This window comes from Planococcus sp. RAB007_Raresut, from assembly GCF_057369535.1.
On sequence record NZ_JBXYIF010000003.1, the window covers coordinates 288,358 to 346,028 of the forward strand.

62 protein-coding genes and 1 riboswitch (2 of these 63 only partly in view) are annotated in these 57,671 nt (G+C 44.7%); of the genes, 53 read left to right on the forward strand and 9 right to left on the reverse strand.

All coding sequences use genetic code 11. The features are described 5' to 3' along the window. The 6 genes in view from AC2Q9J_RS08010 to recO are tightly spaced (at most 20 nt apart) and all read left to right on the forward strand, a layout consistent with a single transcriptional unit that may run on beyond the window. On the forward strand, positions 1 to 356 hold the 3' portion of the coding sequence (locus AC2Q9J_RS08010) for an HD family phosphohydrolase (protein ID WP_499038790.1). Its footprint begins 1,774 nt before the window's first position; only the last 356 of its 2,130 coding nucleotides appear in the window; the start codon falls outside the window, past its left edge; the stop codon is at positions 354 to 356. A gap of 15 nt (positions 357 to 371) precedes the next feature. After that, positions 372 to 854 (forward strand): rRNA maturation RNase YbeY, encoded by a 483-nt coding sequence (gene ybeY, locus AC2Q9J_RS08015; protein WP_499038792.1) that lies wholly within the window; start codon positions 372 to 374, stop codon positions 852 to 854. Next, positions 841 to 1,194: a diacylglycerol kinase family protein gene (locus AC2Q9J_RS08020; RefSeq protein ID WP_499038795.1), complete on the forward strand. Its 354-nt coding sequence runs from the start codon at positions 841 to 843 to the stop codon at positions 1,192 to 1,194. Before ybeY ends, AC2Q9J_RS08020 begins: the two co-directional genes overlap by 14 nt. Positions 1,195 to 1,214: 20 nt before the next feature. Next, positions 1,215 to 1,625: a cytidine deaminase gene (locus AC2Q9J_RS08025; RefSeq protein ID WP_499038798.1), complete on the forward strand. Its 411-nt coding sequence runs from the start codon at positions 1,215 to 1,217 to the stop codon at positions 1,623 to 1,625. Then, on the forward strand, positions 1,609 to 2,526 hold the full coding sequence (era, locus tag AC2Q9J_RS08030) for a GTPase Era (RefSeq protein ID WP_499038800.1): 918 nt from the start codon (positions 1,609 to 1,611) through the stop codon (positions 2,524 to 2,526). Before AC2Q9J_RS08025 ends, era begins: the two co-directional genes overlap by 17 nt. 12 nt (positions 2,527 to 2,538) lie before the next feature. After that, positions 2,539 to 3,321, forward strand: coding sequence for a DNA repair protein RecO (gene recO / locus AC2Q9J_RS08035; protein ID WP_499038802.1), 783 nt, complete (start codon positions 2,539 to 2,541; stop codon positions 3,319 to 3,321). Between the two features lie 462 nt (positions 3,322 to 3,783). Here recO and AC2Q9J_RS08040 read toward each other — a convergent pair whose 3' ends face one another. After that, positions 3,784 to 5,160, reverse strand: coding sequence for a glycine--tRNA ligase (locus tag AC2Q9J_RS08040; RefSeq protein ID WP_499038806.1), 1,377 nt, complete (start codon positions 5,158 to 5,160; stop codon positions 3,784 to 3,786). 312 nt (positions 5,161 to 5,472) lie between these two features. Here AC2Q9J_RS08040 and ccpN point away from each other — a divergent pair, with 312 nt between their 5' ends. From ccpN to AC2Q9J_RS08080, 8 genes are all read left to right on the forward strand, one after another. Beyond that, a complete protein-coding gene (ccpN, locus tag AC2Q9J_RS08045; RefSeq protein ID WP_499038808.1) occupies positions 5,473 to 6,111 on the forward strand; it encodes a transcriptional regulator CcpN in 639 nt (212 codons plus the stop codon). A gap of 12 nt (positions 6,112 to 6,123) precedes the next feature. After that, the gene (locus AC2Q9J_RS08050) at positions 6,124 to 6,927 is read left to right on the forward strand and encodes a pyruvate, water dikinase regulatory protein (RefSeq protein ID WP_499038811.1); all 804 of its coding nucleotides are present in this window, start codon (positions 6,124 to 6,126) and stop codon (positions 6,925 to 6,927) included. A gap of 201 nt (positions 6,928 to 7,128) precedes the next feature. Continuing rightward, entirely contained in the window at positions 7,129 to 8,922 is a 1,794-nt protein-coding gene (dnaG, locus tag AC2Q9J_RS08055) for a DNA primase (RefSeq protein ID WP_499038813.1), read from the forward strand. A 31-nt stretch (positions 8,923 to 8,953) separates the two neighbouring features. After that, positions 8,954 to 10,108 carry an RNA polymerase sigma factor RpoD gene (gene rpoD, locus AC2Q9J_RS08060; protein ID WP_499038815.1) on the forward strand — a complete coding sequence of 385 codons (1,155 nt, stop codon included), beginning with the start codon at positions 8,954 to 8,956 and terminating at the stop codon, positions 10,106 to 10,108. 149 nt (positions 10,109 to 10,257) lie between these two features. Continuing rightward, on the forward strand, positions 10,258 to 11,397 hold the full coding sequence (locus AC2Q9J_RS08065; protein WP_499038818.1) for an acyl-CoA dehydrogenase: 1,140 nt from the start codon (positions 10,258 to 10,260) through the stop codon (positions 11,395 to 11,397). Positions 11,398 to 11,524: 127 nt separating this feature from the next. Beyond that, complete coding sequence (gene cccA, locus AC2Q9J_RS08070) at positions 11,525 to 11,914, forward strand: cytochrome c550 (protein WP_499038820.1); 390 nt, start codon at positions 11,525 to 11,527, stop codon at positions 11,912 to 11,914. Positions 11,915 to 11,975: 61 nt separating this feature from the next. Continuing rightward, on the forward strand, positions 11,976 to 12,689 hold the full coding sequence (locus tag AC2Q9J_RS08075; RefSeq protein WP_499038823.1) for a tRNA (adenine(22)-N(1))-methyltransferase: 714 nt from the start codon (positions 11,976 to 11,978) through the stop codon (positions 12,687 to 12,689). Continuing rightward, positions 12,673 to 13,785, forward strand: a complete 1,113-nt coding sequence (locus tag AC2Q9J_RS08080; protein WP_499038825.1) for a Nif3-like dinuclear metal center hexameric protein — start codon at positions 12,673 to 12,675, stop codon at positions 13,783 to 13,785. The genes AC2Q9J_RS08075 and AC2Q9J_RS08080 overlap by 17 nt, the downstream gene beginning before the upstream one ends. Positions 13,786 to 13,879: 94 nt before the next feature. Here AC2Q9J_RS08080 and AC2Q9J_RS08085 read toward each other — a convergent pair whose 3' ends face one another. Continuing rightward, positions 13,880 to 14,860 carry a 4-hydroxy-3-methylbut-2-enyl diphosphate reductase gene (locus AC2Q9J_RS08085; protein WP_499038827.1) on the reverse strand — a complete coding sequence of 327 codons (981 nt, stop codon included), beginning with the start codon at positions 14,858 to 14,860 and terminating at the stop codon, positions 13,880 to 13,882. A gap of 130 nt (positions 14,861 to 14,990) precedes the next feature. Between AC2Q9J_RS08085 and AC2Q9J_RS08090 the strand changes: the two genes are divergently transcribed. The 5 genes from AC2Q9J_RS08090 (at position 14,991) to AC2Q9J_RS08110 (ending at position 19,697) form a co-directional block, all read left to right on the forward strand. Next, positions 14,991 to 16,286: a DEAD/DEAH box helicase gene (locus AC2Q9J_RS08090; RefSeq protein WP_499038829.1), complete on the forward strand. Its 1,296-nt coding sequence runs from the start codon at positions 14,991 to 14,993 to the stop codon at positions 16,284 to 16,286. 12 nt (positions 16,287 to 16,298) lie between these two features. Then, positions 16,299 to 17,192 (forward strand): deoxyribonuclease IV, encoded by an 894-nt coding sequence (locus AC2Q9J_RS08095; RefSeq protein WP_499038832.1) that lies wholly within the window; start codon positions 16,299 to 16,301, stop codon positions 17,190 to 17,192. 476 nt (positions 17,193 to 17,668) lie between these two features. Then, positions 17,669 to 18,433, forward strand: coding sequence for a metal ABC transporter ATP-binding protein (locus AC2Q9J_RS08100; RefSeq protein ID WP_499038833.1), 765 nt, complete (start codon positions 17,669 to 17,671; stop codon positions 18,431 to 18,433). A 2-nt stretch (positions 18,434 to 18,435) separates the two neighbouring features. Then, the gene (locus AC2Q9J_RS08105) at positions 18,436 to 19,290 is read left to right on the forward strand and encodes a metal ABC transporter permease (protein WP_499039123.1); all 855 of its coding nucleotides are present in this window, start codon (positions 18,436 to 18,438) and stop codon (positions 19,288 to 19,290) included. Further along, complete coding sequence (locus tag AC2Q9J_RS08110) at positions 19,287 to 19,697, forward strand: Fur family transcriptional regulator (RefSeq protein WP_084246114.1); 411 nt, start codon at positions 19,287 to 19,289, stop codon at positions 19,695 to 19,697. Before AC2Q9J_RS08105 ends, AC2Q9J_RS08110 begins: the two co-directional genes overlap by 4 nt. A 48-nt stretch (positions 19,698 to 19,745) precedes the next feature. On the opposite strand, the gene AC2Q9J_RS08115 is transcribed toward AC2Q9J_RS08110, so the two are convergent. The 3 genes from AC2Q9J_RS08115 to AC2Q9J_RS08125 all read right to left on the reverse strand — a co-directional run bounded on the left by AC2Q9J_RS08115 (position 19,746) and on the right by AC2Q9J_RS08125 (position 22,144). Further along, entirely contained in the window at positions 19,746 to 20,342 is a 597-nt protein-coding gene (locus AC2Q9J_RS08115) for a hypothetical protein (RefSeq protein ID WP_084246112.1), read from the reverse strand. A gap of 12 nt (positions 20,343 to 20,354) precedes the next feature. Next, positions 20,355 to 21,476 (reverse strand): flavodoxin-dependent (E)-4-hydroxy-3-methylbut-2-enyl-diphosphate synthase, encoded by a 1,122-nt coding sequence (ispG, locus tag AC2Q9J_RS08120; protein WP_499038836.1) that lies wholly within the window; start codon positions 21,474 to 21,476, stop codon positions 20,355 to 20,357. A 158-nt stretch (positions 21,477 to 21,634) separates the two neighbouring features. Beyond that, positions 21,635 to 22,144 (reverse strand): DUF1189 family protein, encoded by a 510-nt coding sequence (locus tag AC2Q9J_RS08125; protein ID WP_499038837.1) that lies wholly within the window; start codon positions 22,142 to 22,144, stop codon positions 21,635 to 21,637. Between the two features lie 167 nt (positions 22,145 to 22,311). On the opposite strand from AC2Q9J_RS08125, the gene AC2Q9J_RS08130 reads away from it, so the two are divergent. The 13 genes from AC2Q9J_RS08130 (at position 22,312) to AC2Q9J_RS08190 (ending at position 35,454) form a co-directional block, all read left to right on the forward strand. After that, positions 22,312 to 23,943 carry a Na/Pi cotransporter family protein gene (locus AC2Q9J_RS08130; RefSeq protein ID WP_499038839.1) on the forward strand — a complete coding sequence of 544 codons (1,632 nt, stop codon included), beginning with the start codon at positions 22,312 to 22,314 and terminating at the stop codon, positions 23,941 to 23,943. 233 nt (positions 23,944 to 24,176) lie between these two features. Beyond that, a complete protein-coding gene (locus AC2Q9J_RS08135; protein ID WP_499039125.1) occupies positions 24,177 to 24,656 on the forward strand; it encodes a DUF456 domain-containing protein in 480 nt (159 codons plus the stop codon). A gap of 110 nt (positions 24,657 to 24,766) precedes the next feature. Continuing rightward, entirely contained in the window at positions 24,767 to 25,375 is a 609-nt protein-coding gene (locus tag AC2Q9J_RS08140; protein WP_499038841.1) for a superoxide dismutase, read from the forward strand. Positions 25,376 to 25,488: 113 nt separating this feature from the next. Next, positions 25,489 to 27,696 (forward strand): peptidoglycan D,D-transpeptidase FtsI family protein, encoded by a 2,208-nt coding sequence (locus tag AC2Q9J_RS08145; protein WP_499038843.1) that lies wholly within the window; start codon positions 25,489 to 25,491, stop codon positions 27,694 to 27,696. A 161-nt stretch (positions 27,697 to 27,857) separates the two neighbouring features. Continuing rightward, a complete protein-coding gene (locus AC2Q9J_RS08150) occupies positions 27,858 to 28,811 on the forward strand; it encodes a PstS family phosphate ABC transporter substrate-binding protein (protein ID WP_499038845.1) in 954 nt (317 codons plus the stop codon). Positions 28,812 to 28,878: 67 nt separating this feature from the next. After that, entirely contained in the window at positions 28,879 to 29,805 is a 927-nt protein-coding gene (gene pstC / locus AC2Q9J_RS08155) for a phosphate ABC transporter permease subunit PstC (protein WP_499038847.1), read from the forward strand. 1 nt (position 29,806) lies between these two features. Next, entirely contained in the window at positions 29,807 to 30,685 is an 879-nt protein-coding gene (pstA, locus tag AC2Q9J_RS08160; RefSeq protein ID WP_499038849.1) for a phosphate ABC transporter permease PstA, read from the forward strand. 18 nt (positions 30,686 to 30,703) lie between these two features. Then, a complete protein-coding gene (pstB, locus tag AC2Q9J_RS08165) occupies positions 30,704 to 31,534 on the forward strand; it encodes a phosphate ABC transporter ATP-binding protein PstB (protein WP_499038851.1) in 831 nt (276 codons plus the stop codon). An 18-nt stretch (positions 31,535 to 31,552) separates the two neighbouring features. After that, positions 31,553 to 32,212 (forward strand): phosphate signaling complex protein PhoU, encoded by a 660-nt coding sequence (gene phoU / locus AC2Q9J_RS08170; RefSeq protein ID WP_499038853.1) that lies wholly within the window; start codon positions 31,553 to 31,555, stop codon positions 32,210 to 32,212. A gap of 178 nt (positions 32,213 to 32,390) precedes the next feature. Continuing rightward, entirely contained in the window at positions 32,391 to 32,540 is a 150-nt protein-coding gene (rpmG, locus tag AC2Q9J_RS08175) for a 50S ribosomal protein L33 (protein ID WP_081986929.1), read from the forward strand. 58 nt (positions 32,541 to 32,598) lie between these two features. Then, positions 32,599 to 33,174, forward strand: a complete 576-nt coding sequence (locus AC2Q9J_RS08180; protein ID WP_499038857.1) for a 5-formyltetrahydrofolate cyclo-ligase — start codon at positions 32,599 to 32,601, stop codon at positions 33,172 to 33,174. Next, positions 33,171 to 33,359, forward strand: coding sequence for a YqgQ family protein (locus AC2Q9J_RS08185; RefSeq protein ID WP_499038859.1), 189 nt, complete (start codon positions 33,171 to 33,173; stop codon positions 33,357 to 33,359). Before AC2Q9J_RS08180 ends, AC2Q9J_RS08185 begins: the two co-directional genes overlap by 4 nt. Positions 33,360 to 33,540: 181 nt before the next feature. Next, a complete protein-coding gene (locus AC2Q9J_RS08190; protein ID WP_499038860.1) occupies positions 33,541 to 35,454 on the forward strand; it encodes an LTA synthase family protein in 1,914 nt (637 codons plus the stop codon). Positions 35,455 to 35,545: 91 nt separating this feature from the next. On the opposite strand, the gene AC2Q9J_RS08195 is transcribed toward AC2Q9J_RS08190, so the two are convergent. Then, complete coding sequence (locus AC2Q9J_RS08195) at positions 35,546 to 35,731, reverse strand: DUF2759 domain-containing protein (RefSeq protein WP_499038862.1); 186 nt, start codon at positions 35,729 to 35,731, stop codon at positions 35,546 to 35,548. Positions 35,732 to 35,885: 154 nt separating this feature from the next. Here AC2Q9J_RS08195 and AC2Q9J_RS08200 point away from each other — a divergent pair, with 154 nt between their 5' ends. Further along, positions 35,886 to 36,515, forward strand: coding sequence for an MBL fold metallo-hydrolase (locus AC2Q9J_RS08200; RefSeq protein WP_499038865.1), 630 nt, complete (start codon positions 35,886 to 35,888; stop codon positions 36,513 to 36,515). A gap of 70 nt (positions 36,516 to 36,585) precedes the next feature. Here AC2Q9J_RS08200 and AC2Q9J_RS08205 read toward each other — a convergent pair whose 3' ends face one another. After that, positions 36,586 to 36,828, reverse strand: coding sequence for a DUF2626 domain-containing protein (locus AC2Q9J_RS08205; protein WP_499038866.1), 243 nt, complete (start codon positions 36,826 to 36,828; stop codon positions 36,586 to 36,588). 293 nt (positions 36,829 to 37,121) lie between these two features. Here AC2Q9J_RS08205 and comGA point away from each other — a divergent pair, with 293 nt between their 5' ends. From comGA to gcvPB, 10 genes are all read left to right on the forward strand, one after another. Further along, on the forward strand, positions 37,122 to 38,165 hold the full coding sequence (gene comGA / locus AC2Q9J_RS08210; protein WP_499038869.1) for a competence type IV pilus ATPase ComGA: 1,044 nt from the start codon (positions 37,122 to 37,124) through the stop codon (positions 38,163 to 38,165). Further along, positions 38,119 to 39,162 (forward strand): competence type IV pilus assembly protein ComGB, encoded by a 1,044-nt coding sequence (gene comGB / locus AC2Q9J_RS08215; RefSeq protein WP_499039127.1) that lies wholly within the window; start codon positions 38,119 to 38,121, stop codon positions 39,160 to 39,162. The genes comGA and comGB overlap by 47 nt, the downstream gene beginning before the upstream one ends. 13 nt (positions 39,163 to 39,175) lie before the next feature. Next, positions 39,176 to 39,496, forward strand: a complete 321-nt coding sequence (comGC, locus tag AC2Q9J_RS08220) for a competence type IV pilus major pilin ComGC (RefSeq protein ID WP_499038872.1) — start codon at positions 39,176 to 39,178, stop codon at positions 39,494 to 39,496. Continuing rightward, the gene (locus tag AC2Q9J_RS08225) at positions 39,475 to 39,918 is read left to right on the forward strand and encodes a GspH/FimT family pseudopilin (RefSeq protein ID WP_499039128.1); all 444 of its coding nucleotides are present in this window, start codon (positions 39,475 to 39,477) and stop codon (positions 39,916 to 39,918) included. The genes comGC and AC2Q9J_RS08225 overlap by 22 nt, the downstream gene beginning before the upstream one ends. Continuing rightward, entirely contained in the window at positions 39,875 to 40,207 is a 333-nt protein-coding gene (locus AC2Q9J_RS08230) for a hypothetical protein (RefSeq protein WP_499038874.1), read from the forward strand. The genes AC2Q9J_RS08225 and AC2Q9J_RS08230 overlap by 44 nt, the downstream gene beginning before the upstream one ends. After that, positions 40,195 to 40,647, forward strand: a complete 453-nt coding sequence (locus AC2Q9J_RS08235; RefSeq protein ID WP_499038876.1) for a competence type IV pilus minor pilin ComGF — start codon at positions 40,195 to 40,197, stop codon at positions 40,645 to 40,647. Before AC2Q9J_RS08230 ends, AC2Q9J_RS08235 begins: the two co-directional genes overlap by 13 nt. Positions 40,648 to 40,854: 207 nt before the next feature. Then, entirely contained in the window at positions 40,855 to 41,367 is a 513-nt protein-coding gene (locus AC2Q9J_RS08240; RefSeq protein WP_499038878.1) for a shikimate kinase, read from the forward strand. Positions 41,368 to 41,508: 141 nt separating this feature from the next. Then, a riboswitch (glycine riboswitch) is annotated at positions 41,509 to 41,600 on the forward strand. Between the two features lie 327 nt (positions 41,601 to 41,927). After that, complete coding sequence (gcvT, locus tag AC2Q9J_RS08245; protein ID WP_499038880.1) at positions 41,928 to 43,025, forward strand: glycine cleavage system aminomethyltransferase GcvT; 1,098 nt, start codon at positions 41,928 to 41,930, stop codon at positions 43,023 to 43,025. Positions 43,026 to 43,052: 27 nt separating this feature from the next. After that, the gene (gene gcvPA / locus AC2Q9J_RS08250; protein ID WP_499038882.1) at positions 43,053 to 44,399 is read left to right on the forward strand and encodes an aminomethyl-transferring glycine dehydrogenase subunit GcvPA; all 1,347 of its coding nucleotides are present in this window, start codon (positions 43,053 to 43,055) and stop codon (positions 44,397 to 44,399) included. Then, entirely contained in the window at positions 44,392 to 45,855 is a 1,464-nt protein-coding gene (gene gcvPB, locus AC2Q9J_RS08255) for an aminomethyl-transferring glycine dehydrogenase subunit GcvPB (protein ID WP_499038883.1), read from the forward strand. The genes gcvPA and gcvPB overlap by 8 nt, the downstream gene beginning before the upstream one ends. A gap of 53 nt (positions 45,856 to 45,908) precedes the next feature. Here the strand turns inward: gcvPB and AC2Q9J_RS08260 are convergent, their stop codons facing one another. Both AC2Q9J_RS08260 and AC2Q9J_RS08265 read right to left on the reverse strand, forming a co-directional pair. Next, on the reverse strand, positions 45,909 to 47,180 hold the full coding sequence (locus AC2Q9J_RS08260) for an ATP-binding protein (RefSeq protein WP_499038885.1): 1,272 nt from the start codon (positions 47,178 to 47,180) through the stop codon (positions 45,909 to 45,911). 62 nt (positions 47,181 to 47,242) lie between these two features. After that, a complete protein-coding gene (locus tag AC2Q9J_RS08265) occupies positions 47,243 to 47,626 on the reverse strand; it encodes a rhodanese-like domain-containing protein (protein ID WP_499038887.1) in 384 nt (127 codons plus the stop codon). 483 nt (positions 47,627 to 48,109) lie between these two features. Here AC2Q9J_RS08265 and AC2Q9J_RS08270 point away from each other — a divergent pair, with 483 nt between their 5' ends. From AC2Q9J_RS08270 to xseA, 10 genes are all read left to right on the forward strand, one after another. Next, entirely contained in the window at positions 48,110 to 50,668 is a 2,559-nt protein-coding gene (locus AC2Q9J_RS08270; protein ID WP_499038888.1) for a vitamin B12-dependent ribonucleotide reductase, read from the forward strand. A 151-nt stretch (positions 50,669 to 50,819) separates the two neighbouring features. After that, on the forward strand, positions 50,820 to 51,260 hold the full coding sequence (gene aroQ, locus AC2Q9J_RS08275) for a type II 3-dehydroquinate dehydratase (RefSeq protein ID WP_499038890.1): 441 nt from the start codon (positions 50,820 to 50,822) through the stop codon (positions 51,258 to 51,260). 2 nt (positions 51,261 to 51,262) lie between these two features. Beyond that, positions 51,263 to 52,324 (forward strand): M24 family metallopeptidase, encoded by a 1,062-nt coding sequence (locus tag AC2Q9J_RS08280; protein WP_499039130.1) that lies wholly within the window; start codon positions 51,263 to 51,265, stop codon positions 52,322 to 52,324. Positions 52,325 to 52,340: 16 nt separating this feature from the next. Continuing rightward, complete coding sequence (efp, locus tag AC2Q9J_RS08285) at positions 52,341 to 52,901, forward strand: elongation factor P (RefSeq protein ID WP_499038892.1); 561 nt, start codon at positions 52,341 to 52,343, stop codon at positions 52,899 to 52,901. Positions 52,902 to 53,052: 151 nt separating this feature from the next. Then, a complete protein-coding gene (gene accB, locus AC2Q9J_RS08290) occupies positions 53,053 to 53,571 on the forward strand; it encodes an acetyl-CoA carboxylase biotin carboxyl carrier protein (RefSeq protein ID WP_499038894.1) in 519 nt (172 codons plus the stop codon). Between the two features lie 24 nt (positions 53,572 to 53,595). Then, positions 53,596 to 54,945, forward strand: a complete 1,350-nt coding sequence (gene accC / locus AC2Q9J_RS08295; protein WP_499039132.1) for an acetyl-CoA carboxylase biotin carboxylase subunit — start codon at positions 53,596 to 53,598, stop codon at positions 54,943 to 54,945. A gap of 14 nt (positions 54,946 to 54,959) precedes the next feature. Then, positions 54,960 to 55,358 carry an Asp23/Gls24 family envelope stress response protein gene (locus AC2Q9J_RS08300; protein ID WP_084246056.1) on the forward strand — a complete coding sequence of 133 codons (399 nt, stop codon included), beginning with the start codon at positions 54,960 to 54,962 and terminating at the stop codon, positions 55,356 to 55,358. Positions 55,359 to 55,546: 188 nt separating this feature from the next. Then, positions 55,547 to 55,936: a transcription antitermination factor NusB gene (nusB, locus tag AC2Q9J_RS08305; protein ID WP_084246054.1), complete on the forward strand. Its 390-nt coding sequence runs from the start codon at positions 55,547 to 55,549 to the stop codon at positions 55,934 to 55,936. Between the two features lie 15 nt (positions 55,937 to 55,951). Continuing rightward, on the forward strand, positions 55,952 to 56,812 hold the full coding sequence (folD, locus tag AC2Q9J_RS08310) for a bifunctional methylenetetrahydrofolate dehydrogenase/methenyltetrahydrofolate cyclohydrolase FolD (protein WP_499038896.1): 861 nt from the start codon (positions 55,952 to 55,954) through the stop codon (positions 56,810 to 56,812). An 84-nt stretch (positions 56,813 to 56,896) separates the two neighbouring features. Further along, positions 56,897 to 57,671: the 5' portion of an exodeoxyribonuclease VII large subunit gene (gene xseA / locus AC2Q9J_RS08315; protein WP_499038898.1), read on the forward strand. Its footprint extends 587 nt past the window's final position; the window shows 775 of its 1,362 coding nt (coding positions 1-775); it begins with the start codon at positions 56,897 to 56,899; the stop codon falls past the right edge of the window.

Sequence of the window (57,671 nt, forward strand, 5' to 3'; positions counted from 1 at the left end):
CTGACCAGCATCATGGAACCAGCTTATTGAAGTTCTTCTATTATAAAGAAAAAGAAAAGAATCCAGCTGTTAAGGAAGAAGATTACCGTTATAATGGACCGAAGCCCCAAACTAGGGAGAACGCGGTCATTATGGCCGCGGACAGTATTGAAGCGGCGGTCCGTTCAATGAAGGAGCCGACATCAGAAAAGATAAAAAAATTGGTGGATTCCATAATTGAAGATAAACTGAAAGACGGGCAATTTGATGAATGCGATTTGACGATGAAGGAATTGAAGACCATCAAGAACGTCATGTGTGAAACGCTGAACGGTATTTTCCATACCAGAATCGAGTACCCGAAAGATAAAGAGTAAAAGGAGGTTTTCGGCATGTTAACCATCGACTTTATGGACGAAACCGAAACGTTGAAAGAAAGCGATATTCAATTTGTGGAGAAAATCCTTCAGCATGCAGCAACTGAAGAAAATATTGAGGACGCGGAGGTATCCATCAGTTTTGTAACCAATGAAATGATCCGTGATATCAACCGTGAATACCGGGATAAAGATCAGCCGACGGATGTTATTTCATTTGCTATGGAAGAGCCAGGTGAAGGGGAAGTCGCGATACAGGGAATAGACGAACCAAGAGTACTGGGTGACATCATCATTTCACTGGACCGTACCAAAGAACAGGCAGCCGATTATGGCCATTCTTTCGAGCGTGAATTAGGTTTTTTGGCAGTCCATGGATTTCTGCATCTCCTTGGCTATGACCACATGAACGATGAAGATGAGAAGAAAATGTTCGCCAAACAGGACGTGATTTTGAATTCGCTCGGCATCACGCGTGATGGCTATGAAGGCAATTAGGTTTTTCCGTTCTTTCGTGTTTGCCTATGCCGGCATCCGGGCTGCTCTTAAAAGCGAGCAGAATATCCGGTTCCACTTTACAGCAGCTGTCATCGTTGTGATTGCAGGTCTGTTGACAGGATTATCCGCAGTCGAATGGATGGTTATCGCCCTGGTGATCGGGGGAATGCTCGCTTTTGAAATGTTCAATTCTTCAATGGAAAGAATTGTGGACCTCGCCAGTCCTGATTTGCATCCTTTGGCCAAGCAGGCAAAGGATATGGCAGCAGGCGCCGTTTTGGTATTTGCGATTGCAAGTGCTATAATTGGATTATTAATATTTTTACCAAAATGGTTTTAATCTTTATAGAGGTGATTGAGATGGAAAAAGAACAATTATTGGAACAAGCAATAGCGGCACGTGATAACGCATATGTGCCTTACTCAAAATTCCCCGTTGGCGCTGCCTTGCTGACTTCAGACGGCAAAGTCTATCTGGGATGCAATATCGAAAACGCCGGTTATTCCATGACGAACTGCGCAGAGCGCACAGCGATGTTCAAAGCTGTTTCGGAAGGTGACCATACATTTACAGCATTGGCTGTTTCAGCTGATACGGAAGGGCCGGTTTCTCCATGTGGCGCATGCCGCCAGGTACTGGCTGAATTCTGTGATCCGGATATGCCGGTCTATCTAACTAATCTAAAAGGCGATGTTCAGGATACGACAATCAGCGAACTATTGCCGGGAGCTTTTACACCGGAGGATCTTAAATATGCAGCAGGAAAATAACGGCTTCAAATCAGGTTTCATTTCCATCATCGGCCGTCCGAATGTCGGGAAATCGACGTTCCTTAACCGTGTGGTTGGCCAAAAAATTGCGATCATGAGCGATAAGCCGCAGACTACGCGCAATAAAGTCCAGGGTGTCGTAACGACCAATGATAGCCAGATGGTTTTCATCGACACACCAGGGATCAACGAACCTCGCCATAAACTGGGCGATTTCATGTTGAAAGTCGCTAAAAACACCTTCCGCGAAGTGGATGTGCTGTTGTTTGTCGCAAGTGCGGCTGACCGCATCGGCAAACAGGACCGCTACGTCCTTGATATGCTGAAAGGCATTGAAGTGCCGGTATTCCTGGTATTGAATAAAATCGATCAGGTACATCCGGACGATCTGCCGAAGATTATTGAGTCTTACCGCAATGAGTTCGATTTCGCGGAAGCGATTCCGATTTCTGCTTTACAGGGCAATAATGTGGAAAATCTGCTTGCCAAGATTTCAGAACGTCTGCCGGAAGGCCCGCAGTACTATCCGGCTGACCAGGTCACGGATCATCCGGAACGCTTCATCATTTCTGAATTGATCCGCGAAAAAGCGCTTCACCTGACGCGGGAAGAAATTCCTCACTCGATCGCTGTGGTCATTGAAAAGATTGCACCAGATGAGGAAAATCCTGAAATGGTCCGCGTTCAGGCAACCATCATGGTCGAACGTGATTCACAAAAAGGCATTGTCATCGGCAAAAAAGGTGCTTTACTGAAAGAGATCGGTTCGCGTGCCCGCCAGGATATCCAAAACCTGCTGGGGTCAAAAGTCTATTTAGAACTATGGGTGAAAGTGCAGAAAGACTGGCGCAATAAATCCCTTCATTTGCGTGATTTTGGATTCAGAGACGATGAATACTAAGGAGTAGTCTCCATGCAGAGTCAATTAGAGGGTATCGTCATTCGTACGATGCCATATGGTGAAAACAATAAAATTGTCACCTTGTTCACCCGCGAAGCAGGGAAGATCACCTGCATGGCGAGAGGTGCCAAAAAGCCCGCAAGCCGGCTGGCTGCCATTACCCAGCCTTTTACGCACGGTACTTATTCAATTTATAAAGGTAAAGGAATGGGCACGCTGCAAGCAGGCGATCAATTGGAATCGTTGCGCCATATTCGCGAAGATATCATGTCGACGGCCTATGCGAGCTACGTTACAGAACTCGTCGACAGGCTGACGGAACAGGATGAGCCGCAGCCGGGCATCTACGAGATGCTGTTTCAGGCGCTCCATGCAATCGAAGAAGGCTATGATCCTGAGGCGATTACTTTATTCGTCGAATGGAAAATGCTGCAGACGGCTGGTCTTGCCCCGACGCTGCACGAATGTGCGAATTGCGGGGCGACGGAAGGGGAGTTTGCTTTTTCTTTTCAGGAGCTCGGCTTCCTTTGCCATCGCTGCTTTCATATCGATCCTTATATCATCCGCTTGAGCCCTGCTCTTGTGAAATTAATCCGTACTTTCTATTTTGTGCCGATTGAACGTGTCGGTTCGCTGACACTGAAAAAAGAATCGAAATCATTATTGAAGCAGATTGTCCGTACGATTTATGAAGAACAGGCCGGAATCCGGCTGAAGTCGAGAAAATTTCTGGAGCAGCTTGAACGCACTCCGGAGTTTTTGCCGAAGAAAGAAGACCCGCCAAAAGACGAATAGTCTTTGGCGGGTCTTTTGCTAGTTGTGAAAGATAAAGTATGTAAAACCGATATTCCGCAAAACAGCTGCGCTTTCCGGGGGCTCGCGCTGAGCTAACTCGGGCTCGTTACACTTCGCCCGAGTGGATCTCAGCACTTCGCTTGGTCCCCCAGGAGTCTTCGCTGTTTTGCTCCATCTCTCAGTTTGCTTTCTACTTAAGAAGAATCTTTCGTTTTTATTATCTGAAGAAGCTGATTCTTCGTTTTACACAAAACCAAAATGAAGCGTCAGGCGGCGACTCCAGCGGGAACAAGAGCGAGTCCTGAGACCCCGGAGCGAGCAAGGCGAGTGAGAAGGCTCAGGCCGCTCCCCGCGGAACGCGTCCGCCGAAAGCGAAATGATTGGAGAAGCATCAGCTTCTCGAAAGCTTGAAAACCCACCAAGACGAATAGTCTTTGGTGGGTCTTTTTCTTTTTTTCTTCATTAAAACTGAATATGCTTTTCAATATATGCCTGTACTTCAGCGATCGGCATGCGCACCTGTTCCATGGAATCGCGGTGGCGCACAGTTACTTGGCCGTCTTCGACTGAATCGAAATCATAAGTGACGCAGAACGGTGTACCGATTTCATCCTGGCGGCGGTAGCGTTTACCGATAGACTGGGATTCATCGTAATCAACCATGAAATGCTTCGCCAAATCAGCGAATACTTCAGTAGCGCCTTCAGCCAGTTTCTTGGACAAAGGAAGGACAGCGGCTTTATAAGGAGCCAGTGCCGGGTGGAATTTCAATACGGTGCGCTTGTCGTCATTATCAAGCTCTTCTTCGTGGTAGGCATCAACAAGGAAGGCAAGGGTGACACGGTCAGCACCGAGTGATGGTTCGATGCAATAAGGGACGAAACGTTCGTTGGTGATCGGATCGATATAATTGAAGTCTTCACCCGAATGTTCCATATGGCGCTTCAAGTCAAAATCGGTGCGGTCAGCGATGCCCCATAGTTCACCCCAGCCGAATGGGAATTTATACTCTATATCGACTGTCGCATTCGAATAATGGGAAAGTTCATCTGCATCGTGTTCGCGAAGACGCATATTATCTTCAGACATGTTGAGGTTCAACAGCCAGTTTTTGCTGAAATCGCGCCAATACGCGTACCACTCCAAGTCTTCACCCGGTTTGCAGAAGAATTCAAGTTCCATCTGTTCGAATTCACGTGTGCGGAATGTGAAGTTGCCCGGTGTGATTTCATTTCGGAAACTCTTGCCGATCTGTGCAATCCCGAAGGGCATTCTTTTGCGCATCGAGCGCTGTACATTTTTATAGTTAACGAAAATCCCTTGAGCCGTTTCAGGACGCAGGAAGATTTCGTTTGTGGATGCTTCTGTGACACCCTGGAAAGTCTTGAACATCAAATTGAACTGGCGGATTTCCGTGAAATCATGTTTGCCGCAGACAGGGCAGTCGATTGCATGTTCTTCGATCAATTCAGCCATTTTGTCGAATGACAGGCCGTCTACGATCATTTCGATTCCTTTGGCATCCAAAGCCTCTTCGATCAATTTGTCTGCGCGGAGGCGTGATTTACAGCTCTTGCAGTCGATCATCGGATCATTGAAGTTGCCGACGTGGCCGGAAGCGATCCATGTTTTTGGATTCATCAGGATTGCGGCATCAAGTCCGACATTATAAGGCGATTCCTGAACGAATTTTTTCCACCATGCTTTTTTGATATTGTTTTTCAGTTCGACGCCAAGCGGACCGTAATCCCACGTGTTTGCCAGGCCGCCATAAATTTCTGAGCCCGGAAATACAAAGCCTCTGTGTTTTGCTAACGATACTACATCTTCCATTGACATAAAAATTACCTCCATAAAATAAAAAATCGCACACGTCCCGGACATAAAGTCCGAGGACGAGTACGTTATGACCCGCGGTTCCACCCCGATTGGCTGCTGTTGCAGCCCTCTTAAAGAAATATGGCTCCAGATTGCCTTTTCCTGCCGATGCGGGCTTACACTGTCCCCGCTCGCTCCTGTGGCAGTACTTATAGATCTTTCATTGCCTGTTATAGAATCTTAAAGTATTGTACCACGCTAAACTTTTCTTCGCAATATCGCTCTAATTAGTATATAATAATCATCATTGAGTATAACACATATTTTGAGGCGGTGAGTCCGATCGAACTCAATAAAAGACAAGAAGAGATATTGCGCATCGTCAAAGGGAATGGTCCGATAACGGGTGAGCAAATAGCTGAGCGCCTTCATCTGACGCGTGCAACATTGCGGCCTGACCTTGCCATTCTGACTATGGCTGGATTCCTGGACGCACGTCCTCGGGTCGGCTATTTTTATTCAGGCAAAAAACCAGGCCATGATGTGACCGACACGATGAATAATATGAAGGTCAAAGACTTCCAGTCGATTCCAGTTGTTGTCAGGGAAAATGTCAGTGTCTATGACGCCATCAGCCAAATGTTCCTGGATGATGTGGGCACATTGTTTGTCGTGGATAAAAATTCCTTGCTTACAGGCGTTTTATCCCGCAAGGATTTACTGCGTACAAGTATAGGCAGCCAGGATTTGACAGCCATTCCCGTACATATCATCATGACAAGGATGCCGAATATTACGTACTGCTTTAAAACCGATTCCCTGATCCAAGTGGCGAACCGGTTGATCAATCAGCAAATTGATGCGCTGCCGGTCGTTGAAGAACTGGCGAATGGTTTGAAAGTCGTAGGGCGCATAACGAAAACAAATATTACCCGGGCATTTTTGTCCTTATCCGAAAGCCATGAATTATGAGGTGAATATTAGATGAATCTACTGCGAGTATTCGTGATTTCCGATTCAGTGGGAGAAACAGGAGAACTGGTGGCTAAAGCTGCAGTCAGCCAGTATCTGAATCCTGATCAAAATGTCTCCTTGAAACGGTTTCCATATATCGATTCAATTGACCAAGTGAGAGACATCATTCATATGGCAGCAGATCAGCGTGCTTTTGTTGTTTATACACTTGTCTCAAATAAATTGCGTGAATTTATTGTGACTGAAACTGCAAGACTTAGTGTAACTGCAGTGGATTTGATGGGGCCATTGCTTGATGCGCTGAAAGTGGAGCTGAACGCTGAACCGCTTGAAGAGGCGGGACTGGTAAGAAAATTGGATGATGATTATTTCAAAAAAGTCGAAGCCATCGAGTTTGCGGTGAAATACGATGACGGCCGTGATCCAAGAGGGATCCTGATGGCCGATATTGTACTGGTGGGTATTTCGAGAACATCGAAGACTCCGCTTTCACAGTACCTGGCACATAAACGCCTGAAGGTAGCGAACGTCCCGCTGGTTCCAGAAGTGGATCCCCCGGAAGAATTATTCAGAGTGGCTCCGGAGAAATGCTTCGGACTGGTCATTTCCCCTGAAAAACTCAACCACATTCGAAAAGAAAGACTCATTGCCCTTGGTTTGAACGACGATGCCAACTATGCAAAAATCCAGCGCATCCATGAGGAAATCATTCATTTTAACAAAATTGTCGAGAAGATAAATTGTGAAGTGATTGATGTGACAAATCGGGCTGTTGAAGAAACTGCAAACCTGATAATGAGCAAATTGAAATAAACCAAGTAGAAAAGCCGCCTGGAAAGGAGGTTTTTCTGCTTTATTTGTGGATTTTTCTTTAAAAGAGTTTTATAATGAAGAATTGTGGCTAAAGCAATAAGATAGACTAAATTGATTCCTTCACATTTTTATTGAAACATGAAGGAATTTGCCGCTGTATCTCGAATTAAGTATGTTAAGCAAAAAAAGATGGTGATAATTGTGTCCAGTCGGATACCAGAAGAAGTGATTGAACAAATCCGCTCTTCTGCGGATATTGTGGATGTTGTCGGTGAATATGTCCAATTGACCAAAAGGGGCCGAAACTGGTTTGGACTGTGTCCATTCCATGGTGAAAGCACCCCGTCGTTTTCCGTCACATCCGATAAACAGATTTTTCACTGTTTCGGCTGCGGCGCTGGCGGCAATGTTATAACATTCCTGATGGATATCGAAAACCTTTCTTTTCAGGAAGCTTTATCGAGACTAGGTCAGCGGACAGGGCATGAGATAGAAATCAGCGCATCATCCGTTTCAGCGGAGGCACCGTCTAAAGCTGATAACCGGCTTGTGAATATGCATGAGTTTGCTGCTGATATGTATCATCATATTCTGTTGAATACAGAAGAAGGGCAAGCGGCACTCGATTATCTCGAAAATCGGGGATTTACCCGGGAGATGATTGAAAAATACCGGATCGGCTGGTCATTGCCGGAATGGAATTATATGTCGTCTGCCTTGCAGAAAAAAGGGTATACAGAAGAAGAGTTGACTTCAAGCGGACTTGCGATCGCCCGTGAACAATCCGATGGTTATTTCGATCGGTTCCGTGGCCGTATCATGTTCCCGATTATGAACGAAACCGGAAAAACCATCGCGTTTTCCGGCAGAATTATGGAAAACACGAAACAGGAAGCCAAATATATGAACAGTCCTGAATCGCCTGTTTTTCAAAAAAGCCAGGTCCTCTATAATTTTCACTTGGCGAGAGGTTCAATTCGCAAGAACAGGAAAATCGTTCTTTTCGAAGGGTTTATGGACGTTATAGCAGCGGGCAAAGCGGGAGTCGATAATGCGCTTGCGACAATGGGAACATCCCTGACCGCCCAGCACATCCGTATTATGAAACGTTTTGCGCAGGAAGTCGTCATATGCTTTGACGGCGATGACGCCGGATGGGAAGCAGCGAAACGTGCTGCTATTGCGCTGAATGAAGAAAAGTTCAAAGTGGAAGTTGCTGTATTGCCTGGGAAAATGGATCCGGATGATTATGTCCGCGAAAACGGCAGCGAAGCTTTTAAGGAACAGATCATTGGCAAGCCCCATGCATTCATTGCTTTTGCCATGATGCACGCTAGGCGCCATAAGAATTTCCAGTATGAAAATGATCTGCTCCAATATATTCAGGAAGTCCTGCAATTATTGGCAGGGCGGTCAACACCACTGGAAAGGGATCTTTATATTAAACAATTATCCACCGAAACAGGACTGTCCCAGGAAGCGATTTTGCAGCATTACCGCAAACTGGAGAACAAGTCAGTTGAAAGGAACCGTCCGGAAGCGCCTGTACAGGCAGTAAGGCGTGAACCTAAAAAGGTCACATCATTGCACCGGGCAGAACGTCTCTTGCTGGCGCATGCGCTGGCAGACGCTTCCGTCATGGATAAACTGGCTCAGCAGGACGGAATTCCTTTCATCAGTGAAGAGTTCCAGGCAATTTACGTGCAATTGCTCGGTTTTTATGAAGAATGGAATAAAGCGGATTTCCACAAGTTTCTCGAAACGCTCCAGGACCCGGAACTCCGGAAATTGGTGATGGAAACCGCCCTTTCAGAACGGGACCCAGACCATCCTGATGAAGAAATTTCCGATTGCCTGAAACATCTGGGCAAGCATCGGATAGAGCAGGAAATCTCATTGAAGATACAGCAATCAAAAGAAGCGGAAAAACAGCATGATCTGAAGCGTGCTTTGCTTCTTGCCCAAGAAGTGATTGCTTTACGAAAGTCGCTATAGTTTAATTCCGGTTTTTAAAGGAGGAAGTCGAATGGCTGAAAAGTCTGATCGCCAAAATGAAGTTGAAGCAAGTAACGTACCATTGACTACTGAAGGTCCGGAAGTGAGTGTCGAGGAAGCTAAGAAACAATTAATAGAGGCCGGCAAAAAGAGCGGTGAACTTAATTACGAGCAAATTGCTGATAAATTAGCGGTATTTGAGATGGAGTCCGACCAAGTGGAAGAGTTCATCGATCAATTGGAAGGCCATGGCATTGAGCTCGAAAGAAAATCAGATGATGAAGAACATTTGGATCGCCTGATGAAACCAACTGAGGAAAAATTCGACCTGAATGATTTGAGTGTTCCTCCAGGCGTAAAAATCAACGATCCTGTCCGTATGTATCTGAAAGAAATCGGCCGTGTCGACCTTTTGAAAGCAGAAGAAGAAGTGCGTCTTGCGAAACTGATCGAGCAAGGTGATGAAGAAGCTAAAAAACGTCTCGCTGAAGCGAACTTGCGTCTCGTTGTAAGTATTGCCAAGCGTTACGTTGGTCGCGGCATGCTGTTCCTGGATCTCATCCAGGAAGGGAATATGGGCCTTATCAAAGCAGTTGAGAAATTCGACTACTCAAAAGGGTTCAAATTCAGTACCTATGCTACATGGTGGATCCGTCAGGCGATAACCCGTGCAATTGCTGACCAGGCCCGCACAATCCGGATTCCAGTGCATATGGTTGAAACCATCAATAAATTAATCCGTGTTCAACGTCAGTTGCTTCAAGATCTTGGCCGTGAGCCATCACCGGAAGAAATCGGTGAAGAGATGGATCTTCAACCGGAAAAAGTACGTGAAATCCTTAAAATTGCCCAAGAGCCAGTATCTCTTGAAACACCGATTGGTGAAGAAGACGATTCGCATCTTGGTGATTTCATCGAGGATTCTGACGCACAGTCGCCGTCTGACCACGCTGCTTATGAGCTCTTGAAAGAGCAGCTCGAAGATGTCCTTGATACATTGACGGATCGTGAAGAAAATGTCTTGCGCCTGCGTTTTGGACTTGATGACGGACGTACTCGCACACTTGAAGAAGTCGGTAAAGTATTCGGTGTAACACGCGAGCGTATCCGCCAAATCGAAGCCAAAGCTCTTCGCAAGCTTCGCCATCCATCAAGAAGCAAACGTTTGAAAGACTTTTTAGAATAAGCACCGCCGTTTCTCATGTATATATGAGGAACGGTTTTTTTATTTTCATAGGAAACCTTGTCATTTTCACCTTATCTATTGAGTTTGACGGAATTTTAGCTATATAATGAATATTGTAAGCGTATTCAGATTAAAGGGGATGTAAAAAAATGAATTTCGATTTAACGCAAGAACAACAGATGATTAAGAAAACGATGAAGGAATTTGCCGACAAGGTTGTGGCTCCAGGAGCTGTCGACCGGGACAGAAGCAAGGAATTTCCGAAAGAAATTTTCAAACAGCTTTCCGACATGGGGATGATGGGATTGCCGTTTGATGAAAAATACGGCGGCGCTGGCGCCGATACGACTAGTTTTGCAATTGTCACCGAAGAATTGAGCCGTGTTTGCGCTTCTACAGGAATCACTTATTCCGCTCACATTTCACTTGGCGGAGCACCGCTTAATCTGTTCGGCACGGATGACCAGAAAGAAAAATACCTGGCTCCGATTTGTTCGGGTGAATCATTCGGCGCGTTCGGATTAACAGAACCAAATGCCGGATCTGATGCTGGCGGAACTGAAACGCGTGCAATCGAAGACGGGGATGACTGGGTTATCAACGGTTCGAAAGTATATATTACAAACGCCAGCCATGCGAAGCATTTGGCGATTACAGCAATTACAGGAATGAACGACGGCAAGAAAGAAATCAGTGCAATCATCGTTCCGACAGATGCTGAAGGTTTCACTATCATTGATAATTACGAAAAGATGGGTCTTCATTCGTCGAATACGACTGAGCTGGTCCTTGAAAATGTCCGCGTGCCAAAAGAAAATCTATTGGGTAAACGCGGAGATGGCTTCAAACAATTCCTGGTAACGCTTGACGGCGGACGTATCGGGATTGCCGCAATGGCGGTCGGGATTGCGCAAGGTGCTTTCAACAAAGCTTTGGCTTATTCCAAAGAGCGCAAGCAATTCGGCAAGACGCTTTCCGAATTCCAGATCACCCAATTCAAATTGGCTGATATGGCAATGAAGATTGAATTGGCTCGGAACATGGTCTATAAAGCTGCATGGCTGAAAGATCAAGGCCGTCCATTTACAAAAGAAGCTTCCATGGCAAAACTTTACGCATCTGAAATTTCGATGGAAGTGGCAGATGAAGCGATCCAGATCCACGGCGGCTACGGCTACATGAAAGAATATGAAGTGGAGCGCTATATGCGTGACGCTAAACTTCTTGAAATCGGTGAAGGTACTTCAGAAGTTCAACGTATGGTCATCGCGAGGCAAATTGGCTGTTAAATTACTGAATTTGTCACAAACAGTTAAAACTTCTCCGTTATGTCTTTCGGTTTCGGGCATAATACAGTACAATAATGAATGATACGAATACTATCATTTGCAGAACTTGAAGAGGGAGGGGTAACGGATGCAAAAAAATGCAATTGTACCTTATATCTTAATCATGGCTTTCGGTATCGGCTTGATTTTCTTCCTATCATTGGAAGGCGTCGGCAACGAAGCTGAAATTGCTGAAGAACACGCAGCTGAAGGAAATGAAGAGGCAGGAGCAACTGGAGAAGATGATACTGCAAGTGCAGGAGAATTTGACCCGGAAGCTAAAGCGCAGGAAAGCTGTATTTCATGCCACGGTTCAAGCTATGAAGGCGGAGTTGGGCCATCATTGATTGATACTGAAATGTCTCAAGAAGAAATTGAAGATGTCATTGCAAACGGTAAAGGCACTATGCCACCAGGCTTAGTTGAAGCTGATAACATTCCAGCAATGGCTGAGTGGGTACTATCACTCGGAGAATAATAGCAAAAAACCCTTAGTTCTTCTGGAGCTAAGGGTTTTTCTGTCAAATGGAGGATTTTGGATGAATGCGCAACAATTATCGGAAAGATTAAAACGGGTGGCCGCTTATGTTCCTAAAAAAGCAGTACTGGCTGATATCGGCAGTGACCATGCCTACCTTCCGTGCTATCTGGCTTTAAATGGCGACATTCAAAAAGGCATTGCCGGTGAAGTTGTTAAAGGCCCTTTTGAATCAGCAAGAAACCAAGTGCGTCAGGAAGGTCTGAGCGACGTCATCGAAGTCAGGCTGGCAAATGGACTGGCGGCAGTTGAATCTGCTGATGGTGTAACAGCTGTGACAATAGCTGGCATGGGGGGGCCATTGATCGCTTCCATATTGGATGACGGCAAAGAGAAGCTGGCAGGGGTCGAGCGTCTGGTCTTGCAGCCGAACGTCCATGCCAAAGCGATTCGTGAATGGGCAGCCGCAAATGGATGGTCAATTATTGGAGAAGAAATACTGAAAGAAAACGATAAAATCTACGAAATACTTGTTCTAGAACCTTCTTCGTCTCCAGTCTCCTATAATGAGCAGGAACTCTTGATGGGGCCTTTCCTCATGACTGAAAAGTCATCAGTGTTTATGGAGAAGTGGGACAGGGAAAGTTCACAGTGGAAACGGATCCTCCTGACGATGGAAACAACTGAACAAACTGTAGAGATCCTCGCAAAAAAACAGGAGCTTATCCATAAAATTCAGTTAACGGAAGAGGTGCTGCATGGTGAAAATACCTAACGGCCAGCAAATTATCGAGGAGTTTGAAAAATGGTCTCCGAAGTATCTGGCAATGGAAGGAGATCCAATCGGTTTGCATGTGGGGACATTGAATAAAAAAGTAGAGCGGGTTCTCGTGACACTTGATGTCAACGAATCGGTGGTGGATGAAGCAATCAGTAAAAAAGCTGAACTGATTATTGCACACCATCCACCGATCTTTCGTCCCTTGAAAAATCTTCAGACAGATTTTCCACAGGGTAAACTGATGGAAAAGCTGATTAAGCATGATATTGCCGTTTATGCTGCCCATACCAATCTTGATGTGGCTGACGGTGGCGTCAACGATCTTTTAGCGCAGGCATTAGACCTTCAGAACACGAATATACTTGTCCAGACATATGAAGCGGAGTTAGTTAAAATTGCTGTTTTCGTGCCTGAAAGCCATGAAGAGCAATTGCGGGACGCACTTGGCAAAGCCGGCGCGGGAGCAATTGGCGACTACGAACATTGCAGTTATACGCTGTCAGGTACAGGACGTTTCCGGCCGACAGCAGATGCTGATCCGTATATCGGGGAATCAGGCAAAATGGAAGTGACCGAAGAGTCGAAAATTGAAGTGGTGGTCCGTAAAGCGGAAAAAGACCGCGTTATTCGCGCTATGATTGCCGCACATCCCTATGAGGAAGTTGCATATGATGTATTCACTTTGGAAAATAAAGAGCTGCCGATGGGTTTGGGAAGAGTGGGAACCTTACAGAAAGAAATGACTCTCCGCAATTTTGCTGAATTTGTGAAAGAAAAACTCGATGTGCCATTTGCCAGAATGGTTGGCAATGGGGAAGACAAAGTGAAGAAAGTGGCGGTCCTGGGAGGCGATGGCAATAAATACATTTCACAGGCCAAACGTTCTGGAGCAGACGTCTATGTTACCGGCGACATGTATTTCCATACAGCGCAGGATGCACAAGCCATCGGTTTGAATATTGTCGATCCTGGTCATCATGTTGAGAAAGTCATGATCCGTGGCGTAGCCGACTATCTGGCTAAGCATACAAAATTACAATGTGAATTTATTCCTTCAGAAGTGGATACGGAACCATTTAAATTGATATGACAAAAAGCGCCATTTCTGCATTTTGCAGAAATGGCGCTTTCGCTATTAGTGTACCGCGCCTTTCAGAGCTAAGCGGGCGTTGTCGCTTTTCTAATTATTCCCCTACCGGATAAGGTTCAATACGTTCCGATGGTTTCGGATGTTTGATCTTCGGCAGGATTTTATTCAATGGTACCGAACGTTTCAATTCATGCGTTTCCGGATCGGCTGGATCAAATTTATCCAGGAAGTTCATGACTTCTTTTACGATCGGAGTCGGAGTTGAAGCACCGGCAGTTACGCCGACAGTTTCAACGCCTTCAAGCCATTCAAGTTTCAATTCGGTCAAATCGGAAATGCGGTATGCCGGTGTGCCGGCGATGTCCTGTGATACCTGTGCAAGACGGTTCGAGTTATTGCTCATCGGATCGCCAATTACAATCAGCAGGTCAGCTTCACCGGCCTGTTCGGCAACGGCTTCCTGACGAACTTGTGTAGCAAGGCAAATTTCTTTATGGACTTCAGAATGAGGGAATTTTTCAGAGAGCCTTTCCATCATCGCTACAACATCCCATTGGCTCATGGTTGTCTGGTTGGTGATGATGATTTTATCGGCTGTCAATTCCAGATTGTTTACATCATCAACGTTTTCGACCAGGTGGACTAAATCAGGAGCGACGCCGATTGCGCCTTCCGGTTCAGGGTGTCCGCTCTTGCCGATATAAACGATGTGATAACCGTCTGCCGTTTTTTCACGGATCAGATCGTGCGTAACGGTAACGTCCGGGCAGGTTGCGTCAATCGACACAAGACCTTTGCGACGCGCCAGTTCACGAACTTGCGGAGAAACGCCGTGCGCTGTGAAAATGACGGTGCCTGATTCCACTTTTTCGAGGATCTCAAGGCGGTTAGGACCATCAAGTGTGATGATGCCATCCGCTTCGAATGCATCAGTAACGTGTTTATTGTGGACAATCATTCCTAATATATAGATGGGACGGGGCAAAGTCTCGTCCATTGCGGCATTCTTTGCAATAACCATGGCATCTACCACTCCATAGCAGTATCCTCTAGGCGATATTTTCATTACTTTCATCTGGTACCGCTCCTTTCAACAATCAATACTTTCATTATAACGGAGACGGCACAGCTTTACAAAAGTTGCATCGCGTAAAATAGCCGATTTATGCTATAATATACGGAGCGTAAGGAGGGAATTATATCCCATGACAAAATTTAACGAATACTCATTGAAACCATTCCTATTAGAGGCAGTGGAAAAACTCGGCTTTACAGAACCGACAGCAATTCAGAAACAGATTATGCCGCATATATTGAAAGGCAATAGTGCAATCGGCCAATCCCACACAGGGACGGGGAAGACGCATAGTTTCATCATTCCGATCGTCGAACGTATTGAAGTGGACCGCCAGGAAGTACAGGCAGTCATCGCAGCGCCGACACGTGAACTTGGAACACAGATCTACAATGAAATACTGCGCCTGACAGAAGGTTCAGGCATCGAAGTGAAATCATTTATCGGCGGAACGGATAAACAGCGTTCCATCAATAAATTGAAGACACAGCCGCATATCGTCATCGGTACACCGGGAAGATTGAAAGATATGGTCAACGAACGCGCATTATTCGTCCATACTGCAAAAATTCTTGTAGTTGATGAAGCGGATTTGGCGTTTGATATGGGCTTTATCGAAGAAATTGATCAAGTGGCAGGAAAAATGCAGGAAGACCTTGAAATGTATGTCTTTTCCGCCACAATTCCAGAAAAACTGAAACCATTCCTCAAAAAATACATGGAATCCCCAATCCATGTGAATCTGGGCGACAAACGGCCTACAGCTGAAGGACTTGATTTCTATCTTGTACCTGTCCGCAGCAAAAAGAAAATGGAACGCCTGAAAGATGTGATGGAAGTCATCAATCCATACTTGGCGATCATTTTCGTGAACACCCGTACCAATGCGGATTATGTCGCAGACCAATTAGCGAAAGACGGCATCAAAGTCGGACGTGTACATGGTGACCTTGCTCCCCGTGAGCGTGTCAAAATGATGAGACAGATCCGCGATCTTGAATATCAATATATCGTTGCTACAGATTTAGCTGCACGAGGCATTGATATCCAAGGGGTCAGCCATGTCATCAACTATGAATTGCCTGAAGACCTCGAATTCTTCATTCACCGTGTCGGACGAACTGCCCGTGCCGGAATGAAAGGCTTAGCCATTACGTTGTTCAAGCCTGAAGAAGACGACGCGATTGTCCGCGTTGAGAAAATGGGCATTCCTTTCCAACAAAAAGACATCGTTAAAGGCGAGTTTGTGGACTTGAAAGAGCGCCACAGCAGAAAAACGCGTGTCCGCACAACTAATGAAGCGGATGCGAAAGCCAAAACGATGGTCCACAAACCGAAATCGGTAAAACCGATGTATAAGAAAAAGATGAAGTGGAAAATGGACGAAATCAAAAAAGCGGAACGCAGAAAAAACCGCAAGAAATAAGGAGTCGAATTTATGTTACTCGGATCTCACGTATCGATGAGCGGCAAGAAAATGCTGCTTGCAGCCAGTGAAGAAGCAGCTTCCTATGGAGCGTCAACTTTCATGATCTATACCGGAGCACCGCAAAACTCGCGGCGCAAACCGATTGAAGAGCTTAATATAGAAGCAGGCAAGGCACATATGGCCGCAAATGGCTTATCAAATATTGTCGTGCATGCTCCTTATATCATCAATATTGCTAACACCCAAAAGCCTGAAACTTTTGCCCATGGCGTCGAATTTCTGCAAAAGGAAATTGAGCGTACTGCGGCTCTTGGTGCAAAACAGATTGTTCTTCACCCTGGAGCACATGTTGGTGCAGGAACAGAAGCAGGGATTGCGAAAATTATTGAAGGTCTTAACGAAGTGCTAAGCCAGGACTATCCAGTGAATATTGCCCTGGAAACCATGGCCGGCAAAGGCACGGAATGCGGACGCAATTTTGAAGAAATCGCAGCGATCATCAATGGCGTCACTAACAATGAACGGTTGTCTGTCTGCTTTGATACCTGCCATACGCATGATGCAGGATACAATATCAAAGAAGATTTTAACGGCGTCCTTGAACAGTTCGACCGCACTGTCGGAATTAAACGTCTGCAGGTGCTTCATATCAATGACAGCAAAAACGTAAGAGGGGCAGCCAAAGACCGCCATGAAAATATCGGCTTTGGCGAAATCGGATTCGAAGCCTTGAACGGCATTGTCCATCACCGCGATTTGAAGGATATTCCTAAAATCCTGGAAACACCGTATGTAGGTGCTGATCCCAAAAATAAAAAAGCGCCATATGCATTTGAAATCGAAATGTTCAAAGCGGGTGTCTTTTCACCCGGCGTAATAGAAGAAATGAAAGCTCCTCTTTAATAGAGGAGTTTTTTAGATTTTCTAGCAGATATAATTCGCTTCAATCATTACGCTGCATATCTTTTAATGTCTCGAAGCTAGCGCAGCGATACAGAGACAGGCGGACGCCTTCTTCTTCATTTTAATTCTGTGAAGCAATGTTGATATAGATTTTCTCAGTTAAGCTAATAATTTGAACCCTAGATTTATAAAAAGCGATTCAGAGATATGGAGCAAAACAGCGAAGACTCCCAGAGGAACAGAACCAGAGTTGGCTTTCCAACTCTGGTTCGAGCGAAGTGCTGAGATCCACTCGGGCGAAGGGGACCGAGTCCGAGTTAGCTCAGCGCAAGCCCCCAGGAAAGCGGAGCTGTATTGCGTAATATCGATTTCCATAAATTTTCTTTTAAGTTTAATAGGTTTACATTGCCTTGAAACTGACTTATACTTTTAAAATGTAAATCGTAATCATTATTAATTAGAAATGAGGCGGCTATATGGATGCGCCATTGATTGAAATTAAAGACATCAGTTTTGAATATGAAGAGACCAAAGCACTCGACAATATCTCAATGAAGGTGGAAAAAGGCGACTTTCTCGCGATCCTGGGCCCTAATGGATCGGGAAAATCAACCTTGCTGAAGATTATGCTCGGTTTGATAAAACCATCGAAGGGGTCTATTAAATTATTCGGAGTGGACTCAAAAAACTTCAAACACCGTGAATGGATCGGCTATGTCTCGCAGAAATCCAATTCATTCAATTCAGGATTCCCGGCTACTGTACAGGAAGTTGTGGCAGGGGGGCTAGCTAAAAAAGCGGGACTATTCCGCCGTCTGCCGAAAACGGTTGATGAAGATGTACTGGATGCATTGAAGTCGGTAGGGATGGAAGATTTTCTCGACCGAAGCATCAGCGAATTATCCGGCGGCCAACAGCAGCGGGTATTCATTGCCCGCGCTTTGGTGGCAAAACCCAAAATGCTGATTCTGGATGAGCCGACTGTCGGCATCGATCATCAGAATGTACAGGCATTCTACGATATGCTGGCTGCTCTTAACCGGGAGAAGAATATTACGCTCGTTATGGTGACACACGATGTGGATACGGTAACTGACCGGATATCCCATGTTGCCTGCTTGAACCAAACTATTCATTTCCACGGCTTTAAAGAGCAATTCCAAACCTTGAGTGATGAAGAACGCGCTTCCTGGTACGGGCATTCCGTCCGTAAAATCCATCATGTGGGAGGCGCACATTGACAATGATTGATGCTATTTTTACTTACGAATTTTTACAGAATGCCTTTGGCGCCGGTCTGATCATCGGGGTCATTGCACCGCTGCTCGGTGTCTTCATCGTCGTGCGCAGGCTGTCGCTTATTGCGGATGCCTTAAGCCATGTAACGCTAGCCGGAATTGCCGGCAGCCTCTATTTAAGCCAAAGTGTCGCAGTTTTCTCGGCATTGAACCCGCTTTTCCTCGGAATCGCCGCTTCTGTCGGGGGATCTGTTTTGATTGAACGGCTGCGGACACTGTATAAACATTACGAGGAATTGGCGATACCGATTATTCTCTCTGCAGGAATCGGTTTTGGTGCCATATTCATCTCTCTTGCACAAGGATTTTCAAATGATCTATTCGGCTATCTGTTCGGATCGGTTTCGGCTGTCAGCAGGGAGGACCTGTTGATTGTCGTCGCTATCGCAATAGTGGTTCTTGCATTTATCGTAATTTTTTTCAAGGAACTGTTCGTTTTGTCATTTGACGATGAATACGCCAAGGCTTCAGGATTGCCGGCAAAATGGATTCATTTCATGTTCATGATCGTAACGGCGCTCGTCATAGCGGGTTCGATGCGCATCGTGGGAATTCTGCTTGTATCATCTCTGATGACGATTCCAGTGGCAGCTGCTATGCGAGTAGCAAAGAGCTTTAAACAGACGATTACATTGTCTATCATCTTTGGTGAGGCATCCGTCATAGCGGGGCTGATATCAGCGTTTTATTTTGATCTGGCGCCAGGTGGAACAATAGTCGTCACATCGATTTTATTATTATTGCTAGTCTTGATCTATAAAAAAATTGCTGTAAGTGTAAAGAGAGGGGCGATTGCATGAATCTCGTAAAAGCGTGGGATATTCTGAAGGAAAACGGCTATAAGGAAACTTCAAAGCGCAATCAGATACTGGAGTTGTTCGTGAATGACGACCGTTACCTCACGGCACGTGATCTTTTGGATGTCATGCAAAAAGATTATCCGAGCATGAGCTATGATACGGTCTACCGCAATTTGGCGACTTTCGTCAGCCTCGGAATACTGGAAGAGACGGAACTGTCGGGTGAACGCCATTTCCGCATGCACTGTGAAAGTGATTCCCATCATCATCATTTCATCTGCATGGACTGCGGCAAAATAAAGGAAATTCCAGTTTGCCCGATGGATATGCTTGGAGCTGCGCTGCCAGCGTATGAAATCGATAACCATAAATTCGAAATCTATGGAAAATGTCCTGCATGTAAATAATAATTAGTTGAAAAAAGCCGATTGCTCAGAGAAGCAATCGGCTTTTTTCTATTTGTTTTGAGTTGTTAATGCGCTTTGAATTCCAAATTCGTTATCTACCCACTGTTCAGCTTCAAGCCAATTATAAACCCGAATGACCTTGTCGGGAATCGGATCCTGATTGTAAGGGGTATTGAACAGGATAACCGGAATATCGAGCTCTTCACTGATTTCTACAGCGTTGTCATGTTTGTCCTCGAAAAAGAGGTCTACATTATGGCGTTTCGCTGCAGCAATCTTTTTATGGGTGCCGATCAATTCAATGTGATCGTAGGCGATGGCATGTTTTTTGAACCACTCGAACGTAATATCCATTACGTTCTCGCCGCGAGCGGAGATATAGAATAATTCATATTGCTCTTTCCACTGGTTCAGAATATTTTTAGCGTTTTCCGACACTGGGGAAGAAGCGTATATGGTTGACTCCGCTTCCCGGAACCAGGAATAGAATTCTCCAGGCTCCAAATGGGGAAGGGCGGATGTAAGGTCATACTCTTTTATGTCATCCAAGGTCAATTCACTGTTGAATTGCTTGTTAATATGAGGGATCAGCGACGTCGGTGAAGTCACTGTCCCGTCAATATCGATTCCGAAACGGTATCTCATAGCATCACTACCTTAAACTTGTTGTTTTTCCGCTTCCGCTTTTTCTGCGGCTTGCTTATCGAAATATTCTTGTGCAAGTTTATCGATTTCTATTTTCAGCTCTTCTACCATTGTATCTTCCGGCACTTTGCGTACAGTCTTGCCGTGCATGAACAGTAATCCTTCACCGCGGGCACCCGCGATGCCGATATCCGCTTCACGCGCTTCTCCCGGTCCGTTTACAGCACAGCCAAGAACAGCTACTTTAAGCGGAGCTTTTATATGGGAAATATATTCTTCGACTTCATTGGCGATCGAAATCAAGTCAATTTCGATTCGTCCGCAAGTTGGGCAGGAGATCAATGTTGCGGCATTTGATGAAAGGCCGAACACTTTCAGCATTTCACGTGCCACTTTCACTTCTTCGACAGGATCGGCACTTAAAGAAACACGAAGCGTATTGCCGATGCCTTTTTGCAGTAAGGCACCCAGGCCTGCTGCTGATTTTACTGTTCCAGAGAATAAAGTTCCTGATTCAGTGATGCCAAGATGCAGCGGATAATCGAATGCTTTCGATGCTTTTTCGTATGCTTCTACCGCAAGCTGAACATCAGACGCTTTCAACGATACGATGATGTCATGGAAATCGAGGTCTTCAAGGATTTTAATATGGTGAAGAGCACTTTCAACCATGCCATCAGCAGTCGGATAACCGTATTTCTCTAAAATTTTACGCTCCAGAGATCCGGCATTTACGCCGATGCGAATCGGGATACCTTTTGCTTTACATGCATTGACGACTGCTTCGACTTTTTCACGTCTGCCGATATTACCTGGGTTGATGCGGATTTTATCAGCACCCTGCTCAATTGCAATCAGCGCTAATTTATAGTCAAAGTGGATATCGACAACAAGAGGGATGTTAATGCGCTTTTTGATCTCGCCGATAGCATATGCTGCGCGTTCATCCGGACATGCTACACGGACAACCTGGCAACCTGCTTCCTCGAGGCGTAGGATTTCAGCGACTGTCGCTTCCACGTCATGTGTTTTTGTTGTTGCCATACTTTGAATGAAAAGTTCATTGCTGCCGCCGATTGTGATGTCTCCAACTTTAACGGGGCGTGTTTTTGAACGGTGAATGATCTCACTCATTAATTATCTCTCCTTTTGGGATATTCCGGCTGATGCGCCGATCCCGGTTTTCTTCTGCCGGATTGTTGGAGGAAATGATTTCCTCCCCGGTACTAAGGGATGTCTATTGCTATTTTAGCAGTCACGGCTTGTAAAATACAAGAAAGAGCTTTTATAACCTAATTGCGCTGCGGCGGCTTTTTGGGATAATACTTGATTGCCAGATAAAGATAAACCAAAGTTAGCAGCGATATCAACAGCGGGAGCCATTCGCTTTTTGTAAAATAGCCGACAGCAAATGATAATATTGTCGGAAATGTGACGCCGAGAGCTGCAGTCCGCCACAGATGCCGGTATTCTCCGCGGCGCTTACGGGCTTTAAGAATCGCCATGCCAATCCAGGCGAATATACTGATCTTTATAAAGTGGTAAAGAGTAGTGGAAACAAATAGCAATACAAACGCCAAAGGATAAAGCAGCCACTCGATTTCTTCTATATAAACGAGTAAGCCCTCCAAGTCGCCAGAAACGCTGTTCAAGCCTATGACAAACTCGATAAAAGCAACGATTGTCAGAAGCAGGATAAAGAGAAATACGAAGCGCATCATTTTGCCTATCGTTAGTATCCTGACGGCTGCCTGCTTTTTAGGTTCCATTAAACTGGCCTTAAACAATTGATAAATGTTCAATTTCATCTTCCTTTCATACATGTTTATATCCTACCATGATATTAATTCGAAAAAATTTCGCTTTGTTACGGGAATGTAAATTTTTATTAAAGGTATTTACATTTCGCTATAGAACTATTCATAATAGACAAGGTGTCAATACGCTAATCTAGGAGTGATTGTTAATCGTGGAAATGAACTGGCAAGAAATACTATTCGCCTTCTTTGGCGGACTTGGTGTATTCCTTTTCTCCATTAAATATATGGGGGACGCTTTACAAAAAGCAGCAGGGGACAAACTCCGGGATATATTGGATCGTTTTACAACCAATCCATTTATGGGAGTCTTGGTTGGTATTGTCGTTACTATTCTAATTCAGTCCAGTTCAGGTACGACAGTTATTGTCGTCGGTCTGGTAAGTGCCGGCTTTATGACATTACGCCAGGCAATCGGAGTTATCATGGGAGCAAATATCGGTACGACCGTAACGGCTTTCATCATCGGACTTGATGTAGGTGCTTACGCTTTGCCGATTATGGCAGTCGGTGCTTTCCTGATATTCTTCTTCAAGAAAAATAAAGTACAGAATATCGGTCAGGTTATTTTCGGTTTCGGAGGCTTATTCTTCGGGATGGAAACGATGAGCGGAGCCATGAAACCATTGCGCGAATTGCCGGCCTTCATCGATATGACGGTCAATTTGAGCGAAATGCCAATTTTAGGTGTAGCAGTAGGAACCGTCTTCACTTTAATTGTCCAAAGTTCAAGTGGTACCATTGCAATCCTGCAGGGTCTTTACGCTGAGGGGCTTGTAGATTTGAAAGCGGCGCTTCCTGTACTTTTCGGTGATAATATCGGTACAACCATTACAGCGGTTCTTGCTGCATTAGGTACATCCGTTGCAGCCCGCCGTACAGCAGCAGTCCATGTCCTATTCAACGTTATAGGATCTGTTATCTTCCTGATTTTGCTTGTGCCATTCACAGCTTATGTAGCTTGGCTCGGCAGCACATTGGGATTGGAACCGAAAATGGAAATCGCATTTGCTCACGGAACATTCAACATTGCAAATACAATCATCCAATTCCCATTAATTGGGCTTTGGGCTTATCTTGTAACCAGGTTGATACCGGGTGAAGAAGTGACAATCGAATTCAAACCGAAGCATCTCGACATTCATTTCATCGAACAATCTCCTTCGATTGCGCTTGGACAGGCAAAAGAGGAAATCCTTCGCATGGGTCAGTATTCGGTGCAGGGACTTCAGGAAACATATGAATATCTAAAAACCAAGAGTTCTAAAAATGCAGAAACCGGTTACCAGCTGGAGGATGCAATAAACAATCTGGACGGCAAAATCACTGATTATCTTGTATTGATTTCAGCGGAATCGATTTCAGCAGCAGATTCAACACGCCATACCATGCTGATGGAAACTGTCCGTGATATCGAACGAATCGGTGACCATTTCGAAAACATCATTGAATTGATCGATTATCAGGTAAATAACCGGGTAAATCTTACTGAAGATGCAATGGAAGATTTGAAAGAAATGTTCACGTTGACTATTGCAACAGTCCAAAAAGCTTTGGATGCACTTGATACGACAAGCCATGAGCTTGCCCGTGAAGTTGCGGAACAGGAAGATCTGATTGATAAGATGGAACGCAAATTCCGTAAGAAACATATCCTTCGTTTAAATGAAGGGACATGTTCTGCACAGGCCGGAATTGTGTTCGTTGACATCGTCAGCAACCTTGAGCGAATCGGTGACCACTCAGTTAACATTGCGGAAGCTATTCTGGGCAACCGTGCTTAAGAAAAGCGGCAACACTTTCACCAAAATATTTTCATGACATTAATAATCTCCTTTTCATCTTTCTTTACATTTTAAAAAATGTAAGGCACGATGGAAGGGAGTTTTTAATTCAAAAAGATTTATTTACTTTATTTTATTTGTAAAAGCTATAAAAGGAGCGGATTTTGTCCAGACTTTAACGGTCTGAACTGGCGCATACGCTTTTCTTAAGGGGAGGAACGGCTATGGAAGCATTGGAAGTGATCGGCTGGATTGTTGTTTTACTGTTTTTTGTAATAGGATTTATCGGTTTGGTGTATCCCGTCATACCAGCAGTGCTGTTTATCTTCGGCGGATTTATCATGTACGGCCTGTTTTTCGAGTTTGCAGACCTGCCTTGGTGGTTCTGGCTAATCCAATTATTGTTCGTCGGCCTGCTTTTCAGCGCAGACGCCTTATCCAATGCCTATACCGTCAAACGTTTTGGCGGATCAAGGGCCGGATTCTGGGGAAGTATGCTTGGCCTTATCATCGGACCTTTTGTAATACCGATCATAGGTATAATCATCGGACCGTTCGTTGGAGCAATTGGTGCAGAACTGATTTTTAACCGGTCAAACTTCAAACAGGCTTTCAGATCCGGAATCGGTTCCGTTGTTGGTTTTATTACTTCGGTATTCACGAAAGGTATTATCCAATTGGTTATGGTGATTTTGTTCTTTATCGTGGTTTAACTCAGTCGAAGGTCTGATTAAACTGGATGTTCATGCATTTTAATTGTATCAACTTGTAAACTTTGATACGCTAGGAAAGTAGAACAATAGACTCAAGGAGGAATTTAATCATGGCTTATGAATTACCGGAACTACCTTACGCGTATGACGCACTGGAACCACACATCGACAAAGAGACGATGAATATTCACCACACGAAACACCATAATACTTATGTAACTAATGTAAATGCTGCCTTGGAAGGCCACGACGATCTTTCTTCAAAATCTGTAGAAGAATTGATTTCTGATTTGAACGCTGTTCCTGAAGATATTCGTACAGCTGTTCGCAATAACGGCGGAGGACATGCCAACCACTCATTATTCTGGCAATTGTTGACTCCAAACGGCACTGGCGCTCCATCAGGTGCACTTGCGGAAGCAATCGACAGCAAGTTCGGAAGCTTTGACGAATTCAAAACGAAATTCGAAAATGCCGGAAAAACTCGCTTTGGTTCAGGCTGGGCTTGGCTTGTTCTATCTAACGGCGAATTGGAAGTAACTTCAACTGCTAACCAGGATTCTCCATTGATGGACGGCAAAACGCCGATTCTTGGCGTTGATGTTTGGGAACATGCTTACTACTTGAAATACCAGAACAAACGCCCTGACTATTTGGCTGCTTTCTGGAACGTAGTAAACTGGGACGAAGTATCAAAACGCTACGAAGCTGCTAAATAATAAACAATAAATGAAACCTGACACACACTTTTTCGTCTGAAAAAGTGTGTGTTTTTTATTGTTCGATGATATACTAGCTTTTGGATATTTCACCGGAAGGAGACCTTTACTAAATGACCCAACCCACTAAGAGGAGAGTAAGCCAAGCGAAGTCGAAGCTGAAATCCCATACCGTCTTTCGCATGAATGTCCTTTTTTTCTCCATTTTCCTGCTTTTCTCAATGCTGATCCTGAGACTTGGCTATCTGCAAATCGTTAAAGGCGAGGATTATGCGCGTGCGCTTGCAAGAACGGAAGAAGTGCCTGTCAATACCAGTGTGCCAAGAGGCCGCATTTTTGACAGCGAAGGCCGCGTTCTTGTTGACAACGATCCGGTCAGTGCCATTACATATACGGCAATGCAGACGACAAAGCGCTCTGAAATGCTGGACACTGCAAGAGAACTGGCGAAACTGATTGAAAAAGACGATAAACGTGTTACCGAACGGGATAAACAGGATTTTTATATATTGCTTAACACTGAGGAAGCAACAGCGAAAGTAACGGATGAAGAACGACAAGCTATACAAAATGAAGAAATCACTGAAAAAGAAAAGCAACGCAAACTGGATACGCTGATACGCGAAAAGATTTCGGAAGAAGAGTTAGGAAGTTTAACTGCTGAAGATATTGAAACTTTGGCTATTTTCCGCGAAATGACATCAGGTTATGCACTGTCTCCGCAAATTATTAAAAACGAAGACGTGACACCGGAAGAATTTGCCCGTGTATCGGAAAGATTGACTGACCCGAAACTGAAAGGGGTCAATACGATTACTGACTGGAAACGGGTAAAGACAAGTGACCTGACGATTCTTGGCAGCACCACTACACCGGAACAGGGAATTCCTTCGAGCAGCCTTGAATATTATCTGGCACGCGATTACTCTCGCAATGACCGTGTTGGAACAAGTTTTTTAGAACAAGAATATGAACATGTGTTGCAGGGGCAAAAATCTGTAGTGAAAAATATCACAGATGGCAGAGGCCGCGTAATTGATACGATTCCTGCAGATGAAGGGAAACCGGGCAAAGACTTGATGCTGACGATTGACAGTGAATTGCAGTCTTCTGTAGAAGATATTGTAGAAAAGCATTTACGCCAATTAAAAGCAGGCCCCAATTCGCAGTTAGTGAAAGATGCCTATCTTGTCATGATGGATCCCCGCACGGGTGAAATCCTTTCAATGGTCGGCAAGCGGATTGACCGGGATGAAAATGGAAAAATGGTAATTCAAGATCATTCCTATGCAGCAGTAACTGCCGCTTATGCGTCCGGTTCTTCTGTCAAAGGTGCGACTCTTTTGACCGGCTATGCCCAGGATGCAGTGGAAATGAACGAATATTTGGTTGACGAACCTCTACAGATTAAAGACACGCCACTCAAAAGGTCTATATTCAATAAATCACTATTCAATAGAATACAGATGTCTGATCTTATGGCGATTGAACGTTCATCCAACGTTTATATGTTTAAAATTGCATTAAAGATTGCGAATGAAACTTATGCTTATAAAGAACCGATTGATATTTCAGCCAGCAGTTTTGATACAATGCGGAATTCATTTTCCCAGTTTGGACTTGGTGTAAAAACGGGCATTGACCTTCCTTTTGAAGGAACTGGCTATAATGGCGGTTCAAGCGATGGAAGTAAGATACTCGACTTTGCTATAGGCCAGTATGATACGTATACCCCTATGCAATTGGCTCAATACATTTCAACAATTGCTAATGACGGTTACCGTATGGAGCCGCATCTTGTGAAAGAAATACGGGGGCCATCAACAGACGGAAAGAACCTGGGCCCTGTGGAAACTGTCATCGAGCCGAAAATACTGAACCGAATCAGCAATTCACAGGCTGAAATTGATCATCTCAAAAAAGGGATGCGCAATGTTTATATTGGAAGCCAAGGTTCAGCCAGAGCCTATTTCAAGGATGCTGACTATACAGCTGCCGGAAAAACAGGTACTGCTGAAGTTCAATTCTATGACGATAAAACGAACCCTTACTATACTAAAGATTCCATCACAACAACGCATGTTGGTTTTGCGCCATATGAGAACCCAGAAGTTGCTTATGCTGTGATGATTCCTTATATTACGACAAATACTAGTATAGTGCCTCCGACAAGCAACATGATTGTACGGGAAGCACTCGATAAATACTTCGAACTCCGCGAAACAAAAATGGAGGAGTCTCCGTCGGTCATTAAAGCTCCTTATTCAAATGAATTAATTGAAGAAGGCGAAGAAGAACCGATAGACGCTGAAAATGAATAAGACTGAAAGCCCGTTCTGCCCGATAAGCAGAACGGGCTTTTTTGTATCCTTAATTTTAATTTTCACATTTACAATTTCTTAACAATGGCTTTATACGTCCTCAACAATCGTTCTTTATAGTTAAGACTGTAAACAAAACAAACTATTTGGGGGCGTAACTGATGAAAAACTGGAAATTCAAAATGGCTTCAACAATTCTTGGCTCGACGATGCTGCTGGCAGCGTGTGGAGGCGGCACTGACGAAGGAAGCCAGGCACAGGAAAACGGTTCAGCAACAGCCGGAGAAGTTGAAGGTTCAGTTTCAGGGGATGGATCATCTACAGTAGCACCAATTATGGAAGGTATTGTAGAAGAATACGCTGGCGCACAGCCTGGTGTTCAGGTGCAAGTTGGCGTCTCTGGCACAGGCGGCGGTTTCGAGAAATTCATGCAAGGTGAAACAGATTTCTCAAATGCATCACGCCCTATTAAAGAAGAGGAAATCGCTGCTCTTGAAGAAGCGGGAATCGATTATACGGAATTTCTGCTAGCGTATGACGGATTGTCAGTTGTGGTCAGCCAGGAAAATGACTGGGTTGAAGATTTAACGGTCGAAGACTTGAAAAAACTTTGGGTCGAAGATGGTTCTGAGAAAAAATGGTCAGACATCAACCCGGAATGGCCTGATGAAGAAGTCGTATTCTATGCACCAGGAACAGATTCAGGTACATTCGATTACTTCAATGAAGTCATCCTTGAAGATGAGGATCTGGTAAGCTCAGCTACACTTTCTGAGGATGATAACACATTGGTTCAAGGTATCCAAGCTGATCCGAATGCAATAGGATTCTTCGGATATGCTTATTATGTAGCGAATAAAGATACGTTGAAAGTTGTTAAAATCGATGGTGTTGAACCGACAAATGAAACAATTGAGTCCGGTGAATACTCACCGTTATCACGTCCGCTGTTCACATACGTGAGTAATGACTCTGCGAGTGAAAACGAAGCGGCTTATGATTTCTTTGAATACGCACTTGAAAATGCCGGTGCAATGGCCGAGGCGGTTGGTTATGTAGCATTGCCGGAAGAAGAATATGAAAAAGGCTTGGCCGACTTGGAAGCTTTGAAATAATCTGAGATAGTCCAGAAACAGGGTGAGCAGCCACTGCTCACCTTTTGGGGTTGAAAGGGGATTCATTATGCGGCAATCTGTGCAGGAAATGATCGCGCAGTCGAAAGGCAAGAAAAACAAACAATTCGTGGAAAAATTGATACCGTTCATTTTGTTCCTCATTGCATCGGTATCCGTGTTGACAACAATCGGCATTATGCTGACGTTGATCGTTGAAACAATCACTTTCTTTACCAGAGTATCCATAACAGAATTTATTTTTGGCACAACGTGGCTGCCATTCTCCAATAAAGAAGCGCAATACGGGATTCTGCCGCTTATTGTGGGAACGCTGAAAGTGACATTGATTGCGATTTTGGTAGCAGTCCCGATCGGTATTTCAGCAGCGATTTACTTGAGTGACTACGCCAGTGAAAATGTAAGGCGGGTATTGAAACCGATGCTCGAAGTTTTAGCGGGGATTCCTACAATCGTTTATGGATTTTTCGCATTGACATTCGTTACACCAGTGCTTCAAAGCATCTTTCCTGATATTAAGATATTCAATGCCATCTCACCGGGTATTGTCGTCGGCATCATGATTATTCCGATGATTGCTTCCCTGTCAGAAGATGCAATGTCATCTGTACCGAAAAGCATTCGGGAAGGTGCACTTGCAATGGGCTCTACAAAATTCGAAGTGGCCTGGAAGATTACGGTGCCTGCCGCTATGTCAGGAATCGTAGCATCTGTCGTGCTTGCGGTGTCACGCGCTATTGGCGAAACAATGATTGTTTCCCTGGCGGCCGGCTCGACACCTCGGTTCGATGGTGATTTCACCGGTTCAATCCAGACTATGACAGCTTATATTGTTCAGGTCTCTAAAGGTGATGCGGGATACGGCACAACAATTTATTATTCTATCTACGCTGTTGGCTTCACCCTATTCCTTTTCACGATGATCATGAATATTGCAGCCAATTATGTCTCTAAACGTTTCAGGGAGGAATATTGATATGAGATATATTGAACATGACACTGTCGTCAGACGGATGAATGGAAGAATGGTCGTCAATACTATTTTCAAATCAATTTTCCTTCTTGCGACTTTGACAGCTTTATTAGCGCTTTTTGTTTTGATGTACCAGATTGTTACACAGGGGATCAGCCACTTATCATTCGGCTTTCTGACGAATTTTGCTTCCAGGTTTCCGGAACAGGCGGGTATTAAAGCAGCGCTGATCGGCTCGATATGGCTGATGGCTGTAGTTGCTCCGACCTCAATAATCCTGGGAGTGGGATCGGCACTCTATCTGGAGGAATATGCTAAACAAAATCGGATAACGACTTTTATCCGAATGAACATATCAAATCTTGCCGGTGTTCCTTCAGTCGTCTTCGGTTTGCTTGGACTTACCATTTTCGTCCGGGCGCTTGCACTGGGCAACAGCATCCTGGCAGCGGGATTCACCATGAGCCTTTTAATCCTGCCGGTCATCATTGTGGCTTCTCAGGAAGCGATTCGTTCAGTGCCCGGAGAACTGCGGGATGCATCGTATGGAATGGGTGCAACAAAATGGCAGACTATAGTAAAAATCATTCTGCCAGCAGCGATTCCCGGAATTCTGACGGGAAGCATCCTGGCGCTGTCGCGAGCTATCGGTGAGACCGCTCCATTAATCGTAATCGGTGTGCCGGTCATCATTCAATTTCTTCCGGCAGGAGTCATGGATACTTTTACCGCCCTGCCCATGCAGATCTATGACTGGTCCAGCCGTCCGCAGCCGGAATTCCAGCAAGTCGCAGCAGCAGGCATCATCGTCTTGATGGTTGTTCTCCTGTTGATGAACTCAGTCGCAGTATTTATCCGCAATAAATTCGAGAAACGCTATTAGAGTGGAAGGGGTTCTACTATGTCAACAACACATGCATTAGACCAAAAAAGCAAAACTGCAGGCTACGAATCAGAAGAATCAATTGCATCGGCATCCAAATCAGTTTATGAAACGAATCAATTGAATCTTTGGTACGGTGCCAATCATGCGTTGAAAAATATTGAATTGGATATAAAGGAAAATGAAGTTACGGCAATCATCGGACCTTCAGGATGCGGCAAGTCCACATATCTGAAGACGTTGAACCGCATGGTGGAACTGGTTCCATCCGTAAAGACTTCCGGTCAGATCCTTTACCGCGGCCGTAACATCTTCGATAAGGATTATGGAGTGGAGGAATTGCGGACGCGTGTCGGCATGGTTTTCCAAAAGCCGAATCCGTTCCCCAAATCCATTTATGACAATATCGCATACGGGCCACGTATCCATGGCATTAAAAATAAAAAAATTCTGGATGAAATCGTGGAAAAAAGTCTGCGCGGCGCAGCCATCTGGGATGAAGTGAAAGATCGCCTGAACGAAAACGCCTACAGCATTTCCGGTGGACAGCAGCAGCGGATCTGCATCGCACGCGCATTGGCGATTGAGCCGGATGTCATTTTGATGGATGAGCCGACTTCTGCGCTCGATCCGATCTCAACATTAAAAATTGAAGAACTTGTCCAGGAATTGAAGAAAGATTACAGCATCATCATTGTGACGCATAATATGCAGCAGGCTGCCCGTATATCGGATAAGACGGCGTTTTTCCTCAACGGCGAAGTAATCGAATACGATAAGACGGACACCATTTTCTCAAACCCAATAGACAAACGCACAGAAGACTACATTTCCGGCAGGTTCGGCTAAGAAAGGGAGCGTTCCATTTTGTCAGTACGTGAAAAATTCGATACAGAATTGCATTCATCTCAAGACCAACTGATCCAGTTAAGTACGATGGCAGTTGATGCTCTTGGGAAATCGGTCAGTGCGCTGCTGAATCATGATATCGATGCGGCACTTGAAGTCATCGAAGATGATGTCAAGATCAATAGGCTGGAAGAAGAAATCAATGACCGCGTAATCTTGTTGATCGCTAAACAATCTCCAGTTGCAACGGATTTGCGGAGATTAATCGTCATCATCAAAGTAGCGACAGATATGGAGCGGGTAGGGGACTATGCGGTGAATATCGCAAAAGAAACCATCCGACTCGGAAAAGAAGAGCATTTGGCTCCGATCGCACAGATCGAGAAAATGCATAAACTCGCAACGGCTATGCTGATGCAAGTGATTGATGCTTTTGTCGAAGAAGATGTGGCGAAAGCAAAAGAAATAGCGGAGCTCGATGATCAGGTGGATGCCCTTTATGGACAGGTATTGACACAGTTAATGCTTGCGGGTAGCGAAGATCCCGACAAGATTAGCCAGATTACCCAATTGGCGTTTATCGGCCGATACATGGAAAGGTCAGCGGATCATGCCACAAATATCGCGGAACAATTATTCTATCTGGTGCGCGGCAGGCATTACGATTTGAATAAATAAGGATGGCACGGCGGGATTCTTTCCGCCGGCTATTTTTATGGCTTTGAAATTTCATTTGCCCTGCAGATATTTTATGGATTTTATCAGTAGACTTTATTGTGATATATGCTATAATAATTAAGTCGTATAGATCTTGCTTATTTAAAAATGATCTTTGAAAGAATTAGGAGGGAAACCGATGCGTGTTAACATCACTTTAGCTTGTACAGAATGTAGCGAACGTAACTACAGCACTGTTAAAAATAAGCGCAACAACCCTGAGCGTCTTGAAATGAAAAAATATTGCTCACGTGAACGAAAAATGACTTTACACCGTGAAACGAAGTAATGAATGGACCGCCAAAACCTCTGGGTTTTGGCTTTTTTCTTTTAAAGGGGTGCCTGTTATGGATAAATCGAGCCAGCGAAAAGAAATGATCAAAGAGTTAAAGGCAATGGATCCGAAAGATCATCAGGAAAAATCCGAAGCAATCATAAAGTTCCTCATGGAAGAGGAATCATTTCAGCAAGCTGAAGTAGTAGGACTTACTATATCAGCATTTCCAGAAGTTGATACCCGAATGCTTATTGAAGAATGCTGGAAAGCCGGTAAAAAGACCGTGGTGCCGAAATGCGAACCGCTTTCACGCACAATGGATTTCAGGGACATTAAAGACTTCGGTCAATTGGAAACTGTATATATGAAACTTCTGGAACCTATAATCGAAAAAACGGAACCTGCAGAGCCTGAGCAAATAGATTTATTGATCGTTCCTGGTGTAGTTTTTTCACATGACGGCTACCGGATCGGGTTTGGCGGAGGTTATTATGACCGCTACCTGACGGATTATAAGGGACCAACCATATCTCTTGCATTTGCCGGCCAGCTTAAAGATTCCGTGCCAGTCGAGGCCCATGATATACCAGTGCAGCGTATCTGCACGGAGGACGGCTGCCGTGAAGCAAAGCGGGTGAACCGATGAATAACTTATATGATGTAATGCAGCTGTTGAAGAGATATGGCACAATAATCTATACAGCAGATAAAAAAGCGGACCTGCATTTAATGGAAGAAGAAATCAGGGAACTATATCATTTGCAATTCATTACTGCCAAAGAATTTTCCACAGCTTTGCTGATTTTACGCAGCGAACAGAATAAAATCTAAAAGAATTTCCGTTTTTTTGAAACTTTCCGGCGTTTCATCCGTCTATTAAGAGGGTAAATATTATGTTGAGGCTATGTAATATTTGAGTAAACATTGGATTCACAATTGGACTGTAATTTCAAAAAGAAATGGAATTGATTATGAATGAAAAATTGTATCGAAAAGAGGAGGATGTTTTGGGATGTTAAAAAGAGAATGGCCTAAACATTCAATTCTTGCAATCGCGATCATCGCAACCTGGTTAAAAACCTATATTGTGTATAAAACCGCATTTTCGATTACGATTGATAATGCATTGCAGGAGTTTATCTTGTTTATTAATCCGTTAAGTATGCTGTTGTTCCTGTACGGTTTGGCTCTGTTCTTCAAGAGTGAGAAAGCTAAAAACCGTTACCTTCTTGTAATGACTTTAGTGACATCAGCTATTTTATACGGAAATGTTGCTTTCTACCGCTTTTTCAGTGATTTCATCACGTTGCCGCTGTTATTTCAAACCCAGAATTTCGGAGATTTGAAATCCAGTGCTGCAGCCAGTATTTTCTGGACAGACATATTTTACTTCTCGGATTTCCTGATTGTTTTGCTGGCGATTAAATTTCTGCCAACAGTCAAAATCAGCGAAAAAGCTTCTTCTGTTCAAAGAAAAGCATATTTTATCCTCTCAGCCGCTTTGATGTTTTTCAACTTAGGTTTGGCTGAGGCAGAACGTCCGCAGCTGTTGACACGGAGTTTCGACCGGGAGATGCTTGTTAAAAACATTGGTATGTACAATTACCATCTTTATGATGTGTATATTCAATCGAAATCACAAGCGCAGCGCGCGCTGGCAAATGGCTCTGAATTAGTGGAAGTGACCAATTATGTGAGTTCCACCCAAGCGGAGCCGTCAGAAGAAATGTTCGGCGTTGCCAAAGACCGCAATTTAATCGTAGTAACACTTGAATCGCTTCAAACTTTCGTGTTGAACAATGAGATGAATGGCGAGACTATCACACCGTTCATGAATGAATTGACGAAAGACGAAGATACGATCTACTTCCCGAATTTCTATCATCAGACCGGACTCGGGAAAACGTCCGACTCGGAGTTCATTCTTGAAAATTCACTTTATCCACGTGGAGGAAGTGCTGTATTCTTCACACACAGTGGCAATACCTTTAATTCCATGGCTGAAAAGTTAGGGGAAAACGGTTATTTCACGAATGTTCAGCATGCCAACACGAAAAGTTTCTGGAACCGGGATATCATGTATCAGGCTTTTGAAATCGATGAATTCCAGGACGTAGAAAGTTTCACAGTTGAAGAAGGCCAGGCTGTGAACTGGGGTATGAAAGATGTTCCGTTCATGCAGCAGTCGGTCGAGCATATGACTGAAATGCAGCAGCCGTTCTACAGCCGTTTACTGACATTAACGAATCATCATCCATTCTATTTGGATGAAGAAGACAAATTGATTTCTGAGTTCGATTCCAATTCAGGTACATTGAACCGTTATTTCCAAACGGCAAGATATCTGGATGAAGCAGTTAAAGAATTGTTCGATCAATTGAAAGCCGAAGGATTATATGAAAATTCCATTATCGTCATGTACGGTGACCATTACGGAATTTCCGAAAACCATAATGCGGCGATGGCCCAGTATCTTGGGAAGGAAATAACGCCTTATGAAACCGCTCAACTTCAAAAAGTTCCTTTCTTTGTGCATATTCCAGGATATGGTGAAGGCCATGTCAACGAAGAGATTGGCGGCCAAATCGATATGCGTCCAACAATCTTGAATCTGATGGGTGTAGAATCGGATGGAGATATCCAGTTCGGTGATGATCTGTTTTCAGAAGAACATGAAGAGTTCACAGTGTTCCGCGATGGACGATTTATTACTGGAGAAAATGTTTATGCCGCTGGAACATGCTATGACCTGGAAACAGGTGAAATAGATGATCCGACGGGGTGTGAGCCGTTTATTGACCGCGCTCTGCAACAGTTGAATTATTCGGAAGCGATCATCAACGGCGACCTTTTGAGATTTTATGATGAAGAAACCGGAGAACTTCTGACGGATGAAGCTCCAGCTGCAACAAACGCAAAAGAATAAAAAAATCGGACCTTTGATAGGTCCGATTTTTTATTATCCTATAAAAGGATATAAAAAACTGCCGCACAAGTGTACGGCAGTTTTTCTCGATTTAAATTGGTGCTGGAAAGCCTTGAGTGATTGCAGTAGCTACCGCAAAGGCTCCAAAAATGGCAAAAGTTCCGAAATTAAATAAAAATCCTAACACTTCTTTGTTTTTCAATGTCTGTACAGTACCTATTGCCGCCAAAACAGCGATAAGGCCAAAAATGAGTACTAATAGCCAACCTGAATCCATATATATGACACTCCCTTCAACATTAACAGCCAGTGCCGTCGTGTTCTATACTATTGTAATGAATTTAAATTGTTTTGTCGAGCGTGAAAAGTGGCATTCCCTTGAACATTCAATTGAAAAACTCCATGATATAATTAAAATCGAGGTGAAAAAAATGTTGAAAATTGAACAATTGGAATTAGGTCCTGTGCAGACAAATTGTTATATCGTTTCGAATGAAGAAAAGGAATGTCTTATATTTGATCCGGGTGAGGAAGAAAATAGAGTCAGGGAGCTATTGAAAAAACGCGCTCTCAAGCCTGTGGCGATACTGTTGACACACGCCCACTTTGACCATATCGGAGCGGTGGATGCGCTTCGTGATTTTTACGATGTCCCTGTCTATCTGCATCATTTGGAAAGGGAGTGGCTTGGCCGTCCGAACTTGAATGGCTCCGGCAAGTATGCGGCTTTGCCGGATTACCGGATAAAAGATGCGGATGTACTGATCAATGATGAAACAGAACTTGTGCTGGGTTCTTTCAGGATGGATCTATTACATACTCCTGGACATTCACCGGGCAGCCTCACTTTTTCATTTCCGGAGGAAAGGTTCGCTATTGTCGGCGATACATTATTCCGTGGGAGCATAGGGAGGACTGACCTGATAGATGGCTCTGAAACGAAACTGCTCCGTTCGATCCGCACATCGTTATTGACACTGGCTGCGGACACCGTATTGTTTCCGGGGCATGGTCCGGATACGACTCCGGCTGAAGAAGAAAAAAGCAATCCGTTTCTTTAAACCTGCGGATTCAATTACCAAATTAAAAAAGCGGCCAATGCTGGCCGCTTTTTTTTGGTTATTAGTTTGATTAATGCATTCCACCAGGAACGTGGATGAACGTTGAGTAGTATGTGAAGCCGACGAAGAATACTGTTAAGTAAGCCGCGAAGATATAAAGATACATACGCTCAGAAATATTTAAAAATCCTAGAAGTACAAAAAATCCGGTGTTGGCAACCATCAATAAAGAAACTTCCACCATATCGCCTACATAAAACAGAACTGCGAAAATCCCAGTCCACCATCCCATTAATTTAAACATGTTATTCATGGGTAATCCCTCCTTTGCCACAACACAATAATCTCATATTTATTATATAGGAAAGCGAGTCGATGTGTAAACCGCGAGTTCCGCTTTCTTTGTGACAAACCGGTGTAATATGGCAATAATAAATTTTGACAGGGGGCATCTGATGGAGTATCGCACTCCAAAAATGATTTTTGCCCCGAAAAGCGGGGGGTAAAAAATTATTATGGCACAAACTATAGCGCTTGGAAAAAGTGGTGGTTATACTATGGGGGAACAGTGAGGCGGCGCTGTTCAAATCCGGACAGGAGGGAATCATGCAGGAAATTATCGAACGGAAATGCGCCGAGCTGCTTCAAAAAGCAGCAGACTGTGACACGACTGATATCCATATCCAACCCGCACCTTCTTGCTATAAAGTTTCTTTCCGCTCATTTGAAGGATTGCGGCAGGTAACACAAATCCCCTTTGATTTTGGCGATCGGATGATTGCTTATTTCAAATATCTATCCCTTTTAGACATGAGTGAAAAAAGAAAACCTCAAACAGGCTCCTTCCATCTTCCCATAGAAAACAAATCCTTTTATTTTCGTATTTCCACTTTGCCTTCTGTTTTAACTAAAGAAAGCATCGTTATTCGTATTATGCCGGATGAAGCGGCGAAGCCGATCCATGAACTGGCGGCTTTCCGTGATTCGGCTAGATTGCTTGAAAAATTGTCCGAAGCGGGACAAGGTTTGATTCTGCTGACCGGACCGACCGGCTGCGGCAAATCGACAACGCTCTATTCGCTGTTGAAACACTGCTCAGATAAACTGAACCGCAATATCATAACGCTTGAAGATCCGGTGGAGCGAAAAAACCAGGCAATCCTGCAAATTCAGGTCAATGAAAAGGCAGGTTTGGATTACGCAGCCGGTTTAAGAGCTATTTTGAGGCATGATCCGGATATCATCATGATCGGCGAAATACGGGATGCTGAAACTGCCCATATTGCAGTGCGGGCTGCATTAACCGGACATCTTGTATTTTCTACGATCCATGCCCGCCATTCTGTGGGCTGTCTGCACCGGTTGAGAGACCTTGGAATATCTTATGAAGATATGTCACAGACCTTGATCGCGGTATCCGCACAGCGCATCGTGCCGGTATTCGCGGAAATGGGCGATGACAAACCATCTTACCGTGCTCTATACGAAATCCTGCACGGCAATCGACTGGAAGAAGCATTGGTCGCCGCGAAGGCGAATAAAGCTTACCTCCTGCCTGAACGTCTTTCTTTTATCGGCCAGATCCGGGAAGGGGTGGCGATTGGTGCGTTTGAGCGTCAGGAAAAGATCACAGAAGATCCATCTGCGTGACCGCAGCCGCTTTCTTGAAAGATTGGCCGTCCTTCTTACGGAAGGTTATTTACTGCCGACTGCGCTTACTCTGCTTTTGCCGATCCACAGCAGAACGCTCGAAGCTGCGGAAGCGGGCTTGAGCTCGATATTAAAAAGTGGAGGCAATGCTGCAGAGTTGTTGAAATTTTTGGGCTTCAAAGACAGTGTGCTTTTTCCGGTGGAGATTGCTGAACATCATGGCAGGTTGTCCGAATCATTAGAGAGTATTGCAAAGAGTTTTGGAAGAACTGAACAGGTACAGACGAAATTGAGGAATATATTGGTTTATCCAGTATCTTTGCTCGGGTTCACTTCTTTGCTGTTTCTGTTTTTCAGGATGAATTATGTGCCGAATCTGACAGAATTGATGTCTTCATTGCAAAGCGGCGATGACAGTAAAGGCGTCCCGGCCTATTTACTGAAATTGCCGGATTATTTTATTGCGGGTATGTCTGTATGCCTGTTCAGTGCCTTTGTTTTTTGGAAGATATTAAAAGCTCAAAAGGTCAACATACAGATCAATTGGTTATTGCGTATTCCTATTGTGAAAAAATACATCAGACTTTATTGGTCGCATTTGATTGCCCGGGAACTCGGCACGTTGGTCCATAGCGGGATCTCGCTTCAGGAATCGTTGAAGGTTTTGACTGAACAGAACCATCATACGGTCGTCCGCTTCATCGCTGAACGCGTTAAATCTGAAATCATCCAGGGGCAGCCATTGTCGACGGCTGTTGAACGGATGGGAATTCTTTCTTCCGATATGCCGGCATTTCTGAAGCACGGTGAACTGACAGGATTTTTAGGGAAAGAACTGATCCTGTACAGCGAAGTTCAAATGGAACAGATTGAGCAGCAGACCCAAAAATGGCTGAAAATTATTCAACCCACATTTTTTATCATTATTGCAGCGTGTATCGTCGCCGCTTATTTGGCGATTTTATTGCCGATGTATAATCTGGTCCATACAATTTAAGGAGGAAAATTAAATGAAGAGACTGAGAAACCAAAAGGGCTTTACGTTAATTGAAATGCTGATAGTCATGCTGATCATCACTGTACTGATAGCTATCGCGATTCCGAATGTATCGAAACAGACTTCAGCAGTGGATGATAAAGGGTGCAAAGCTTTTGTCCAAATGGTCCAGGGTCAAGTGGAGTCTTACCGGATGGATTTGAAAGCGGTTCCGACGGTTACAGACCTGGTAGATGAAGGATACTTAAAAACAGGTGAAACCAATTGTCCGAACGGAGACATCGTAAATATATCTATTGATGGTGTTGTGTCATCGTCCAAACCGCCGGCTTAACCAATAAGGGTTTCTCGCTGCTGGAAGTATTGATCGTTTTGGCACTGCTCATGGCGACAATCGGCATCGGTTTGCCGGCATATAACCAGATTGCGGTGCAAAAAGAAGAAGAACGTTTTTTTCAGCTTCTCAGAAATGATATCTATTTTGCGCAAACGGAAGCCTACAGCAAAGGTGTAACGGTTACTATCATGTTCAGGGGAGTGGGCAGATACGATATCTTGCGAGATCAGCACAACATCATTTCTTCACGGCCGTTCCCAAAATCAATTGTATGGAAAAGTGCCAGTAATCTGACTGCCATCGGTTATTTGCCAAGTGGATCGGTGGCCGTATCCGGCACTTTGGTTTTTACGACCAGCACAGGCGATAAAACAATTGTCGTACATCTTGGCAAAGGAAGGGTGGTTTTTTCTGAATGAAAAGGGCCTGTCATGGGCGGAAACGATGCTTAGCCTGCTGATTATCTTTATGCTGTTCGGGACCTTGATGCCGACTATGCAAAAAATGCAGCAGACACTTGATGATAAGCAATTGCGCGCCACCGCTTTTGAGACCTTGCATGAAGCGGCAAAGACGATTAAAGCTTATGGCGCCATACAGGGGGAACGCACGGTCAATGGTGTAGTATTCAGCTGGGATTATCACAGCAAGTTATGTGTGCAGTATAAAAACTATCGGTCATCACAAGAGATAATATGCCTGGAATAAAAATGGGGATCCGCAGATTTCATTCACAAGCAGGGTTTATTTACTTCGATGCGTTGATTGATCTGCTATTAGTGGCTGCAATCATGCCGCTCATCATCCTGTTTTATTTGTATACAGCGGAATATATGGCAGACCTGGATGCCGGGGAAGTGGAGTGGCGCTTGTTTACAGCCGAAATGCAAAGCTATTTGACGAACGTTGACGCTATAGAAATCATCAACGACGGAAAGGGATTCCGTGTCGTCCAAGGCGTCAACGAATACGATATAGAAGTATATGGTACCTTTATTCGAAAACAGAGACTCTTTCAGGGGCATGAAATTATGTTGACCGGCATAAGCAAATGCACTTTCAGCATCGAAGGAAGAAGGCTGACCATATATGCAATCCGTTCAAACGGAAAAGAAGAGAGGGCCGAATATGCCATTACAGGTCCTTAAATCCGAAAAAGCTGCCGCTTACCCGGTAACTATCATTTTCTTTCTCGCAGCTGTTATGATCCTGTCGCACGCCGCAACGCTATATAGCCAACATTATAAAATATATGATGGATTGGAAAATATGCACCGGCATGCTACTATACAACTACTGGCAGAAATCGAGAAAAATAAAATACCTGAGTGATTTGGGTAGTATCGGGTGGTAGGATGAAAAGAATTTATTTGGTCGGATTTATGGGGTGCGGAAAAAGTGCTGTCGGCAGGCGGCTCAGTTTTCTATTGAAAATGCCATATTATGATATGGATAAAGAAATCGCGAGACAAATGGGAATGACCGTGGCGGCGATATTTGAAAGCCGTGGAGAGGCATATTTCAGGGAGCTGGAAACACAATTTCTGCAAAATCTGAAAGACGAAGATTGCATTGTTTCCACCGGAGGCGGCGTTGCAATGCGCCCCCTCAATAGAAAAATAATGCGCCAAACGGGACTTGTATTGTTTCTGGATGCGCCATTTCGGGAAATTTGGCGAAGGATCCACAAAGATCCCAAAAGGCCGATTGTGGTGAATTCGACGAAAGAGCAGATAGAAGCCTTGTATAAAGCCCGTTATCCTCATTATAAAGCAGCTGCCCATATTACAATCCGCACTGAATTCCGAACGCTGCGGCAGATTACTCAATATGCAGCTTTTCAAGTGAATCGGTTAAAAGGCGGATAATGAACGGTCATACATGATGAATGTTCGGTTTTCAACTCTGTGCTTAAAAAAGATTGCGCTTACCCTTCAATAATGTTAGGATATAGACGAAGTTATACGATTCTGTATAGCGCTATGGACCAATCATTTTGATTTGGGCGGATGAAAGCACGGGGAGAGTACGCAAAAGCGTCGCCGAAGGAGCAAATGGCAGCAGCCGTGAATCTCTCAGGCAAAAAGACTCGTGCCGGACGCATCTCTGGAGAGTGTTGCTCTGCAACTACCAAAGAGGAAAACCGTAACGGTAAACTTTCAGGTTCCAGGACAGAGATTTCCCTTAACAGGGGAATCTCTGTCCTTTTTTTGTGGGCCAAGCAAAAACATTTGTTATTAGCAGGAGTCTCTTGGAAAGTGTATTTTATTGTCCAGACTCCAGCGCCCAGACTCTCGAGGCGAGGTCATAAGCCGCTTTGGTTTTGCGGCTGAAAAGACGCCGCTTCACCAAAGCGTCTTATGCTTGTCGAGTCTAAGCGGGCGCTTCCGCTTTTCTTATGGGATTTGATCAAAGAGGAGGAAGTTGAATGGGAGAGTTAAAACGTACCCCGTTATTCGAGTCATACTCTCAATACGGGGGTAAAACAATCGATTTCGGTGGCTGGGAATTGCCGGTGCAATTTTCAAGCATCAAAGATGAACATGAAGCTGTAAGAACAAAGGCAGGACTTTTCGATGTTTCGCATATGGGGGAAATCCTTGTGTCTGGACCGAATAGCCTGGAATTTCTTCAGAAACTCCTGACAAACGATATTGCCAAAATCAAAGATGGACAAGCTCAATATACGGCTATGTGTTATCCTGACGGCGGGACTGTCGACGATCTTTTGACTTATCGCTTTGACGAAGAAAATTACATGCTTGTGGTCAATGCCTCAAATATCGAAAAAGATTTTGAATGGATGCAAAAACACTCGATCGATGGTGTCGAGTTAAAAAATGTTTCTGATCAATACGGATTGCTCGCACTGCAAGGTCCACTTGCCGAACAAGTTCTACAGCGGCTGAATGAAGAAAGTTTGACGGATATCAAACCTTTCCGCTTTAAAAAAGACGTTTTAATCGGCGGTTATCCGGTTCTCATTTCCCGCACTGGTTATACCGGAGAAAACGGTTTTGAAATATATGCTTCTCCTGAAGCTGCCATAGCGTTATGGGACGATATATTAAAAGAAGGAAAAGATGACGGTGTTATTCCGGCAGGTCTTGGCGCACGGGATACATTGCGTTTCGAGGCTTGTCTGGCGCTTTATGGCCAAGAACTGACAAAAGATATTTCTCCATTGGAAGCAGGCATCAATTTTGTTGTTAAACTTGCTAAAGATGATTTTGTCGGGAAAGAGGCTCTTGCCGGCCAAAAAGAAAATGGCATTCCACGTAAACTTGTTGGCATTGAAATGATCGACAAAGGAATTCCGCGTCACGGCTATTCAGTTTACTTGAACGATGAAAAAATCGGAGAAGTGACTACCGGGACACAATCACCTACATTGAAAAAAAATATCGGACTTGCACTTATTTCCACTGAACATGCTGAAATTGGCAAGGAACTTGAAGTGGAAATCCGCAATAAGCGCCTGAAAGCTATTACAGTAGAAACGCCATTTTATAAACGCAGCAATTAATTTCAATTGAAAAGGGGACAGCTATCGATGAAACATCGCTATTTACCAATGACGCCTCAAGATGAAAAAGCAATGCTCGATACAATCGGCATCCAGTCGATCGATGAATTATTTGCCGATATTCCGGAGAAAGTAAGGTTCAAAGGCGAATATAATATCAAACCGGCAAAATCAGAAAGTTCATTGACTAAAGAATTGTCGCAATTGGCTGCAAAAAATGCCGATTCCAATACGTATGCTTCTTTCCTTGGAGCGGGAGTTTATGATCATTACAAACCAATTATTGTAGATCACGTCATTTCGCGTTCGGAATTCTACACTGCCTATACACCATATCAGCCTGAAATTTCACAGGGTGAGTTGCAGGCGATTTTTGAATTCCAGACAATGATCAGTGAATTGACAGGTATGGAAATTGCCAACTCTTCGATGTACGATGGCGGAACATCACTTGCTGAAGCGGGGATGCTCGCTGCCGGGCATACACGCCGTAAAAAGATTTTAGTTTCGCGCGCGGTGCATCCAGAGTCTCGTGACGTTGTGCGTTCGTATGCACTTGGACAGTCCATCGCGGTGGAAGAAATTCCATTGAAAGATGGCCATACAGATCTTGATGCTTTGAAAGAAATGATTGACGACAATACAGCAGCTGTTATGATCCAGTATCCTAACTTCTTCGGCCAGGTTGAAAATCTGAAGGAAATCGAACCGATCGTCCACGAAGCTGGTGCATTGTTCACTGTATCCTCAAACCCATTAGCACTTGGGGCTTTAACACCTCCAGGTAAATTGGGCGCGGATATTACAGTGGGGGACGCCCAGCCATTCGGTATCCCTGAAGCATTCGGCGGACCTCATTGCGGTTATTTTGCCGTGACTAAAGCGCTGATGAGAAAAGTGCCTGGACGTCTAGTTGGTGAGACGACCGACGAAGACGGGCGCCGTGGATTTGTATTGACTTTACAAGCGCGTGAGCAACATATACGCCGCGACAAAGCCACTTCGAATATTTGTTCGAACCAGGCGTTGAACGCTCTTGCTGCATCTGTTGCCATGACTGCACTTGGCAAAGAAGGCACGAAGGAAATGGCTATCCAGAACATTACGAAAACCTACTATATGAAACAGCAATTGATAGCAGCCGGCTTTGAAATCGCTTTTGAAGGAGCGCATTTCAATGAAATCGTTGTAAAAACCGGTGCTTCAGTCAAGCAACTGAACGCTTCTCTATTGCAAAAAGGGATGATCGGCGGATACGATCTGGGCTTGAGCTATGAAGAATTTGATGGCCACATGCTGATTGCCGTTACTGAACAGCGCACTAAAGAAGAAATCGATGCATTCGTGCAGGAAATGGGGGCTACTCATGCATAAAGACAACCAACCGCTCATTTTTGAAATGACTAAAGAAGGCCGTGTCGGCTACAGCCTGCCGGAACTCGATGTACCTGAAATCGATCTTGCTGAATTATTGCCGGAAGGACTGGTACGCGTTGAAGCCGCCGATCTGCCGGAGGTTTCTGAACTTGACATCATGCGCCATTATACGGCATTATCAAAACGCAATCACGGTGTCGATTCCGGTTTCTATCCATTAGGTTCGTGCACAATGAAGTACAACCCGAAAATCAACGAGTCCGTTGCAAGATATTCCGGATTCGCCAATATCCACCCGCTGCAGGATGAGTCTACAGTGCAAGGTGCTATGGAATTGATGTATGACCTTCAGGAACACTTGAAGGAAATAACGGGCATGGATGAAGTGACGCTTCAGCCGGCTGCCGGAGCGCACGGGGAATGGACAGGATTGATGATGATCCGCGCTTTCCACGAAGCAAACGGTGATACAAAACGCACGAAAGTCATCGTTCCCGATTCAGCGCACGGTACAAACCCTGCGTCTGCGACTGTAGCTGGATTTGAAACCGTAACAGTTAAGTCAAATGAACACGGACTTGTCGATCTGGAGGATTTGAAACGCGTAGTCGGGGAAGATACGGCTGCTTTGATGCTGACTAACCCGAATACATTGGGTCTTTTCGAAGAGCAGATCCTGGAGATGGCTGCCATTATCCACGAAGTCGGCGGCAAGCTCTATTATGACGGCGCAAACTTGAACGCCGTTATGTCCAAAGCGCGTCCTGGCGACATGGGCTTCGATGTTGTCCATTTGAATCTTCATAAAACATTCACCGGCCCTCACGGAGGCGGTGGACCGGGATCAGGTCCAGTAGGCGTCAATAAAGATTTATTGCCATACCTGCCAAAACCGATTCTTGTCAAAAAAGATGGCATGTTCGCATTTGATTACGACCGTCCACAGTCAATCGGACGAGTTAAACCGTTTTATGGCAACTTCGGAATCAACGTCCGCGCTTACACGTATATTCGTTCTATGGGGCCGGATGGCCTGAAAGCAGTAACGGAATACGCGGTGCTGAACGCAAACTATATGATGCGGAGACTTGAGGAGCACTTCGACTTGCCGTATGACCGCCATTGCAAACACGAATTTGTATTGAGCGGCCGGCGCCAGAAGAAACTAGGCGTGCGAACGCTTGATATGGCTAAACGCCTGCTTGACTTCGGTTATCATCCGCCGACAATCTACTTCCCATTGAATGTAGAAGAAGGCATGATGATTGAACCGACTGAAACTGAATCGAAAGAAACGCTTGATGCTTTCATCGAGGCAATGATCCAGATTGCGCGTGAAGTGGAAGAGAATCCTGAAATTGTTCAGGATGCGCCTCATACCACAGTCATCAAACGCCTTGATGAAACAAAAGCTGCGCGGAAACCGGTTCTTCGTTACCACAAAGCTGAATAGGATACCAAAAAGGCCTGGGAGCAAATTTGCTTCCAGGCCTTTTTACATTTCAATTAAAATCCGATAAAGGAATCGGCTTCCTGCCAGTTATTGCGTTCAGCTCTTTTATTCTGCTGCAGGAGTTCTTCGATGCGTTTTTCATACGCTGAGTCTCCGTCATAATGCCAGTTCAATGCACTGGACATATAAAGCTCGTTCAGCTGTGAGATTGACAATCCTTTTGTCCGGCTTGCCATGTCCGATAATTGCGCTTCAGTAAAAATATTATTGATGTCCAGTTTTTGAAGATAGGTTTTTCTTAACTTTTGGGAAGGTGAAGGAATTTCATACGCCCGGTCGAACCGTCCCGCTCGGTTGATCAAAGCGGGATCGATCTTTTCAGGATAATTGGTTGTGCCGATGACGAATAATCCTTCACGTGCTTGAGTGCCGTCCAGCGTATTCAAGAAGACAGAGCGGGTATATTCCGGCATCGAGTCGATGTCTTCGATTACCAGGATGGCCGGAGCAAGCCTTGAAACGATGCTGAACACTTCCTGGATGGTGGAACTGTTCGTATACTCCGTGATCTGCCAATAGACCACAGGTGCTTCTGTCGATCCGGTGATCGATTTGACCAGCGTCGTTTTGCCGTTGCCTGGAGAACCATATAGTAGAATTCCCCGTTTATACGGAATGCCATAATTTCTGAAAAACTGTCCATCGTCTTTGAAGAATTCATCAATGGACCTGAAAATATCCTTTTTGACGGGCTCGTCCAGGATGACGTCAGAACGTTCGATGATGGCATGTGTACTGAAATTCCGGCGGCGGACACCGTCGTCCGTATCAACGAGAAATGTGATGTTATTCATCAGCATCTGCCGCAGCAGTTCATCGATCGCCTGTAAGAAGCTGTGTGCAGCTTCGACAGATTTTGCATAGCATTGAAATTCCGGCCAGCTTGTTTCTGCATGTGTATAGAAAGTCAGTTGGGTAACTGCGACATCATGTTCCGGAAAATAAATGATCCGATTTTCAAAAGTCGTGTCAATTGAAAGATTTGTGCTGTGAAGATCTTCAGCTGCATTTGTAATTCTGCCCTGTGGACGCGCTTCATAGATGAAGGCTAAAGTTTCATACTCCAGCTGCCTTTTTTTCATCATGTCCAGAAGGTGGCTGTGCAATTGCATAAAAGGTTCTGAAACGTCGATATGTTTCCAAGATCCCATCGAACGGTCGTTGAGGCAATTAAAAATCTTATTTGACACTTCAGCAATGTTTGCATAAACAGGCAAACTGTCTTTTAGGCTTGGATGGTGAGGGAAAAGGATATTTTCTGTCATTTCAGGCCTCCGTAAAGCGGATTTTTTGTAAAAAAAGCTCTTCCGGATGGAAGAGCTGTCAGTTAGGATTTTGATTTGATTTTGCCGGTCCATTGTTTGAACCCGCCTTGCAATTGATACAATTGATCGTAGCCTTGTTTCTTTAAGTAAATTGCTACACGGCCTGCGCGCGCACCATTCTGGTCATACAAATAAACGGGCTTGTCTGACCGTATTTCTTTGTGGCGCTGGCGTAATTGAGTCTGTGGAATATTACGTGCTCCCAGGATATGGCCGGCAGCGAAATCTTTAGGCTCACGCACGTCGATCAGCTGGGCTTTTCTGTAGCCTTCAATAAACTGGTCCTGCGTCAAAGTAGTGACTGCTTTTTTCATTCGGAAATATGACACCAACGCGTAAACAATAATCGCGAATAAAATCGCTGCGATAAAATACAAGAATTCCAATGGTCTTTCCCCTTTCTATTCTATCTTCATTATAAAAGATAACGGCCTTTTAATTCAATGGCAATATTGGCGGAAGCAGGAGAAAAAGAGGCGATGCTGTGAAATTTTGGAGATAACGGTCATATTAGCCATCATGAAAATTTATCATTTACAAAGGAAGGCAAGAAGCTTGAGACACACTTAATAAAGGATTCAATATTTAGATATATTATCTTGTTTAAGGTAAAAAGCAGACACAGCAAGAGGTTGCACGAAGAGATTCGACAATAATTACATAAATGCAAATTGGTGCAAAAAATATCACTTTCGACTCATTTTATAATTGAGGTTTCTTGAAAAGCCTGGCACAGTGATGTTTTTGAGGAAAAGAAAATGGGAATCAAAATTTTGTTATGGAATCGGGTTTCAATATCTAGTATCATGGGAACAGTATTAATACTATATATAGTGTTTGCTCTTATAATATAAAGGAGGAATTGTCAAATGGTTTCTGCAACTAATTCTGTTTTTACGTTAAATCCCGATGCTCTGAATAAGGATATCGAGCAGTTTCCGCAAGTCTATCCGATAACGCCGGACATGTCGACAACACACAAAGGTGTATCGAGGTTAGTCATGATCGACCGTTATTCTTTTAAGGATACAGAAAAGAAAACTTTAAAAGCTGGAGATTTTGTTGTTCTTACAGTCAAAGAAGATCCGAAATTCCCAGCTCGCGGATTAGGATTTATCGTATCGGTTAATCGGGCGTCGAATCAAGCGGAAGTTTGGATTGAAGAAGATTACCGCAGCGCAATCGATAACCAGGATGATCTTGAAAACGGCATTGTTGTCAGATCGCTTGACGTTATCGAAAAACCCCTGGAAGTTTATTATGAACAGATTGCTAAGCGCAACGCAGCGGGTCTTGCTTCTGTAGAAAAGACAGAAGAAAAACGCAAGGAATGGTTTGATAAATTCTATGAGCAGCTCGTCGGTCTGAAGTTTATACCTGCAGGACGCGTCCTTTATGGAGCAGGCGCAGATACAGATGTCACTTATTTTAATTGTTATGTAATGCCGTTTGTTGCAGATTCACGTGAAGGCATTTCCGATCACCGTAAACAAGTGATGGAAATCATGAGCCGCGGCGGGGGAGTCGGTACAAATGGATCGACTTTGCGCCCGCGTAACACTTTGGCACGTGGTGTTAACGGCAAATCATCCGGATCCGTATCATGGCTGGATGATATTGCAAAACTTACTCACTTGGTTGAACAAGGCGGTTCACGACGCGGGGCGCAAATGATCATGCTCGCCGACTGGCATCCGGACATTGCGGAATTCATCATCTCGAAAATGCAGAATCCGCGCATCCTTAGATACCTGATTGAAAATACTGAAGATGAAACAATTAAGAAATTGGCTAAAGATAAATTGAAGTTCAAACCATTGACTGAACAGGAAGAAGCAATGTACCAGGGTGTTCTTAATTACCGTGCAATTCCTGGCATGGGCGGTTTCAATGAGAAAATCATGCGTGATGCTGAAACGAAGCTGCGTGACGGCGGAACTTATTCCGTTCACAACGAAGAATTCCTGACAGGCGCTAATATTTCTGTTACGTTGACCAGCGACTTTATGACCGCTGTTGAAAATGACGAGGATTTCGATTTGCGGTTCCCGGCTGTAGAATCTTATTCCAAAGAAGAAATGGCTATCTATAATGAACAATGGCAGGAAGTCGGAGATGTCCGCGAGTGGGAACGGATGGGCCATAAAGTACGCACATACCGTACGATGAAAGCACGTGACCTATGGAATCTCATCAATGTCTGTGCAACGTATTCTGCAGAACCAGGCATTTTCTTCATCGACAATGCAAATGAAAAAACGAATGCCAAAGCATACGGCCAAAAAGTCGTAGCTACCAACCCTTGCGGCGAACAGCCACTGGCACCCTATTCAGTATGTAACCTGGCTGCCGTTAACCTTGCGCAATTCGCCGATCCAAAAACAAAAGAAGTTGATTTTGAATCGCTGAAAGAAACAGTGCGTGTCGGTGTCCGCATGCAGGACAATGTTATCGATGCAACTCCTTATTTCCTGGAAGAGAACCGCATCCAGGCACTCGGCGAACGCCGCGTGGGATTAGGAGTCATGGGTCTTGCCGATCTATTGATCTACTGCGACAAAGAATATGGTTCACCTGAAGGCAATGACCTCGTTGACCAGATTTTTAAAACAATCGCGGTTGCCGCCTATGAAGTTTCGACTGAGCTGGCTGCAGAACGCGGAAGCTTCCCATTCCTTGAAGGGGAAACAGAAGAACAGACTGCCGCTCTTCGCAAAGCGTTTACTGAAACAGGATTTATGCAGGGCATGCCGGAAGAAATCCGTGAAGGCATTCTGGCCAACGGCATCCGCAACTCTCATTTGCTGACAGTTGCACCTACAGGTTCCACTGGAACAATGGTAGGCGTCTCCACAGGGCTTGAGCCATATTATTCATTCACATACTACCGCAGTGGACGCCTTGGCAAATTCATCGAAGTGAAAGCGGATATCGTCCGTGAATATTTGAAGAACAACCCGGAAGCTGATGAAGAAAACTTGCCGAAAGCATTTGTCACATCAATGGATTTGGCGCCGGAAGCCCACGCTGATGTGCAGTGCATCATCCAGCGCTGGATCGATTCCTCCATTTCGAAGACAGTCAACGCACCGCGTGGATATACTGTCGAACAAGTGGAAGGCGTCTACGAACGTCTTTACAAAGGCGGCGCTAAAGGCGGAACGGTCTACGTTGACGGAAGCCGTGATTCTCAGGTGCTGACTTTGAAAGCCGAAGAAAATACATTTGAAGATGAAGCGCCGGAAGAAGTACAGACTAAACGTCCGATTGTTTTGATCGACACCATCCAGGATCTTCGCTCAACAAATGTCACGATCGGTTCAGAAGTGGGCGATACTTGTCCAGTCTGCCGTAAAGGGACAGTCGAAGAAATGGGCGGCTGCAACACATGCACGAATTGCGCCGCGCAATTGAAATGCGGACTGTAAATTAAAGACTTGAAAGCGGAAGCCTCGGCTTCCGCTTTTTTATATGGAGATAAATCTTGGGTTACACGAACGTTCAATTTCCCGCTTATAGTTGCTCGATTCCACTCGTATGATAAAATAATGAAGAAGTTACTGACGGGGAGTGAAGAAGATGCGCGCTTTAGTTTTGAATGGGCCCAATTTGAACCGGCTGGGTAAAAGGGAACCGGATGCTTACGGCACATTTACACTTGCTGAATTGGAAGATGAGCTGGAACAATTCGCATTCGCCAACGGCATTGAATTGACCTGCAGCCAGTCCAATCATGAGGGTGAAATCATCGATTGGCTCCAGCAGGCGGAACGCCAGAATCTTGACGGCATTGTTCTGAATGCAGGGGCTTATACACATACCAGCATTGCTATTCGCGATGCCATCGCTTCCATTCAAGTACCCGTTATAGAAGTACATATTTCAAATGTTCACAAACGGGAAGAATTCCGCCACCATTCCTATTTGGCACCGGTAGTGGAAGGGCAGATCACTGGATTCGGGAAAGATGTCTATTTCCTTGGTCTGCATGCCTTGCTTTTACGAAATCAGAGAGGATGACTATTTTGAAACTGCAAAAACTTCGGAACGAAATGGACCAAAATGAAATTGAAGCTTTCCTGATCACGAGCGAATACAATCTTCGCTACATTACAGAATTCACCGGTTCTTCAGGATTGGCGATAGTTACAAAAGAACAAGCGCTTTTCATCACGGATTTCCGCTATACCGAACAGGCAGCGGACCAAATAAAGGATTTTGAAATAATCCAGGCAAAAACGAATCTGCTGGAAGAAGCAGCTGAACAAGTGAAAAAATTAGGCGTGGAAACACTTAGTTTTGAAAAAGACTTCGTTACATATTCATCTTTTGAACAATACGGTGAAAAAATGGATGCGGAATTAAAACCCGTAAGCGGCATAGTTGAAAAAATACGGATGATCAAAACACCCGAAGAAGTGGAAATCCTGAAAGCTGCAGCTAAAATTGCGGATGATACATTTGAATACATCTGTACTTTCATCAAACCGGGCATGACCGAGCTTGAAGTTTCAAACGAATTGGAATTCTTCATGCGCAAGCAGGGAGCGACGTCATCTTCCTTTGACATCATCGTCGCTTCGGGCTACCGTTCGGCATTGCCGCATGGTGTCGCATCGGAGAAAGTAATCGAATCCGGCGATTTCGTCACAATGGATTTCGGCGCTTTGTATAAAGGCTATATTTCTGATATCACGCGGACTGTGTCTGTCGGGGAACCATTAGAAAAGCTGAAAGAAATTTATCAGGTTGTTCTGGACGCGCAAGAAATGGGCGTTGAAAAAATCGGGCCTGGAATGACTGGATTCGACGCTGACGCAATCGGCCGAGATTATATTAAGTCAAAAGGATATGGCGATGCATTCGGGCATTCCACTGGGCATGGCATCGGCCTTGAAGTCCATGAGGGGCCAGCTCTTTCATTCAAGTCGCAAACAGTGCTTGAACCAGGTATGGCAGTGACGGTTGAGCCGGGAATTTATTTGCCGGGTATTGGCGGAGTGCGCATTGAAGATGATATACTGATTACCGAGTCCGGAAACGAAAGACTGACCAAGTCTTCAAAAGAGCTTCGCATTTTATAAAAACGGAGGAAATTAAATGATTTCTGTAAATGATTTTAAAACAGGTGTAACAATTGAAGTAGACGGCGGCATTTGGCGCGTAATGGAATTCCAGCACGTGAAACCAGGTAAAGGGGCGGCATTCGTCCGTTCAAAATTGCGTAATCTTCGCTCTGGAAGTGTGACAGAAAAGACTTTCCGCGCTGGTGAAAAAGTTGCCAAAGCACAAATCGACAACAAAAAGATGCAATATTTGTATGCAAACGGTGATGTTCATGCGTTCATGGACACTGAAACTTATGATCAGATTGAACTGCCGGAAAAAAGCATTGAATATGAATTGAAATTCCTTCAGGAAAATATGGAAGTTCAAGTTATTCAATTCCATGGTGAAGTTCTGGGTGTTGAATTGCCGAATACCGTTGTCCTTGAAGTTGCCGAAACAGATCCGGGGATCAAGGGAGATACGGCAAGCGGCGGGACGAAACCTGCACGTCTCTCTACAGGATTGACTGTTCAGGTGCCATTCTTCGTCAACGAAGGCGATCAATTGATCATCAACACGACTGATTCGTCTTACGTTTCACGCGCACAATAAAGAAAAGCGACGGCACCCGTTAAGCTCTGAAACTCATAAAGTTGTTCAGTATGATATAGTGGCCTCCTTTGCCGGGGGCCGTTTCTATAAAAAAGGCAGTAAATCATTTAGTCATTCAATAAAATTTTGTACATAAGGGGAGTTGGGTAATTTGAAAATTCAAGAAATCCGCGAAATCATAAAGTTGGTCGATGGTTCGTCCATCAACGAATTCACATATGAAACAGAAGGCACAAAAATCAAGCTGAAGAAAAATGGCGGAGTGTCAGCTGATAATTCAGCGGCGTCAGCACAATCAGCTCCTGCAGCACCACAGGCTCCTCAAGCACCTGTAGCCCAAGAAGCGCCAGCCGCACCGGCGGTTTCTGAAGCGCCAGCTAATAATGAAAAAGCGGAACAATCAGCTTCAACTGAAGCGTCTGATGCCAATACGCACAAAATCCTGTCGCCAATGGTGGGGACATTCTATCAATCACCTTCACCGGACGAACCAGCTTATGTACAGGTTGGTGCGAAAGTTTCCGCTGAACAGGTAGTATGCATCGTAGAAGCCATGAAACTCTTCAATGAAATTGAAGCGGAAGTGGATGGGGAAATTGCTGAAATTCTTGTTAAAGACGGACAACTCGTCGAATATGGCCAGCCTTTATTCCTCGTTAAAACAAACTGAGGAAAGGGGATCTGACCAATGACGATGAAAAAAGTATTAATAGCCAATCGCGGTGAAATCGCAGTCCGGATTATCCGCGCATGCAAAGAAATGGATATCGCAACTGTCGCTGTCTATTCAGAAGCGGATAAAGAGGCATTGCACGTTGAATTAGCTGACGAAGCATATTGCATCGGCCCCAAATTATCAAAAGACAGCTATTTGAACTTTTCCAATATCATCAGTGTTGCGAAACTGACGAACTGTGACGGGATTCATCCCGGTTACGGATTTTTAGCGGAAAATGCCAGCTTCGCTGAGCTATGTGAAGAATGCGATATTATGTTCATCGGGCCAACGTCGGATGCGATCTCAAAAATGGGTACCAAGGATGTTGCCCGTGAAACTATGCGGAAAGCGGGAGTTCCGGTTGTTCCCGGATCTACGGGAATCGTCGCAAGTGAAGAAGATGGCCTTGAAATCGCTGAAAAAATCGGCTTTCCTGTCATCATCAAAGCGACTGCCGGCGGCGGAGGAAAAGGGATCCGCGTGGCAAGAAGCCGCGAAGATTTCATCACCGGCCTTCGGATGACCCAGAAAGAAGCGGCTGCCGCATTCGGCAATCCTGGCGTATATATTGAAAAGTTCATCGAAGATTTCCGTCATATCGAAATTCAAGTCCTGGCTGATTCACATGGCAACGCTGTCCATCTGGGAGAGCGTGACTGTTCGATTCAGCGCCGCATGCAAAAATTGGTGGAGGAAGCTCCATCACCCGCATTATCGCCTGAACTTCGTGCTGAAATGGGCGAAGCCGCAGTCAAAGCTGCTCTTGCAGTGGACTATCGCGGAGCAGGTACAGTGGAATTCATCTTTGATGCTGTAAACCAAAAATTCTATTTCATGGAAATGAACACGCGTATCCAGGTGGAGCATCCTGTGACGGAAATGATTACCGGTGTGGATCTTATCCAACAGCAATTGCGGGTGGCTTCCGGTGAAACATTGAGTTTCGGACAGGAAGATATCACTTTCAAAGGCTGGTCGATTGAATGCCGTATCAATGCTGAGAATCCAGCGAAGAATTTCATGCCTTCTGCGGGACGCGTGGATATGTATCTTCCGCCAGGCGGCCTCGGTGTCCGCATCGATTCTGCGATGTATTCCGGCTACAGCATTCCGCCGTATTATGATTCCATGGTCGCTAAATTGATCACATACGCTGATACACGTGAAGAGGCGGTTGCCAAAATGAAACGCGCACTTGGTGAGTTTGTCATCGAAGGTGTATTCACGACAATCCCGTTCCATTTGAAATTGATGGATCACGAAGTCTTCAAATCTGGTGATTTCAACACGAAATTCCTTGAGAAATACGATGTATTGAATTCCTAGGGAGGAATGTCACAATGGCAGAAAAAACGATTCCATATGTAAAAATGAAACCGACAAACAAGCAGGATCTTGGAAATATTGAAGTGGCTCCTGAAGTTCTTGAAATCATCGCGAGCATCGCGGCTTCGGATATTGAAGGGGTTGCCAGCATGCGCGGGAATTTTGCGTCAGGCGTTGTCGAGCGTCTTGGTAAAAAAGTGCATGGCAAAGGTGTAAAGACCGAGCTTGCGGCTGACGGTTTGATGATTGATGTCTATTGCGTCATCAATTATGGAGTATCAATTCCTCAAACTGCGCAAAAGATTCAGGAACAGGTTCGCCAGACACTCGAAAACATGACGTCTCTGCAGACGCAGGAAGTGAATGTCCATATTACCGGCATCCAGTTCGAGTCTCAGCAAAATATCGACTGATAAGGAAGAGCCTGCCCGGACACCAGATGGTGACGGGCGGCTTTTTTATTTGCAGACAGCTCTTAATAGCATGGGAATTCAGCTGTCACCACATGCTCTTATTTTCCGAACATTTCAAACATGGAAGTTCCGGTGGATTATCTGTATAATGAGGGGTAATTAGCAGTGAAAAGGAGACCGGGTTTATTATGAAACGACATGAAGCACGTGAAAAAGCACTCCAGACTTTATTTCAATTGGAGGGCACCGAACTGACGATGGTGGAAGCGATCGACCATGTAATGGATGGAGAGAACGATAATTTCTACACACTCCTTGTCGAAGGTACATATACGAATATGGCTGACATCGACGAAAAATTAAAAGGACATTTGGAAAATTGGTCGTTGGAGAGATTGCCGAAAATTGAACGCACGATCCTGCGTATGGCTGTCTTCGAACTGACATATATGGAAGATGCGCCATCCCGTGTCATCATGAATGAAGCGATTGAACTCAGTAAAACGTTCGGTGATGAAAAATCGAGCCGCTTCGTCAATGGGGTTCTATCTAAATTTACAGACGAACTAGAAAATTAATTTGGGGGGATTCACTTGTCAGCCACTTTAATCGATGGAAAAGCAACCAGCCAGAAAATCAAAAACGAAATAGCACTTCGCGTGGAACAATTAGCATCAAAAGGAATCATACCGGGATTAGCGGTCGTCCTGATCGGTGACAACCCGGCGTCCCATACATATGTAAAAAATAAAAAGAGGACATGCGAAGCACTTGGCATGCGTTCTGATTTATTGCAGTTCCCGGAGACTTTAGGTGAAGACGAATTACTGGCAGTGATCCACAACTTGAACAATGACCCTGAAATTCATGGCATACTCGTACAATTGCCGCTTCCGGGACATATCGATGAATTTAAAGTGATACTGGCGATCAATCCGGAAAAAGATGTCGACGGATTCCATCCTGTGTCAGTCGGAAATATGATGATTGGCAGGGACGCTTTTTTGCCATGTACGCCACACGGCATCATGAAACTGCTGGAAGAATATCAAATCGATCCGGCAGGCAAGCATGCGGTAGTCATCGGCAGAAGCAATATCGTCGGAAAGCCGGCGGGGCAGCTTCTATTGCAAAAGGACGCTACAGTGACATATTGCCATTCCAGAACTGTTGATTTGGTAGCTTATACCCGAACTGCGGATATTCTTGTATCTGCAGTCGGACGGGCGAAGTTTCTCAGCAAAGATTATATAAAACCTGGAGCTGTAGTCATCGATGTCGGCATGAACCGGGATGAAAACGGCAAGTTATGCGGCGACGTGAATTTTGACGACGTCCTTGAAACTGCTTCTTATGTTACACCCGTGCCAGGCGGTGTCGGTCCTATGACCATCGCTATGCTGATGGAAAATACACTCCTGTCGGCTGAAAGAGGATTAGCGGAGACAAAATGAGCTTGAGCATGTAAAATAATAAGAAACAAAGCTGTTTTTCGAAAGAAAGACAGCTTTTTAATATGGAAGATAGGGGCTGAAAACTTGACGTCCGACCCATACTTAAGTGTAAAAGCGTTAACGAAATACATAAAAAAGAAGTTTGATGCAGACCCTCATTTACGGGATGTTTACGTAAAAGGGGAGCTGTCGAATGTGAAGATCCATACGAGCGGCCATATTTATTTCACCTTGAAAGACAGTTCCGCGCGCCTCCCTGCGGTGATGTTTGCCGCGAATGCCCGTTCTGTGAAATTCAAACCTGAGAGCGGCATGACTGTACTGATACGCGGTGATGTTTCAGTATACGAAGCTTCAGGCCAGTATCAATTATATGCCCAATCAATGCAGCCGGATGGCATTGGAGATTATTATCTGGCGTTCGAGCAATTGAAGAAGAAGCTTCATGAAGAAGGTTTTTTTAACCCCTCCCATAAAAAGCAATTACCGAGATTTCCTGATAAAATCGCAGTAGTCACCGCCCCTACCGGAGCAGCTGTCAGAGATATCATCATCACATTGAACCGGCGCTATCCACTGGCCAAGGTCACGATATTTCCCACACTTGTACAAGGGGAGCAGGCGACAAGATCCATTGTCCAATCGATACAGGCAGCCAATAAATCGGATTTTGACGTCATGATTGTCGGCCGGGGCGGCGGATCCATTGAAGATCTGTGGGCTTTCAATGAAGAAGCGGTCGCCAGGGCCATTTTTGAATCACAGATTCCGATCATCTCCGCTGTAGGCCACGAGACCGACACAACGATCGCGGATTTTGTGGCAGACCTTCGCGCTGCCACACCGACAGCCGCTGCTG

Coding starts and splice junctions, on each gene's coding strand:
- ybeY (WP_499038792.1), top strand. CDS start 372: ATGTTAACCATCGACTTTATGGACGAAACCGAAACGTTGAAAGAAAGC.
- AC2Q9J_RS08020 (WP_499038795.1), top strand. CDS start 841: ATGAAGGCAATTAGGTTTTTCCGTTCTTTCGTGTTTGCCTATGCCGGC.
- AC2Q9J_RS08025 (WP_499038798.1), top strand. CDS start 1,215: ATGGAAAAAGAACAATTATTGGAACAAGCAATAGCGGCACGTGATAAC.
- era (WP_499038800.1), top strand. CDS start 1,609: ATGCAGCAGGAAAATAACGGCTTCAAATCAGGTTTCATTTCCATCATC.
- recO (WP_499038802.1), top strand. CDS start 2,539: ATGCAGAGTCAATTAGAGGGTATCGTCATTCGTACGATGCCATATGGT.
- AC2Q9J_RS08040 (WP_499038806.1), bottom strand. CDS start 5,160: ATGTCAATGGAAGATGTAGTATCGTTAGCAAAACACAGAGGCTTTGTA.
- AC2Q9J_RS08050 (WP_499038811.1), top strand. CDS start 6,124: ATGAATCTACTGCGAGTATTCGTGATTTCCGATTCAGTGGGAGAAACA.
- rpoD (WP_499038815.1), top strand. CDS start 8,954: ATGGCTGAAAAGTCTGATCGCCAAAATGAAGTTGAAGCAAGTAACGTA.
- AC2Q9J_RS08065 (WP_499038818.1), top strand. CDS start 10,258: ATGAATTTCGATTTAACGCAAGAACAACAGATGATTAAGAAAACGATG.
- cccA (WP_499038820.1), top strand. CDS start 11,525: ATGCAAAAAAATGCAATTGTACCTTATATCTTAATCATGGCTTTCGGT.
- AC2Q9J_RS08075 (WP_499038823.1), top strand. CDS start 11,976: ATGAATGCGCAACAATTATCGGAAAGATTAAAACGGGTGGCCGCTTAT.
- AC2Q9J_RS08080 (WP_499038825.1), top strand. CDS start 12,673: ATGGTGAAAATACCTAACGGCCAGCAAATTATCGAGGAGTTTGAAAAA.
- AC2Q9J_RS08085 (WP_499038827.1), bottom strand. CDS start 14,860: ATGAAAGTAATGAAAATATCGCCTAGAGGATACTGCTATGGAGTGGTA.
- AC2Q9J_RS08090 (WP_499038829.1), top strand. CDS start 14,991: ATGACAAAATTTAACGAATACTCATTGAAACCATTCCTATTAGAGGCA.
- AC2Q9J_RS08095 (WP_499038832.1), top strand. CDS start 16,299: ATGTTACTCGGATCTCACGTATCGATGAGCGGCAAGAAAATGCTGCTT.
- AC2Q9J_RS08100 (WP_499038833.1), top strand. CDS start 17,669: ATGGATGCGCCATTGATTGAAATTAAAGACATCAGTTTTGAATATGAA.
- AC2Q9J_RS08105 (WP_499039123.1), top strand. CDS start 18,436: ATGATTGATGCTATTTTTACTTACGAATTTTTACAGAATGCCTTTGGC.
- AC2Q9J_RS08110 (WP_084246114.1), top strand. CDS start 19,287: ATGAATCTCGTAAAAGCGTGGGATATTCTGAAGGAAAACGGCTATAAG.
- AC2Q9J_RS08115 (WP_084246112.1), bottom strand. CDS start 20,342: ATGAGATACCGTTTCGGAATCGATATTGACGGGACAGTGACTTCACCG.
- ispG (WP_499038836.1), bottom strand. CDS start 21,476: ATGAGTGAGATCATTCACCGTTCAAAAACACGCCCCGTTAAAGTTGGA.
- AC2Q9J_RS08140 (WP_499038841.1), top strand. CDS start 24,767: ATGGCTTATGAATTACCGGAACTACCTTACGCGTATGACGCACTGGAA.
- AC2Q9J_RS08145 (WP_499038843.1), top strand. CDS start 25,489: ATGACCCAACCCACTAAGAGGAGAGTAAGCCAAGCGAAGTCGAAGCTG.
- AC2Q9J_RS08150 (WP_499038845.1), top strand. CDS start 27,858: ATGAAAAACTGGAAATTCAAAATGGCTTCAACAATTCTTGGCTCGACG.
- pstC (WP_499038847.1), top strand. CDS start 28,879: ATGCGGCAATCTGTGCAGGAAATGATCGCGCAGTCGAAAGGCAAGAAA.
- pstA (WP_499038849.1), top strand. CDS start 29,807: ATGAGATATATTGAACATGACACTGTCGTCAGACGGATGAATGGAAGA.
- pstB (WP_499038851.1), top strand. CDS start 30,704: ATGTCAACAACACATGCATTAGACCAAAAAAGCAAAACTGCAGGCTAC.
- rpmG (WP_081986929.1), top strand. CDS start 32,391: ATGCGTGTTAACATCACTTTAGCTTGTACAGAATGTAGCGAACGTAAC.
- AC2Q9J_RS08180 (WP_499038857.1), top strand. CDS start 32,599: ATGGATAAATCGAGCCAGCGAAAAGAAATGATCAAAGAGTTAAAGGCA.
- AC2Q9J_RS08185 (WP_499038859.1), top strand. CDS start 33,171: ATGAATAACTTATATGATGTAATGCAGCTGTTGAAGAGATATGGCACA.
- AC2Q9J_RS08190 (WP_499038860.1), top strand. CDS start 33,541: ATGTTAAAAAGAGAATGGCCTAAACATTCAATTCTTGCAATCGCGATC.
- AC2Q9J_RS08195 (WP_499038862.1), bottom strand. CDS start 35,731: ATGGATTCAGGTTGGCTATTAGTACTCATTTTTGGCCTTATCGCTGTT.
- AC2Q9J_RS08200 (WP_499038865.1), top strand. CDS start 35,886: ATGTTGAAAATTGAACAATTGGAATTAGGTCCTGTGCAGACAAATTGT.
- AC2Q9J_RS08205 (WP_499038866.1), bottom strand. CDS start 36,828: ATGAATAACATGTTTAAATTAATGGGATGGTGGACTGGGATTTTCGCA.
- comGA (WP_499038869.1), top strand. CDS start 37,122: ATGCAGGAAATTATCGAACGGAAATGCGCCGAGCTGCTTCAAAAAGCA.
- comGC (WP_499038872.1), top strand. CDS start 39,176: ATGAAGAGACTGAGAAACCAAAAGGGCTTTACGTTAATTGAAATGCTG.
- AC2Q9J_RS08235 (WP_499038876.1), top strand. CDS start 40,195: ATGCCTGGAATAAAAATGGGGATCCGCAGATTTCATTCACAAGCAGGG.
- AC2Q9J_RS08240 (WP_499038878.1), top strand. CDS start 40,855: ATGAAAAGAATTTATTTGGTCGGATTTATGGGGTGCGGAAAAAGTGCT.
- gcvT (WP_499038880.1), top strand. CDS start 41,928: ATGGGAGAGTTAAAACGTACCCCGTTATTCGAGTCATACTCTCAATAC.
- gcvPA (WP_499038882.1), top strand. CDS start 43,053: ATGAAACATCGCTATTTACCAATGACGCCTCAAGATGAAAAAGCAATG.
- gcvPB (WP_499038883.1), top strand. CDS start 44,392: ATGCATAAAGACAACCAACCGCTCATTTTTGAAATGACTAAAGAAGGC.
- AC2Q9J_RS08260 (WP_499038885.1), bottom strand. CDS start 47,180: ATGACAGAAAATATCCTTTTCCCTCACCATCCAAGCCTAAAAGACAGT.
- AC2Q9J_RS08270 (WP_499038888.1), top strand. CDS start 48,110: ATGGTTTCTGCAACTAATTCTGTTTTTACGTTAAATCCCGATGCTCTG.
- aroQ (WP_499038890.1), top strand. CDS start 50,820: ATGCGCGCTTTAGTTTTGAATGGGCCCAATTTGAACCGGCTGGGTAAA.
- efp (WP_499038892.1), top strand. CDS start 52,341: ATGATTTCTGTAAATGATTTTAAAACAGGTGTAACAATTGAAGTAGAC.
- accC (WP_499039132.1), top strand. CDS start 53,596: ATGAAAAAAGTATTAATAGCCAATCGCGGTGAAATCGCAGTCCGGATT.
- AC2Q9J_RS08300 (WP_084246056.1), top strand. CDS start 54,960: ATGGCAGAAAAAACGATTCCATATGTAAAAATGAAACCGACAAACAAG.
- nusB (WP_084246054.1), top strand. CDS start 55,547: ATGAAACGACATGAAGCACGTGAAAAAGCACTCCAGACTTTATTTCAA.